The 41,323-nt window shown below is 39.3% G+C and carries 41 protein-coding genes and 1 riboswitch (1 of these 42 only partly in view); of the genes, 24 read left to right on the top strand and 17 right to left on the bottom strand.

The window, feature by feature from the left end:
• The 3 genes from PaeCFBP13512_RS14935 to PaeCFBP13512_RS14925 all read right to left on the bottom strand — a co-directional run.
• Positions 1–408, bottom strand: a 408-nt coding sequence (locus PaeCFBP13512_RS14935) for a hypothetical protein (protein ID WP_137224111.1), incomplete at its 3' end; no start/stop codon positions are given.
• 179 nt (positions 409–587) lie between these two features.
• Positions 588–2,108: a sensor domain-containing diguanylate cyclase gene (locus tag PaeCFBP13512_RS14930; protein ID WP_241669396.1), complete on the bottom strand. Its 1,521-nt coding sequence runs from the start codon at positions 2,106–2,108 to the stop codon at positions 588–590.
• Positions 2,109–2,316: 208 nt separating this feature from the next.
• The gene (locus PaeCFBP13512_RS14925; protein ID WP_137224107.1) at positions 2,317–3,171 is read right to left on the bottom strand and encodes an alpha/beta fold hydrolase; all 855 of its coding nucleotides are present in this window, start codon (positions 3,169–3,171) and stop codon (positions 2,317–2,319) included.
• 262 nt (positions 3,172–3,433) lie between these two features.
• On the opposite strand from PaeCFBP13512_RS14925, the gene ypfJ reads away from it, so the two are divergent.
• Entirely contained in the window at positions 3,434–4,276 is an 843-nt protein-coding gene (gene ypfJ, locus PaeCFBP13512_RS14920; RefSeq protein ID WP_069326512.1) for a KPN_02809 family neutral zinc metallopeptidase, read from the top strand.
• A gap of 68 nt (positions 4,277–4,344) precedes the next feature.
• Here the strand turns inward: ypfJ and PaeCFBP13512_RS14915 are convergent, their stop codons facing one another.
• Positions 4,345–4,884, bottom strand: a complete 540-nt coding sequence (locus PaeCFBP13512_RS14915; protein ID WP_137224105.1) for a hypothetical protein — start codon at positions 4,882–4,884, stop codon at positions 4,345–4,347.
• 342 nt (positions 4,885–5,226) lie between these two features.
• Positions 5,227–7,806, bottom strand: a complete 2,580-nt coding sequence (locus tag PaeCFBP13512_RS14910; protein ID WP_137224103.1) for a LuxR C-terminal-related transcriptional regulator — start codon at positions 7,804–7,806, stop codon at positions 5,227–5,229.
• A gap of 154 nt (positions 7,807–7,960) precedes the next feature.
• On the opposite strand from PaeCFBP13512_RS14910, the gene PaeCFBP13512_RS14905 reads away from it, so the two are divergent.
• Positions 7,961–8,728: a TIM barrel protein gene (locus tag PaeCFBP13512_RS14905; RefSeq protein ID WP_241669395.1), complete on the top strand. Its 768-nt coding sequence runs from the start codon at positions 7,961–7,963 to the stop codon at positions 8,726–8,728.
• Between the two features lie 115 nt (positions 8,729–8,843).
• On the opposite strand, the gene PaeCFBP13512_RS14900 is transcribed toward PaeCFBP13512_RS14905, so the two are convergent.
• On the bottom strand, positions 8,844–10,202 hold the full coding sequence (locus PaeCFBP13512_RS14900) for a hydroxysqualene dehydroxylase (protein WP_241669391.1): 1,359 nt from the start codon (positions 10,200–10,202) through the stop codon (positions 8,844–8,846).
• Positions 10,203–10,338: 136 nt separating this feature from the next.
• On the opposite strand from PaeCFBP13512_RS14900, the gene PaeCFBP13512_RS14895 reads away from it, so the two are divergent.
• The 3 genes from PaeCFBP13512_RS14895 (at position 10,339) to PaeCFBP13512_RS14885 (ending at position 12,249) form a co-directional block, all read left to right on the top strand.
• The gene (locus PaeCFBP13512_RS14895) at positions 10,339–10,740 is read left to right on the top strand and encodes a GNAT family N-acetyltransferase (RefSeq protein WP_137224097.1); all 402 of its coding nucleotides are present in this window, start codon (positions 10,339–10,341) and stop codon (positions 10,738–10,740) included.
• 160 nt (positions 10,741–10,900) lie between these two features.
• On the top strand, positions 10,901–11,257 hold the full coding sequence (locus PaeCFBP13512_RS14890) for a nucleotide excision repair endonuclease (protein ID WP_069326517.1): 357 nt from the start codon (positions 10,901–10,903) through the stop codon (positions 11,255–11,257).
• A 119-nt stretch (positions 11,258–11,376) separates the two neighbouring features.
• Positions 11,377–12,249, top strand: coding sequence for an Abi family protein (locus PaeCFBP13512_RS14885; RefSeq protein ID WP_137224095.1), 873 nt, complete (start codon positions 11,377–11,379; stop codon positions 12,247–12,249).
• 95 nt (positions 12,250–12,344) lie between these two features.
• Here PaeCFBP13512_RS14885 and rluF read toward each other — a convergent pair whose 3' ends face one another.
• Positions 12,345–13,052, bottom strand: a complete 708-nt coding sequence (gene rluF, locus PaeCFBP13512_RS14880) for a 23S rRNA pseudouridine(2604) synthase RluF (protein WP_083243365.1) — start codon at positions 13,050–13,052, stop codon at positions 12,345–12,347.
• Positions 13,053–13,168: 116 nt separating this feature from the next.
• A complete protein-coding gene (locus PaeCFBP13512_RS14875; protein WP_137224093.1) occupies positions 13,169–14,065 on the bottom strand; it encodes a TIGR01777 family oxidoreductase in 897 nt (298 codons plus the stop codon).
• Positions 14,066–14,236: 171 nt separating this feature from the next.
• Positions 14,237–14,340: riboswitch (TPP riboswitch) on the top strand.
• A gap of 144 nt (positions 14,341–14,484) precedes the next feature.
• Between PaeCFBP13512_RS14875 and tenA the strand changes: the two genes are divergently transcribed.
• Genes tenA through PaeCFBP13512_RS14855 form a run of 4 tightly spaced genes read left to right on the top strand, consistent with a single transcriptional unit; the run spans position 14,485 to position 18,098 of the window.
• A complete protein-coding gene (gene tenA, locus PaeCFBP13512_RS14870; RefSeq protein ID WP_137224091.1) occupies positions 14,485–15,171 on the top strand; it encodes a thiaminase II in 687 nt (228 codons plus the stop codon).
• Positions 15,172–15,188: 17 nt separating this feature from the next.
• A complete protein-coding gene (locus tag PaeCFBP13512_RS14865) occupies positions 15,189–15,785 on the top strand; it encodes an ECF transporter S component (RefSeq protein ID WP_069326610.1) in 597 nt (198 codons plus the stop codon).
• Positions 15,763–17,361 carry an ABC transporter ATP-binding protein gene (locus tag PaeCFBP13512_RS14860; protein ID WP_137224089.1) on the top strand — a complete coding sequence of 533 codons (1,599 nt, stop codon included), beginning with the start codon at positions 15,763–15,765 and terminating at the stop codon, positions 17,359–17,361. Before PaeCFBP13512_RS14865 ends, PaeCFBP13512_RS14860 begins: the two co-directional genes overlap by 23 nt.
• Positions 17,358–18,098, top strand: coding sequence for an energy-coupling factor transporter transmembrane component T family protein (locus PaeCFBP13512_RS14855; protein ID WP_137224087.1), 741 nt, complete (start codon positions 17,358–17,360; stop codon positions 18,096–18,098). Before PaeCFBP13512_RS14860 ends, PaeCFBP13512_RS14855 begins: the two co-directional genes overlap by 4 nt.
• A gap of 268 nt (positions 18,099–18,366) precedes the next feature.
• Here PaeCFBP13512_RS14855 and PaeCFBP13512_RS14850 read toward each other — a convergent pair whose 3' ends face one another.
• Positions 18,367–18,744, bottom strand: coding sequence for a nuclear transport factor 2 family protein (locus tag PaeCFBP13512_RS14850; RefSeq protein WP_137224085.1), 378 nt, complete (start codon positions 18,742–18,744; stop codon positions 18,367–18,369).
• A gap of 168 nt (positions 18,745–18,912) precedes the next feature.
• Between PaeCFBP13512_RS14850 and PaeCFBP13512_RS14845 the strand changes: the two genes are divergently transcribed.
• From PaeCFBP13512_RS14845 to PaeCFBP13512_RS14825, 6 genes are all read left to right on the top strand, one after another.
• Positions 18,913–19,230: an ArsR/SmtB family transcription factor gene (locus PaeCFBP13512_RS14845; RefSeq protein ID WP_069326524.1), complete on the top strand. Its 318-nt coding sequence runs from the start codon at positions 18,913–18,915 to the stop codon at positions 19,228–19,230.
• A gap of 43 nt (positions 19,231–19,273) precedes the next feature.
• Positions 19,274–20,374: a 23S rRNA (adenine(2503)-C(2))-methyltransferase RlmN gene (gene rlmN, locus PaeCFBP13512_RS14840; protein WP_137224083.1), complete on the top strand. Its 1,101-nt coding sequence runs from the start codon at positions 19,274–19,276 to the stop codon at positions 20,372–20,374.
• Positions 20,375–20,622: 248 nt separating this feature from the next.
• Positions 20,623–21,738, top strand: coding sequence for a glycosyl hydrolase family 8 (locus tag PaeCFBP13512_RS14835; RefSeq protein ID WP_137224081.1), 1,116 nt, complete (start codon positions 20,623–20,625; stop codon positions 21,736–21,738).
• On the top strand, positions 21,739–22,644 hold the full coding sequence (locus tag PaeCFBP13512_RS14830) for a GGDEF domain-containing protein (RefSeq protein WP_137224079.1): 906 nt from the start codon (positions 21,739–21,741) through the stop codon (positions 22,642–22,644).
• Between the two features lie 32 nt (positions 22,645–22,676).
• Complete coding sequence (locus tag PaeCFBP13512_RS23390; protein ID WP_175425122.1) at positions 22,677–22,820, top strand: hypothetical protein; 144 nt, start codon at positions 22,677–22,679, stop codon at positions 22,818–22,820.
• On the top strand, positions 22,813–24,108 hold the full coding sequence (locus PaeCFBP13512_RS14825; RefSeq protein ID WP_137224077.1) for a glycosyltransferase family 2 protein: 1,296 nt from the start codon (positions 22,813–22,815) through the stop codon (positions 24,106–24,108). The genes PaeCFBP13512_RS23390 and PaeCFBP13512_RS14825 overlap by 8 nt, the downstream gene beginning before the upstream one ends.
• An 87-nt stretch (positions 24,109–24,195) precedes the next feature.
• Here the strand turns inward: PaeCFBP13512_RS14825 and PaeCFBP13512_RS14820 are convergent, their stop codons facing one another.
• Complete coding sequence (locus PaeCFBP13512_RS14820; RefSeq protein WP_137224075.1) at positions 24,196–25,689, bottom strand: peptide MFS transporter; 1,494 nt, start codon at positions 25,687–25,689, stop codon at positions 24,196–24,198.
• A gap of 263 nt (positions 25,690–25,952) precedes the next feature.
• Here PaeCFBP13512_RS14820 and PaeCFBP13512_RS14815 point away from each other — a divergent pair, with 263 nt between their 5' ends.
• The 3 genes from PaeCFBP13512_RS14815 to PaeCFBP13512_RS14805 all read left to right on the top strand — a co-directional run bounded on the left by PaeCFBP13512_RS14815 (position 25,953) and on the right by PaeCFBP13512_RS14805 (position 27,929).
• A complete protein-coding gene (locus tag PaeCFBP13512_RS14815) occupies positions 25,953–26,630 on the top strand; it encodes a TIGR00266 family protein (RefSeq protein ID WP_069326530.1) in 678 nt (225 codons plus the stop codon).
• A 236-nt stretch (positions 26,631–26,866) separates the two neighbouring features.
• Positions 26,867–27,352, top strand: coding sequence for a transcription elongation factor GreA (greA, locus tag PaeCFBP13512_RS14810; RefSeq protein ID WP_069326531.1), 486 nt, complete (start codon positions 26,867–26,869; stop codon positions 27,350–27,352).
• A 73-nt stretch (positions 27,353–27,425) separates the two neighbouring features.
• Positions 27,426–27,929 carry a GNAT family N-acetyltransferase gene (locus PaeCFBP13512_RS14805; RefSeq protein ID WP_137224073.1) on the top strand — a complete coding sequence of 168 codons (504 nt, stop codon included), beginning with the start codon at positions 27,426–27,428 and terminating at the stop codon, positions 27,927–27,929.
• Between the two features lie 59 nt (positions 27,930–27,988).
• On the opposite strand, the gene PaeCFBP13512_RS14800 is transcribed toward PaeCFBP13512_RS14805, so the two are convergent.
• Positions 27,989–28,888 carry a PhzF family phenazine biosynthesis protein gene (locus PaeCFBP13512_RS14800; RefSeq protein WP_137224071.1) on the bottom strand — a complete coding sequence of 300 codons (900 nt, stop codon included), beginning with the start codon at positions 28,886–28,888 and terminating at the stop codon, positions 27,989–27,991.
• 218 nt (positions 28,889–29,106) lie between these two features.
• On the opposite strand from PaeCFBP13512_RS14800, the gene PaeCFBP13512_RS14795 reads away from it, so the two are divergent.
• Both PaeCFBP13512_RS14795 and PaeCFBP13512_RS14790 read left to right on the top strand, forming a co-directional pair.
• Positions 29,107–29,682, top strand: coding sequence for a hypothetical protein (locus PaeCFBP13512_RS14795; RefSeq protein WP_137224069.1), 576 nt, complete (start codon positions 29,107–29,109; stop codon positions 29,680–29,682).
• Between the two features lie 191 nt (positions 29,683–29,873).
• Complete coding sequence (locus PaeCFBP13512_RS14790) at positions 29,874–31,319, top strand: DEAD/DEAH box helicase (protein WP_137224067.1); 1,446 nt, start codon at positions 29,874–29,876, stop codon at positions 31,317–31,319.
• Between the two features lie 94 nt (positions 31,320–31,413).
• Here the strand turns inward: PaeCFBP13512_RS14790 and PaeCFBP13512_RS14785 are convergent, their stop codons facing one another.
• Complete coding sequence (locus PaeCFBP13512_RS14785; RefSeq protein WP_137224065.1) at positions 31,414–32,292, bottom strand: Rpn family recombination-promoting nuclease/putative transposase; 879 nt, start codon at positions 32,290–32,292, stop codon at positions 31,414–31,416.
• A 256-nt stretch (positions 32,293–32,548) separates the two neighbouring features.
• Between PaeCFBP13512_RS14785 and PaeCFBP13512_RS14780 the strand changes: the two genes are divergently transcribed.
• Entirely contained in the window at positions 32,549–33,643 is a 1,095-nt protein-coding gene (locus PaeCFBP13512_RS14780) for a metallophosphoesterase (RefSeq protein ID WP_137224063.1), read from the top strand.
• Positions 33,644–33,790: 147 nt separating this feature from the next.
• Here the strand turns inward: PaeCFBP13512_RS14780 and PaeCFBP13512_RS14775 are convergent, their stop codons facing one another.
• From PaeCFBP13512_RS14775 to PaeCFBP13512_RS14755, 5 genes are all read right to left on the bottom strand, one after another.
• Positions 33,791–35,683, bottom strand: coding sequence for an FtsX-like permease family protein (locus tag PaeCFBP13512_RS14775; protein WP_137224062.1), 1,893 nt, complete (start codon positions 35,681–35,683; stop codon positions 33,791–33,793).
• On the bottom strand, positions 35,658–36,422 hold the full coding sequence (locus PaeCFBP13512_RS14770) for an ABC transporter ATP-binding protein (RefSeq protein WP_137224060.1): 765 nt from the start codon (positions 36,420–36,422) through the stop codon (positions 35,658–35,660). The genes PaeCFBP13512_RS14775 and PaeCFBP13512_RS14770 overlap by 26 nt, the downstream gene beginning before the upstream one ends.
• A 100-nt stretch (positions 36,423–36,522) precedes the next feature.
• A complete protein-coding gene (locus PaeCFBP13512_RS14765) occupies positions 36,523–37,518 on the bottom strand; it encodes a sensor histidine kinase (RefSeq protein WP_137224058.1) in 996 nt (331 codons plus the stop codon).
• A complete protein-coding gene (locus tag PaeCFBP13512_RS14760; protein ID WP_137224056.1) occupies positions 37,515–38,222 on the bottom strand; it encodes a response regulator transcription factor in 708 nt (235 codons plus the stop codon). The genes PaeCFBP13512_RS14765 and PaeCFBP13512_RS14760 overlap by 4 nt, the downstream gene beginning before the upstream one ends.
• A gap of 144 nt (positions 38,223–38,366) precedes the next feature.
• Positions 38,367–38,735 (bottom strand): YxeA family protein, encoded by a 369-nt coding sequence (locus PaeCFBP13512_RS14755; protein WP_137224054.1) that lies wholly within the window; start codon positions 38,733–38,735, stop codon positions 38,367–38,369.
• 182 nt (positions 38,736–38,917) lie between these two features.
• Between PaeCFBP13512_RS14755 and PaeCFBP13512_RS14750 the strand changes: the two genes are divergently transcribed.
• The 3 genes from PaeCFBP13512_RS14750 to PaeCFBP13512_RS14740 form a co-directional block, all read left to right on the top strand.
• The gene (locus PaeCFBP13512_RS14750) at positions 38,918–39,949 is read left to right on the top strand and encodes a YdcF family protein (RefSeq protein WP_241669390.1); all 1,032 of its coding nucleotides are present in this window, start codon (positions 38,918–38,920) and stop codon (positions 39,947–39,949) included.
• A gap of 117 nt (positions 39,950–40,066) precedes the next feature.
• Positions 40,067–40,813 (top strand): dihydroorotate dehydrogenase electron transfer subunit, encoded by a 747-nt coding sequence (locus PaeCFBP13512_RS14745; protein WP_137224052.1) that lies wholly within the window; start codon positions 40,067–40,069, stop codon positions 40,811–40,813.
• A protein-coding gene (locus tag PaeCFBP13512_RS14740; RefSeq protein ID WP_137224050.1) for a dihydroorotate dehydrogenase crosses the window boundary here: on the top strand, positions 40,794–41,323 show its 5' portion. 403 nt of this gene lie beyond the right edge of the window; the window shows 530 of its 933 coding nt (coding positions 1–530); it begins with the start codon at positions 40,794–40,796; the stop codon falls past the right edge of the window. The genes PaeCFBP13512_RS14745 and PaeCFBP13512_RS14740 overlap by 20 nt, the downstream gene beginning before the upstream one ends.

The following is a 41,323-nucleotide window of genomic DNA, read 5'->3' as shown; positions in this document are numbered from 1 at the left end:
CATATTTAAACACCACCCACTTATTGATTTTTTTTTCAAATCTTTTATTCTATTCTTTATTATAGTTTTTTCTTTATCAGTAAGAGAGTCTTTGTCTGATTTCTTATAAATTATTAGCATTGAATATATACGGCGACCATACTTTGCATAAATAATTCGATAACCTCCACTTTTACCGGAGTTGTCATTTGAACTATCAAATCGTAATTTTATAGCGCCACCTGTACCTTGAACAATATCTCCCAAGACATTATTGGGATTTGTATTTGTTTCTTCATATAATCGGACTTGACTTTCAAGTCTTTTTTTATCTGCATCTGATAGTTCATAGAGCTCCCACAGTTTATTGAAAGCGTTTGGGTAAACAAATTGTAATTCAACATCTTCATTATACTTTCGTTTTCTCATACAGTGCTCTCCAGTTCGATAACCTTCGAATCTTGATTGTACGATTATATCGTATAACTCAACTATATACGATATAATCGTATGATTCAACTATATTAGTTTTTAGCAGGAGTTAAATTAATCCTAGAAAGTATGTAAGAAAACCCGTTTATATCACAATCAGGTGATATAGACGGGTTTTATATTTTCAATTTACGTTGATGCTTATTACGATACATCGCTTTGTCTGCATGGTTCAATAGAGTATCAACATCTGTACCATCTTGCGGATAGATACTGGCTCCAGAACTCATTGAAATTGCTAATGTATCTTCTCCATATACAAATTGAGCTTGAGCAAATAGGGTATTGATCTGATTGAGAATTTTCTGTACTTGAATCCGGTGTTCGACAGGATGAATAAATAAAACAAATTCATCGCCTCCTAGACGTGCCACCATACCTGTATTTCCAACAGCTTGTTGAATAAGCTTGGCAGTATGCTGAAGCATCTCATCACCAGCTTGATGTCCATACCGATCATTGGTTTCTTTAAAATAATCGAGATCGATTAGAATAATAGCCAGTTGTTCTTGCTGTTGTTGAGCTTTGACCATACATTTTTCTAACTCTTGATAAAAGTAACGACGATTAGGAAGTTCTGTTAAAGAATCGTGATATGCAAGAAAAGCGATTTGGCGTTGTTGCTCTTTTTTGATCGTAATATCACGCATAATAAGAATCACATGATCTTCATGATCCACAACGACATAATCCCCTTTGACCAGAATATCGATCCATTGCTCACCATTCCAGATCTTCGTCTCCATATCAATAATGCCTTGCTGTTGTTGAAGCTTCTTCCATAGTTCCTGACTTGCTATCGTATTCAAGTTGGTAATATCCAGATCGACAAATGAGAAGAGTTGCCTAGCACTTGGATTCGCTTCTTTGATCGTACCAAATCGACGTGCTAACAGAATGGCTGCTGGATTCATATCAAATAACTTTTTGTACCGATGGTGATTAAAATTTAAAAATTCGTACTTTTTCATGGCGACTTGTAATGTAAAACACCAGATCAATCCACCATACAGATACGGATAAGGCGGAAGTTTCTCACCAAATTGGAAATATCCAAAAAAGGCAATCCAGCTCAAGGATAGGATCATACCGTATCGTAACACTCGATAAATCGCCTGATGTTCAGAAGAACGATTCGATGCTTGATAACGGGAAAGAAACACAAGTGAAGCAACACTGATCAGAATACTTGCAGTAAGAGCAGCATAATAAGAAGTATTATAAACAGGCAATTTCCAGATCCCTGCTGCGACAAATTGTTGTGAAGAAATATACTGTGTATCATTGATAATCGCTAACGGAATAATAAGGAGAGGAAGATAGAAAATATACGGATACAACCATTTCGGCATTTTGCGATACGTGCCAGAAATCTTGACGATAAAATGAAAACCCAACCCGGGTAAAATAATACCTACATTGGCGAACCAAAAAGCGGACAATACTGAACTATATTCAAGCGGTAATTGATAACGAACATACTCTTCTAAAAAAAGTAGAAAGTAACATCCGATCGCAATACTCACCAAGCGATGTTCTGACTTCTTGGGATTACGTAACAAGACATCAATACCCATATAGAAAAAGAATAGCATCGGTAAAACATAGAGAACGATAGGAATCAAGGGTTCTAACACATTCAAACGTATATATCTCCTTTCCAATAGATTTAGAAGCAGAAGCCAACAGTGTATACCTGCTACACATACCTATTGTTCAATTAAAAATGAATAAGAGATACTATGTATAATATCGTCATTATGTGTCAAAAAATAAGCAGAAAAAAAGCTGACGATCATAACTGTATATCGCCAGCGTTTCTTTCTGTATCTATATTAAAATGACTTATAGATTATGGCTTGCTACGCCTGATGTATTATTGCCACCAGACATTTGATTCAGGAATAATAATAACTCTGAATTAAACTTTTCTTGCTCATCAAACATCATCGCATGACCGCTATCTTCAAAAGCTACAAGGCGTGAATTAGGAATACTTTGTTGGGTTAATTCTGCTAACTTAGGATCACAGATTTTATCTTTTTGACCCTGAAAAATGACTGTTGGTACATTGATATGTGGCAAGTCTGCACGTAGGTCTTCATCACGTAGAGATTCTGCGGCTTTGATCGTGCCATGATTAGACGCTTGGAAACACAATAATTCTAACCATACCATCAGCGCTGCTCTAGACTTATGATGGGTAAATTTCAGACCAAATTGAGATAGCATTTTTGGACGATCTTCGTACGTCGGAATAATCAGTTGTGCATTCAGGTCTTCCTTCGTCATGTTATATTCAAAATCAGGACGCTGTGTAAATACAGGCGTTGCAGAACCCATCAATGCAAGGTGAGAGATGCCTTTTCCTTGATGACGTGCCATGTAACGAGTAGCCACTGCTCCACCCATAGAGAAACCAATCAATGCAGCGTTTTCAATCTGAAGCTCATCAATAACAGCTTTGAGATCATCTGCCATCCGGTCAAAAGAATAACTTTCCCACGGTGCATCCGATTTACCAAATCCACGGAAATCCATTCCGATACAGCGATATCCTTCTTTAGGCAAGATAGAGTATTGATATTCAAACATTTGACTGTTAGCTGGCCAGCCGTGTAAAAATATAACAGGAATCCCTTCGCCAATATCTTCTACATAGATTTTCACATGATCTTCTACTTGTATATAACGTCCCATATCTGTCGCCTCCTGATGTGTAAGTGATTGTTACTGTATTAAACATATTTATTTGAAAAAAAACGCTATATTGCAAGATTAACTTTATTATGTAAAACGAATTTCTAAAAATCAGCGTGAAGATCATCTATGTAGATCCGTACCAAATAAATAATTTATAGAGCGTAAACCAGAAAATTGGGATGTCCTAATTCTTTTGGGGTATATCATGTATACATACGTTAAAGCAAACGGTTTGGATCAGTCATTAGGGGGCAAAAAGATGAAGTTGCAAGGTAGAAGAACAAGTTCCAATGTAGAAGATCGCAGAGGTAAAGGCGGTAAAACGATTATTGGTGGAGGAATCGGCGGGATTATTATTATTTTGATTGTGACGTTATTAGGAGGCAATCCTAGTGAATTATTGAACGGTACGACGTCGACAACGACCGAATCATCTGCACCCTATCAGGCAACCGCAGAAGAACAAGAGTTAGCGAATATGGTATCTGTAGTCTTAGCAAGTACAGAAGATGTCTGGACCGCCCAATTTAAAAAGCAAGGATTAACGTATAAGAATCCTACACTGGTACTGTATAACGATAGTGTTAATTCAGCTTGTGGTACAGCCAGTTCAGCAGTAGGGCCTTTTTATTGTCCGGGGGATCAGAAGCTGTATATTGATCTCAGTTTTTATGATGAACTTCAGCAAAAGTTCAAAGCACCCGGTGATTTTGCCATGGCTTATGTGATTGCACATGAAGTAGGTCATCATGTACAGACACTACTTGGAACTATGGATAAGATTCAATCTACCCGTCAAAATATGAGCGAAACGCAATACAACAAAGTGCAGGTTAAGTTAGAGTTGCAAGCCGATTATCTGGCAGGTGTCTGGGCACATGATGCGCAAGGAACGAACCTGTTAGAAGAAGGTGATCTCGAAGAAGCGCTCACCGCAGCAAGCGCTGTTGGTGATGATACCCTTCAGAAGCAAGGACAGGGATATGTTGTACCAGATAGCTTTACACATGGTACATCAGAACAGCGCAAACGTTGGTTTTATAAAGGATTTGAGTCAGGCACGATCGCAGGTGGAGATACCTTTAATGCAAGTAGCTTATAAATAATTCAAAAAAAGTCTGGCAACAGGTTCTCTTTACCGAGGTAGAGAAATCCTGTGACCAGACTTTTTTATTGTTGTCCTTGTATAGCATGTTGTTTGCTATGTAAGTTCATAGCATAATGATAAAGTTGTTGGAAAGGAACCCGATATTCTTCAATTAATCCTTGTGGAGTGGCTAATGTAGAAGTCTTTTTCGCCAGCTTGGAACATAATCGCTGTAATGAAGGTTCAGAAGCAATCCAGAAGCGAACTTCTTTGATCCCCCGTCCAGACTGATCAATATGTTCTACTAAATGTTGCAGAGCATGTGTAAACATTTTGGTTTTACGATATTTAGGGCTGAAGATAATAGACTGAATCTGTATAACGTCGTTGTTATAGTAAGCATCTTCAGCAGTTCCATACAAGTAACTCCAAGCCCCTACCACTTCCTGATAAGCATCCAGACTGATAAAACATTCCTCTTCCAAAAGCAGTGGAAACGGCGTAAAACCAAGTGTGAATAATAAAGGATGAGGCGTAGGAAGCTTCACATGATTTTCCAAAACAAAGGTCATATATTGTTCTTGATACATAGAGTTGGAACAGACTTGCATACGATAGTTCATCATAAACGACTCCTTTGTGTATAAAGTAATGCCGACATAAATAACAACCATATCCCTTGGCTTCTAAGCTGAAAATAAGAGAAAAAGACCTCGATGTAATCTGCCGAATCGAGGTCTACAAAGATATGATGGGAGGAAACCGTTCGGATAGGTGTGATCATAGAAGAGATTCGAAAGATAACAGAAGATTTTATATTTAATGTCAATTATTCTCCCATGATCCGGGTTGTTTTTATTGTAGCAAACCAAGAAGTACGCATCTATTAACTAAAGTTAACTTCAATAGATTTTTATGACAGAGGAGTCACTTTTTTATGAAGTACTATATATCATTTCATCAGATTAAGATTCTGAAAACAATTCCAATTCTTGTGATTTGAGCAGAGCTTGTACACGAGAAGTCACTTCAAGCTTGTTGTATATTCGGTTGATGTATACTTTGATCGTACCGATGGTGAGTCCTAATTGATCTGCAATTTGTTGATTGGAATGACCTTGATGGATCAGCTTAAGCACTGCTAATTCTTTGGGTGTTAATGCTTCGATAAGATGAGTAGTTGTTGGAAAAGGGACTTTGCCTTCTGCTTCTAACACACGTAGTAACTTGGTAATATAATCAAGCATCGTTGGATGGTTGGCTACGCTACGGGTATGGCTTAACTTTTGCAATAAGATATAGACAATATCGCCTTCATCTACAAATGTCCGTATATAGTCAAAAGGCAGTACTAATTCGATCGCTTGCTGAAGTAATAGCACAGCAGTATCGGTCTGTCCTTTACGATAAGTACAAATAGATTGAAGCACAATAGACGTACATTCAATATGAATTGCATGTTCATTTTCCGCTAAAAAACGAATCGAAGATAAGATTTCTAAAGCAGTATTGTATTCTTTTTTGACCATAAGTACACGTGCTAATACTGTAAATGCTAGAGATTGATCTAAAGAAACACGATGTTGTGGTGTGATCGCAATCGAATCGAGCGTATTGACCGCTTGCTCAATGTTGCCTTCGTATAGGTCTATCCATGCACTAAAAGCATAGAGATGTTTGCGCCAGTTATGATGTGCACTTTCTTCAAGCAGTTGCAAAGTGTTTTCCAGAATCGTCCGCGCTGTAATATACTGCTTTTCTTTTAGTTTCAGCTTAATAGTCGTTAAGCGAAAAGGAACGAGTATTCCGGGAACCATACGGTAACTTTCTTGTTTGGATACCACTTGCAACCAGTGCATACAGGTCGTCAGATCATTGCGTTCATAAGCTCCTTCCGCAATCGCTTGCATAATATACTGACAGAGTAGGGACTGTTCTCCATGATGTTGAGTAAGAAAATGTACCATTTCTTTGCCGACATTGGCTGTTTGTTGGTTGAGCAGACCTTTCAGACCAAAAGCTGTATTTCGAACAAAAGGTTCACTTTTGTTATAATTAAAGTTGAAAAAAACCGATTCTTGAGGTAATTCGCGACCTGCATGATGCATAAAAGAAAACCATTCATCAAAGTTACGCGAGACAAAAATCATATTGGTTTTGACCAGAAATAAAATACCTAGATGCTTAGAAGCACTGCCTGTAAGACCTAGCTCTTGTATACGTTGTTCGCAAGCTTTGAGTAACTGTGCTGATTCTTCAAAACGATCTGTAATACTCAAAATAAAAGCATGAATCAAACACAGTTTAATCGTACATTCGTAGTCATCAGGGAACAAGGTGAACCAGTGCAGTAACGTATCCAGTTCACCTTTGCCTAGCCATTCTTCAATATGTTCATCTATTAATTGGGAAGCTTGTTCATAGTTATGTGCGATCAAAGAATGATCGATCGCTTCTTCGATCCAATGACGATCTTTGTAGAGTTGACTGGCTTTTTGATGCCCTTCGATCCACAGCGACTCAGATGATTGACGTAATACATTTTGCACAAATTCAGCAAATAAATGATGGTACCGATACCATTCTCCTTCTTCATCGAGCGGAATCAGAAATAGAGTCAATCGTTGCAGACGATGTAGTTTATCCTGACTATCACTGAGCCCGGTAAGTTGATTGCAGAGTTCAGCATTGATACGCTTCAAAATCGAAGTCTGTAACAAAAAAGATTGCAGTTCTTCGTCTAACCGACTCCACACTTCTTGAAATAAGTAATCAGCAATATTACGATGCTTTCCATTAAAATCTAGAAAAAAGCGATGCTGATCATCACCTTGTTGAATTGAAATCAAAGCCAACTGAATACCAGCAATCCAGCCTTCAGTCTGTTCAACAAGCATATGAATCATTTCTGAAGGTAATGAATAGCCCATCGTTTGCTTGCAAAATAAAGACACTTCTTCTTCTGAAAAAGCCATTTCGCCAGCAGCTATAATATTTAATTGTTGTCGTACCAACCATTTGCCGATATGTACAAAAGGAAGAGCATGACGAGAAGAGATATACAGATGCACATGCCTCGGTAAATAGTCGATGAGATACGAAAGACTGTTGTGAATATCCGGACTTCGAATAAAGTGATAGTCATCCAAAATGATCGCTAACGGTTGCTCTACTTTTTCTAATTCATAAATAAACATATCGATAAAAGAAGTCATTCCGCTTATGGATGAACTGGACAATAGCGGTAACAATCGTTCTTCCAGATCAGGAATCCGATAACAAGATAACGAATAGATAACATAACGCCAGAATCTGCGCTGATCGTTATCTCGTTCATCTAATGATAACCACGCATACGGTTGTTTTTTCTCATATAGCCATTGTCCAAGCAGAGTTGATTTGCCGCTACCTGCTGGCGCATACACCATATTGACTCTAAAATTCATGCCTTGTTCTACACGATGAATCCATTCGGGACGGTCGATCGTATAGGTTCGAATCATCGGTTTAGAGACTTTTGTTTTTAACAATATAGAACTTTCCATAGATCCCGTCCTGTCTCCTTGGATTAAGATAAAAGGTTTTTACAAAGGCTCTTATCCTAATTGATCAAGGTTTATTTCGTATATTGTAATATATAGATACATCAAAAACGATAGAATAGATAGAGCGAAAAAAGGAGAGAATACAGTGAATTATATGCGACTAAAAGGAAGCTTAGATCAGCCTAGCTTAGATAATCGGCTTTCCTATAACCCTGAGATTATTGAATTTTACCTGAGTGCTACAGATATGCAACGAACAGACTTTATTCGTACTCGAATACGCGAGTTAAAAGCCAGAGGAGTTACAGTATATTTACACCATCCATCCCGATATCAACATACCTTTTTAGATATTATGAGCACAAATTTAGAATTGCGCCGATTTTATCATGAATCGACTCAACAATTGGTTCAAATTTGTAAAGAAGAAGGAGCTAAATGTGTGTTACATGCACATTATGTACGCAGTGAGAATGCAGAAGTATCACGCGAACGAACGATAGCTTTGCGAGAAGAGATTGCAGCTATTTTAGAATACGGACGAGAACAGATTGTCTGGGAAGATTCAACAGAAGGACTGTTTTGCTATTCTAATCCATACTTAATCGATGATCTGATTATCCCATTATCATTGCCTTTAAATGTAGATGTCAGTCATACCTTTATCGCCTTCCGGGGAGATAATCATAAATTACGTGAAGTGCTTGAGCGTACAGCACCTTATGCAGTGTACTATCATCTGGTGGATAGTATGGGACAAGTGCATGATTCTTTACCGTTAGGAGAGGGTCTTATCGATTGGCAGATGGTGAAGCCGTTTGTAGAGGGGAAAGATTATATTTTTGAAATTAATCTTGTAGGCGATCACAGCGATTGTACACCTATGGTGGAAAGTGCGAAGTATTTTGCAGCATTATCATAAGTTCATAAGTACCTGATCCATAAAAAATACACCAATATCAAAATACAGAAAAAGACCTTAACCCATGCTAGACGGATATAAGGTCTTTTTTCTGCTTATCTATTGTTGTTTATATTTATAGGACGCGTCCTGTCAAAATACCAGTAGCTGCTCGTCTGCCAGAGATTGCCGCACCTTCCATAGTAGCAAGTAACGGTTGGTCTGTATAATCGCCAGCTAGAAAAAGACCATCGATCGGAGTGATCTGTTTGGGACGTTTGTGTTCATTGCCTTTAGCCAGACGATAGAAATTCTCTTTCCCTCGTATAATCCGATATTGGGTCATCGTATCTACATTAGGTAGATCCACTTCGTGTAGCGATTTTTTGGTGATTTCCCAGACTTCTTCATCCGGCAGATCAATTAAGCTATCAGGATCAACCAGAATAATCGAAGCTCGTCCTGTTGGACGCTTAAATGTTGTACGAGATTGTTCGCTAAATGACCCTAATTGTGTACCCGGGCCAAACGTTGTATGATCAGCATCTGCTAATTTCTCTGTCGCTTCAAATTGTGCAGTTACATAAGGCATCGATTCTAATGACAAGAAATCCTGAAACCATTCATGATTATGGAAATGTTCAGACAATAACATTTGAGCACGGCGAATATTTGTGGCAACAACTACTTGCTCTCCATAAATCTGTGAACTGTCTTCTAACTGCACACCGACTACTTTTTCATTGTCATATAATAAATGAGACACCGTTTTACCTGTAAGCACTTGTCCACCACGTTCTTCGATCGCTTTGGCAAGAGGACCTGTCATCACATCGGTCATGCCTCCTTTGAAAGCACCAATACGTACTTTGGCTAGACGCGGTAAAGCAGGAGCGAATAGACCGAAAAACGCATACGCTGAGTATTCTTCGATAGGCAAAAAGAATATGCCTGATGATAATGGTTGAATCAATCGTTCGATTGCATCTGTCGACACGCTATATTTTTCCGCATATGCTTTGATCGAGTATTGATCCAAGTAATGTGGTTTGCTGATATAATCTTTAAATCCAGCTGTAAAAAAAGGAATTAGAGACGCTTTATCGGCGGGGGAAATAAGATCGTTATTACCCAACGCACCAGCAATTGTTTTGAGAGGGGCTTTGAACGGATCGAGTCCAAATGTACCTTGTGCTTCGGTATGACGAATATTGGTTGTTTCTTCCCAATGCACCATGTCACTCATCGAAATGCCTGCATTTTTTAGAATTTCAGGAAGCACTGTATAATAACCTAGAAATTTATGAAATCCAGATTCCACTTCCATCCCATCTTCTACCCAGTTAGCAGTTCGTCCACCAATATAAGGAGCGGCTTCAAGTACCATAACACGCTTACCTTTATCCGCTAATTCAAATCCGCAACAAAGACCAGCAAGTCCTGATCCAATAATAATGGTAGGTTCTAGCGAAGAGTCATTTTGCATATGTACCATAATTAAGTTCACCAACCTTTTCATCTTTTACTAAAGTATTAACCATTAATAGGGAGCATCAACTTTATTTGTATACATTTGTATTCAGTATATAGATTCTTTGTTATGATTTGAGATAAAAAAGGGGTGAAATGAGATGCAGATTATTCATCGTATTCCATCTGTGGAAGAGTATTTGGCTCTACGCAAGGTTTCAGGTTTAAGTGAAATGAGTGTCGAAGGAGCCACTAAAGGGTTGCCGAATACACTGTTTGCTGTTGTGCTTGAAGAAGAAGGGCAAGCGATAGGGATGGGCCGAGTCGTAGGCGATGGTGGATTGTTTTTTCATATTACCGATATCTGTGTACGTCCTGAATATCAAGGTAAAGGATACGGCAAAGCGATTATGCGTGAAATCAAAACATACTTAGAAGAGAATGCATCTCCTCAATCCCATGCGGTATTATTTGCAGATCCACCAGCAGATCAATTGTATGCTCAGTACGGATTTACTTATACAGCTCCTCATTCCTTGGGCATGTGGTGGAAAAAGGAATAGAATTTTTCAAACCGTTGGTTTTCACAAACGATACTGACTGTTAATCATTAGAAACCTATAGAGATGATGGTCTACAACATGGTAAGATGAGAGTATTCGTAGTTTTCGAGTGCAAATTATGATAGGATAAACACCTATATAGAATGAGGAAGTGACCATATTGATTAATATAACAATCCCAACAGCGGATGTTACCATTACGAAACAAATTAACCCTGAGCTTAGCCATATTTATGGATTTACCGATTTTCATCTGATTTCGCGTGAAACGGGCGGTATCTTTATGTTCTATAACGAACAAGATGAATTACTATTTGTCGGTAAAGCACGTAAGCTTAGACCACGCGTCAAAAAGCATTTCGAAGATACCGTATCACCGATCAAAGATCACCGTGATGAAGTGACGAAGATTGAAGTCTGCTTGATCGACAACGCTATGGATCGTGAGATTTATGAGACGTACATTATCAATACACTACATGCAAAATACAATGTAGAAAAAGTATTTTACAAGTAAACTGGTGTTGATAGATAGATATTAATCAATTATAATTAAGTTAACAGATCTCGCCACGCATACCTTAGGGTTGCGCACCAGGGCGAGACAATTTTTTTATATGGAGTTATTTACATACAATGAAAATTATCCCTCACTCTATTAAGCCTTCCAAAACTGTTGAAGAGCAACTCGATATTTTCAAATCAAGAGGATTAATTATTGAGAATGAAGAATGGGCAAAGAGCATACTGACTCATGTTAGTTATTATCGATTAACTGCGTATACGTTGTCTTTAAAAAATGGAAATCAATTTAATAAAAAGGTCACGTTCGAGAATATTTATCATCTTTATGAGTTTGATCTAAAATTAAGATCTTTGGTAATGGAAGTTACTGAAACTATTGAAATCTCTATGCGTACACATATTTCTCTTACACTTTCCCAAAAATATGATGGCATGGGTTATATGTATGCTGAAAATTTTATGGATTCAGATAAACATGATAATTTTATCAAAGAATTAAATAGAACCCTTGAGCTGTCTAAAGATGTTTTTGTTAAGCATTATTATTCGAAATATGCTGGTGAGTTTCCTGTATGGGTAGCTATGGAAATTACTACTTTTGGAATGATATCTAAATTGTTCAAAAACTTAAAGAAGGAAGATAAAGACTACATAGGATATATATATTATGGCGGTATAAAAGGGTTTTATATAGGTAGTTGGCTACATTCGATTAGTAATCTTAGAAATATATGTGCTCATTATGGACGAGTGTACAATAGAAATTTTCCACATCCTCCTCAATTATTTAAAAAAGATAAGCCAAAAATTATAGATGATAAGAAAGTTTTTTCGACCATTTTGATTATGAAATACTTCATCCCAAACAAAGATGTATGGAATGATTGGTTAGAAAAACTTAAAAATTTACTTGATATGTATTCAGAAATAGATCGAACATTAATAGGATTTCCGCCAGATTGGTATACTGTTTTAAAAAAATGAAATAATAATCTAAGTGAAAAAGACCTCTTTTACTTGATCCGCTACCTTACATTCGGTAACAGATCATCAAAGAGGTCTTTTTATTTTTCGTTGTGTTAGCGTTTTTTCGGCGTATATTCCAGATCACGGAATAAGCGATTCAGTTCATCAGTTGTCAGGTCACGCCACTTGCCTGTTGGTAAATTACCCAGACGAATATTCATAATACGTGTACGGCGTAGCGCACGTACTTCATAACCAAGAGCAGAGCACATCCGGCGAATCTGACGATTCAAGCCTTGAGTCAAAATGATTTTGAATACATATTTGGATTGTTGAACGACCTGACAAGGCAATGTAACCGTATCGAGAATCTCTACACCAGAAGCCATGTTTTTTAGAAAAGAAGGCGTAATCGGTTGATCGACCGTTACGATATATTCTTTTTCATGTTTATTTTCAGCACGTAAAATTTCGTTGACGATATCGCCATCATTGGTCAGCATAATCAAGCCATCCGAGTCTTTATCGAGTCGCCCGACATGGAAAATACGTAAAGGATGATTAACAAAATCAACGATATTCCCCCGAATATGACGCTCGGTTGTACTGGTGATGCCTACCGGTTTGTTAAGCACGATATAGACATTTTCCTGTTCCACTTGGATCGGCTTGCCATTCACTCGAACGTCGTCGCCTTCTTCCACCTGACTTCCAAGCTCTGCAACCACACCATTGATCGTGACAATACCTTCATTGATCCATTTATCAGCACCCCGGCGGGATGTAATTCCAGATTCACTAATATATTTATTAATTCGCACGTATAAGCACACCTTTAACTCTAATTTTTGAGTCAGCTATTCTGCTCGAACTCAAGTCTATCTCTACGATACCCTTTTTTGCTGTATTTTAAAAGAATCATTCACAGATCTATAGATTATGACTTCGTATGCAAAATATGTTGCAGTGCTTTTTCCAAGCGACCGTATTTGAACATGAATCCTTCTTTGATCAGGCGATTAGGAACCACCCAGCGACTTTTGAGTACCAATTCAGGCTCGGTACGGATGATTCGAGCACCTAGATTCAGCATCCATGTGGAAGCAGGCAGACCGCCTTTACGATGCATCACTTTGCGCATGGTCGCCATCAGTTCCCGATTGGTGACTGGATTCGGTGACGTACAGTTAAATACTCCTTCCAGAGATTCCCACTCTTGAATAAATAAAATAATTTGGAATAAATCTTCAACATGAATCCAGCTAAACATCTGCTTGCCTGATCCTTGATGACCCCCTAGTCCAAAGCGAACAAGATTTTGAAAAGGAGTCATAACCCCACCGCCCGGACCGAGTACAATCGCTATTCGTAATGCCGCTTGTCGTGTATGAGGAAGGTTAAACGCGAAAAAAGCTTCTTCCCAAGCTTTGGCAACATCGACTGAAAAGCCAGTCCCGATCTCGCCTTTCGTCTCGGTCATCGGACGATCTTCTGCATGACGATAAATAGTCGCTGTACTGGAATTTATCCATACGGCAGGCGGATGTTCACAATCCAAGATAGCGTTTCCAAGAATCTGTGTGGTTTCTACTCGGGAATTCATAATTTCACGTTTGTTCTGCTCGTTATAACGACAATTGACCGATTTCCCCGCCAGATTAATCACCATCTCTGCGCCATCTAACGCTTGCACAATCCCTTGATAATCATCCCATGCGATATGTGGAGATTGTCTGGAAATGATCTGAACATCTATATCCATAGCTGTAAACTTTTTTTCCAAATACTGGCCGATAAATCCGGTACCGCCTGCTAATACTACTTTACGTGTCATCCCCATCAACTCACTTCTATTCAGATATTTTAATCTGCGTGCAAATACCTAATAATATCTATATTTTACACCATTTTATAAGTGTATAACGGTAAAAAAAGGAAACCACAAGATTCTTATAGCAGTTGACAGTCTCTTCAATCGTGTGTACAGTAAGATGCAAATGAATCGAATGACCACTAGGGGAGCCTTTGTGTAGGCTGAGACGGGAAGATCCCGGACCCTTGGAACCTGATCTAGTTCATACTAGCGTAGGAAAGTGGAGACTGTGCAAGAGTACCTGTACAATACGTACACCTATTCTGCCGCTCCATCACGGGGCGGCTTTTTTGCATGTATTTTTCCATATATTCCAGCAGTGGTCCTTCTTTATTAACCAAGCATCGATCCTGATGCTTCAATCTAAGGAGGATACAATTATGACATTTTCACAGGAAATTAGACAGGCAGCAGACCCTATTTTTGAAGCGATTTTCAATCATCCCTTTGTTCAAGGCATTGCCAAAGGTGATCTGCGTAGTGAGCAGTTAATCCATTATGTAAAACAAGATTTTGAGTATTTGAATTCATTTATGCGTATCTATGGAACAGCGATTGCCAAGTGCCCAACACGCGAAGATATGGCGATGTTTAATGAACAGATTTCATTTGTGCTTCATAGTGAAATTCATCCTCATAATAATTTCTGTGATGTAGCAGGCGTAAGATATGAAGATTTACAAGGATACGCGCTTTCGCCTTCGTCTCATCATTATATTCGTCATATGTTAACGGTAGCTCATGAAGGTGATCTGGGTGATATTTTGGCTGTATTATTGCCTTGTCCGTGGACATACTGGGAAATTGGTGTGAAGTTACTGGAAGAGGTGAAGCCTGATGCATCTCATCCTTTTTATGATTGGATCAGCTTCTATGGCAATCGAACAGATACAATAACGCATCAATTTTGCGCTCGCTTAGATCAATGGGCAGAGCAGACAACACCTGCACATCGTGCACGTATGAAAGAACATTTTCTACTGAGCTGTCAATTTGAATATATGTTCTGGGATATGGCTTACACGCTACAAGATTGGCCTGTACCGATGGAGGTTGCACGCGTATGAATGCTCAGCCGATCCATATGACATGGAAAATGAAAGAGGTTGTATTAACAGTTATTTTAGCCGTAGCTTGCGGTGTGATTTATCTAGGTTGGTCTACGTTATGGATACCGATCTCAGCACTGGTTGGACCGGTAGGTGCAGGATTTATGTTTGGCATCTGGATTATAGCAAGCCCGATTGTGGCTTATATTATTCGTAAGCCAGGGGCGGCATTGATCGCTGAAGTAGCGGCTGCGGCGGTAGAGCTATTAACCGGTAGTCATTTTGGCTTATCTGCCTTATTGATCGGTGTGTTTCAAGGGATTGGAGCAGAGATTGCTTTCGCTCTATTTGGCTACAAACGGTATAACTTGATGACTCTCATGTTGTCTGGTGCATTGGCAGCGGTAGGTGGAGTCCTTTATAACGTTATTGCTAACGGATTCGGTTACTATACAACTCAGGTATTGCTGTTAACGCTGATTATTCAAATGATCAGCGGAATGATCTTAGGTGGAGGGTTAGCCAAGATTGTCGTAGAAGCTTTGTGCAAAACAGGAGTGCTGGATCAATACGAAATTATGAAAGCACGGCGGAAGAAGGGAAAACCTAATGGAATCGCTTCTGGAGTGTAAAGACCTGTCGGTACGCTTTTATAATCGAGAAGCTAACGTTTTGAACGGTATTGATCTGTCGATCTCACGAGGTGAAAAAGTACTTATTTTGGGACCAAGTGGAAGTGGGAAGTCGACACTATTATCTGTGTTATCAGGCATTATTCCTGAACATGTAGAAGCCGAGGTGGAAGGTGAGATTCGATTAGCCCCTCAATGTGGAGTCATGTTCCAAGATCCAGATTCCCAGTTCTGCATGCTTCATGTGGATGAAGAGATCGCTTTTAGCTTAGAAAATCGCTTGATTCCCCGTACTCAAATGGATGCCATGATAGAGGCTGTCATGAAGCAAGTAGGTCTGGATATAGATGGGCATACGCCGATCGAGACATTGTCTGGTGGCATGAAGCAACGGTTAGCATTAGCCTGTCTGTTGGCGCTTGAACCAGAAGTTCTTTTTTTCGATGAACCGACTGCACAATTAGATCCAGTCAGTCGTAAAGAAATCTTTCAATTGCTACATGAGCTAGCAGATCAGCATGGACAGACAATGGTATTTGTCGAGCACACTTTAGATGGCTGTATACAGTGGATGGATCGAGTCATCCTTATGAATGCGCAAGGTATTATGATTGCGCAAGGAGAGCCAGCAGAGATGATCCAGCGATATCGAGCAGAGATGCAAGAAGCAGGCATCTGGCAACCCAAATTATTTCCGTATACATGGGACGATGTGCAAGACCATCCTTCGCATCCGTTAGCCCAGCGATTGCAACAGACTTTACAACAACGACGTGCTTCTGCATTAGATGCAGACCAAGAAGGTAAGGGTGGGTCTGCTATCATTTTAACCGAGCAACTGGATATCGGTTATCGTCAAAAGTCTGTGATGCGTGATATGAATATCCGTATTCCGTCAGGGGAATGGGTAGCGATTGTCGGTGCGAATGGAAGTGGCAAAAGCACATTTCTCAAAAGCCTGATCCGTCTAGAACGTATCCGTAGCGGGCAACTTTACTTTCAAGATATCCCTTTGAAAAAGTGGAGTGATCGCGATCTATATGAGCAAGCAGGATTTGTTTTTCAAAATCCTGAACTGCAATTTGTGACAGATACTGTATTTGATGAGATTGCTTTTGGAGGACGACAACGCAATTGGAGCGAAGAAGAAGTGTATGCCAGAACGGTACAGTTGCTACAGGAATTTGGCTTAGAAGACTATCAGGATCAACATCCATTTACACTCAGTCTGGGGCAAAAGCGGCGCTTGAGTGTAGCGACTATGTTGTTATTTGACCAATCTTTACTTCTATTAGATGAACCGACCTTCGGACAAGATGCCCGTACATCGGCTGAATTGATCAAGCGATTGCAACAACGGCAAGCACAAGGTACTACAATTGTGATGGTTACACACGATATGGATCTGGTCGATGAATACGCCAATCGAGTGATTGTGTTTGATCAGGGCAAAGTAATCTACAATGGTGCACCGTATCATCTATTTACACATCCCGAATCTATCGGTCATCATGCGATTATTGCTCCGCTTCATTATCAACTGATGAAGCCAGAGAAGGAGCGGAGTATTATATGAAAAGTAATGACTCTTGGTTATCAACATTGAATCCGACGATCAAGTTGGTAACTCATTTGTTAGTGATGTGTGTATTGATGGCAGTCACTGATCCTCGGATCACCTTAGCGATCTGGATAGTAGCACTGGTGATTGGATTGACGCTAGGTGGATGGCGTATTCCTTATTTGCTCAAACGGTTATTGCCGTATACGATCTTTTTTGTGATGATTTTTTGGATGATGGCGGCTTTTGGTAAAGGGGAGCATACTCTGTGGCAATGGGGATGGTTCCATATCACCGAAGAAAGTCTAAACAATGGACTAATGATCGCACTTCGTATGCTTGGCTTTGTCACGTATGGCTTGCTGTTTACGTCTACAACCGATCTGACTGCTATGATTATGAGTCTGGTCCACCAATGCCGATTGTCGCCTAAATGGGCTTATGGACTGTTAGCTGGATTTCGCTTTATCCCGCTTTTTCAGATGGAACTAGCTCAAATGAAATCAGCACATAAGATTAGAGGATATAAGCAGAAGAATAGTTGGAAATCCTTCATCCGCTACGCCCTACCGCTATTCACTCAGGGTATTCGGAAGTCTGAACGAATAGCGATAGCTATGGAAGCACGCGGATTCACAGGCACACGCCAGCGCACGTATTATCTGACTCCGCAATTAACGGGGAAAGATGGATGGTACTGTGGATTATTGTTAGTAGTTGTTCTGTGTATAGCTGTAGTATTAAAAATATAGATTAAAAGAAGGAGCATCTTGTTGTAGTCAAGATGCTCCTTCTTTTAACTTCTATAGTATTTGCATGCCGATCATAGCTTATGTAAACTTACTATAATTACCAATAGTCTTTAATAAAAAAAGAGGTGAGCCTTTTGCATATCGTATGGAGCAGTTTGTTTATTACGATGGGAATACTGATTGCTATCGTTGCACTATTTACATGGATCACAATCACAGCTGTCAGATCCTATCGCAATAAACATAGACATTAATCTACATAGAAGTATCAATATTTACTAAAAGCATCTTGGTTTTCTTGTACATTTTCTAAATAGACAATCTGACCTTCTTCATTTACACGAGCAATATCAATGCCTGTTTTGGCATATACGGTTCCTTCGCTCGACATTCCACATACTGCCCAGCGGGATTCGTAGGTTCCGTTGTTTTGCAGTTCCCACGGTTCATGCATATGTTTGATATCGATATTATATTGATAGAACATGTCGATAAAGTTTTTGAATCCTTTACGTGATGCTCCATTTAATACGATCTCTACATCAGGAATAAATAAATTCAGTAATTGTTCCATCGCTTGTTCATCAGTACGTGAAGCATCGAATAAGCGAAAATAGTCATTTAGTGTGTGTACTGCGGTTGTCATTTTACAAATCTCCCTTTGATTAAAAACACAATCATACCGTTATTTTGATTAATAGTTTGATGAAAATCGAACTAATAAAGTGTAGCACATTTTCAAAGTAATAAATAGTTCGACCAAAATCGTACTTTTCAATTGATACTTGCTCCAATAAATGATAAGTTGAAGAGTATGAAAATATTAGAAGCTGTAGCACCGACACCAATCAAGCTTGTAGACGTATTCAGTGCACTAAGTGATCCTGTGCGACTGAAAATACTACTGTGTCTTGCCCATCATGGAGAAAAAAGCTGTGCAGGTTTTCAGATGAGTCATATTTCCAAATCAACATTGTCTCATCATGTTAAAATATTGCGCGAAATAGGGCTTATCCAATTACGCATCGAAGGCAGACAGCATTTTTATAGCATTTGCCGCAGTGAACTAGACACTCAATTTCCTGGATTACTAACATCGATTCTTCAAACCGAAGAAGAAGATCTAGTGTAATCTATATATTCTCAAATTTATTCGCTTTGAAAGAAGGTATACCATGAATAAACCGTCCATTTATGGATTAACATTAGATCAATTATCAGCATGGCTAGGTGAACGTGGACATAAGAAATTCCGCGCAAGTCAAGTATGGGACTATTTGTATCGTCAGCGTGTAACTGAATTTAATAAAATGACTGAAGTGAATCCTGCTTGTATCGCTTTGCTTACCGAGCACTTTGCGATTCAAACATTAACCGAACATGTGAAGCAAGAATCTGCCGATGGTACAGTAAAATTTCTGTTCCGTTTGGAAGATGGCAACTTAATCGAAACCGTATTGATGCGTCAGAAGTATGGTCAATCGGTCTGTGTCACCACGCAAGTAGGCTGTAATATTGGCTGTAGCTTTTGCGCTAGTGGTCTGATTAAGAAAAGTCGTGATCTAACCGCGGGTGAGATTGTCGAGCAGATTATGAAAGTACAATTCCATCTGGATGCAGCCGCGCAAGACCAATTGGTGACTCATATCGTAGTAATGGGTATCGGCGAACCATTTGATAACTTTGAAAATATGGTCGATTTCTTAAATATCGTGAAAGACCGCAAAGGTCTAGTTATCGCTCCTAAGCGAATCACTGTATCTACAAGTGGTCTGCCTGATAAAATTAGAGAATTTGCAGATAGCGATCTTCAGGTCAATCTTGCACTTTCATTACATGCACCGAATAACGAATTACGTACACGTATTATGAAAATTAACCGTGCGTATCCGCTAGAGCAATTGATGTCTGCTGTAGAATATTATCTGACCAAAACGAATCGCCGTATTATGTTAGAGTACATTTTGCTACGTGATGTGAATGATCATCAAGAACATGCACAGCAATTAGCAGATCTGATCGCTCATATGAACAAATCAGCGAGTGTCAATCTAATCCCTTATAATCCGGTCGATGAGCATAGTCAGTATCAACGCAGCTCCCAAGAATCGATTATCACCTTCTATGATACGTTGAAAAAGAATGGTGTGAACTGTACGGTTCGCTTAGAGCACGGTACAGATATTGATGCCGCTTGCGGACAATTGCGCAGTAAACAGATCAAAAAAGCAGCACAAGCAGAAAAAGAAGAAAATCCAGTCGTTGTCGGTTCTTAAAAAACAGATGGATAAAGCCTTTCTTATCGTTAACTAGATAAATACGTGAAAATGCGAGCTGTCGGTCAACTTCGGCAGCTTTTTTTTTAATTTATTTTATAATGCATCGATCGTAGCTCAATCATAGTCAGATCGCACATCTTGTCGAATTTTGAAATAAAAAGTAATTATCTATCAAAAGTTAGCCGATAAATAGAGTATCATCACGAGCTAACGGAAAATAAGAACATACACCATAGGAGAACGATATGAGAAGAAATCAACATCATTTTGTAAAGAAATGGATGTTCTTTATGCTAGCATTTATTATCGTCATCGGAATTATATGGGGAGTCTATACATACCGATCTCAACCCAGCATCCCCCCTACAGCAACCTTTATTACATCACACATGGTCAATGAAAATGGAACGTTAGCCAGTCGCCTTTTACCTGCTCCTTCAACCAATCCTGATATTGTCGCAGGGAAAGAAGCCTTGTCTGAATCGTTAGGATTATGGATGCAATATGCATTAATGACCGATGATCAGAAGAGTTTTGAACACAGTTATACGTTGTTGAATCAGTATTTTTTGAATCCAGAGAAGCATTATATTTATTGGAAATTAGAGCCGAATGGCCAGTCCAAAGTGAATACGAATGCACTAGGTGATGATCTGCGAATCGTAGGTGCATTATTACAAGCATCTACACAATGGCAACAGCAGAGTTATACCACAACAGCCAAGCAAATTGTCGATACATTACTTGCTTCAGATCAACAACATGGTTATCTGGTAGACTATCATGATTTTGAACACGGATATTCTGCAGATGTCCTGAGCTTAACGTATATTGATGTCCCTGCTCTGGAACAGATGAAGCAGACAAATATGATTTCTGCTGAAGAGTATAACAAGTACACCGATCTATTGCGGAATACTCCGAATGATGGAGTGTTTTACCCTAGAACGTATAGTGTAGCTACAGGCAAATACAATTATGACGATACGATTAATCTGATTGATCAATTGATTTTGGCTCTGCATCGTAGTGAATTGGGGCAACCTTCATTCGAATTGACCGCTTTTATGAAAAAAGAATTTGAGCAACACCATCAATTAGCCGGTCGCTATAAGCGTGCAGACCAGACAGCAGATGTGGCTTACGAATCACCAGCAGTCTATGGACTCGCAATTTTATTAGCCCTTCAGGAGAAAGATCAGGCTTGGGCAGAACAGTTATATGCTCAAATGTTGACGATGCGAGGCTGGGATCAAGCTTATCCGGGGGGCTATGTATTTGATGGCGACACCCATATTTTTGACAATTTATTTCCTCTTTTAGCGGAGACACTTTTGCAGAAGGGCAGTGAAACGAAGTAAATGAGAACGAGTCGGAAACGTAAAGAATTAAGTACGAATACGAGCCTTATTAGCCAGATGACATGGGGTTATATTATTTTGATTGTACTTGCGATGGTGCAAGAAATTCTTGTTTTTTTCAATATCTATACCAGTCACTCGTATAGTCTGCTAGAAATATCTTTAAATATCGTTGCGATGTGTGCTTTATTATTCGGATTTGTAGTTTCTATGGGCATTGCAGTAGTTGTTATTTTTATATTTTTAGTGACTTATTTTGTATGGATGGTGACGTATGCGCCTGTAAATACGTTGATCTTTTTTGAGTTGTTTTTGATTCCTGCCAATATTCTAATAGCCGCGTTTATCAAATCGACATTGATCCGTAACAAAAGGGTCAGTGAGCGCCTAGAAGCTTTACGTAAACGTGATCCAGAAGTGGATTTGTATACATCGTTAGGTAATAAAAAAGCATTAGGCGATACGGTAGTGAAGCAATCGAATTTAGCCAGACGTTATTCAGATAGATACACATTCTCGGTAGCGATGTTCAAGATCGAATTTTTGGCATTGGTACAAGAATCGTTAGGCAGTCAGCTATACTCGCAACTATTGCTAGAGTTGTCGGAGACGATTCAGAAGCAGATTCGTTATGAAGATTATAAATTTTCGATTGAAGATGGACGTTTTATTATTTTGTGTCCTATGACGGATCAGCAGTATTTACAATTACTAACCGATCGGATCAAGAATGCCATGATGGATATGAAATTTTTGGACAAAAAAGGCAATGACTTGAAGCTGGTTATTCGCGCAGGAGCTTTCGTATTTCAAAAAGAGCAGTTTAGCACATACGAGAATATTGATGAGATTATTGCTGCTTTGGAGCGCAACACCGAGACAGATTTGATTGCAGAATATATTTAACACAACGTCTATTGAAAAGGAGGTAATAATACATGGAATATACGAGTTGGTTTATCCCGCTTTGTATTGTAATTAGCAGTTTATTTGGGATCGCTATTATTGTATTGACCATCATGACACTGGTTTTTCGTGCCAATGTAAATAGAAAGTATGACCGGGGGAAAAATCATGTCTGATGCTATTTTACTCATCTCGATTATGAGTATTTGGATCGCTGTATTTGAATCCATTGTGATTATGTGGGGCGCGATTCGTTTTATGTTTAAGCAGAACAAAATCCCGACGGTGATTCCTGAAAATATGGATCATTTCCCTAAGGTGACTGTTATTGTTCCGGCTCATAACGAAGAGATCGTTATTATGTCTACAGTCGAACATATTCTCAAGCTGAATTATCCGCAAGACAAAGTACAGATTATTATCGTTGCTGATAATTGTAGCGATAATACAGCCAGTCGCCTCAATACATTAAAAGAACAAAAGGCGTATCGAGATCGTGATTTTACGATTATGGAACGGACAGGTAGCGGGGGGAAATCAGGAGCATTAAACGATGCGATGGTCATTTCTAAAGGGGAATGGTTATGTGTATATGATGCAGATGCTGCACCTGAGAAAAATGCACTTCTTTTTCTTACTCAAAAAGCGATGGAACAACCGGAGAAATATGGCGCTGTATTTGGTCGGAACAAAGCACGGAATCGCAGTCAAAACTTTCTATCCGGTTGTATCAATCTAGAGCTGATTACGATTCAGCGTGTTCATCACACAGGCATGTGGGAGTTATTTGGACTTGGAACGATTCCGGGTACGAACTTTATCGTACGCAAAGACTTGATGGAAGAGATCGGTGGTTGGGACCCTCAGGCGATTACCGAAGATACCGCAATTTCATTTGAAATTTTGACCCGTGGCAAGTTAATTGCACTGGCTCCACAAGCTGAAGCGTACCAACAAGAACCGGAACTACTTAGTGTTTATATGAAGCAACGAGAACGCTGGTCGAAAGGCAATTACAGCGTAGTTATGGACAATATTCATCATTTGTTCGATAAAACAAGCTGGCGTATTAAGCTTCATGTGATGTATTATGCGGCTAGCTACTTCTGGTTTATGATTGCGATTATCGTCTCGGATATCATTTTCCTCGCCAATATTGTGTATCAGATCATTGAGCTATTTAATCCAGCAGTGATTTCGCCATTCCAATTTGTAGGCGATGTGTATGTGTATCTCGTGATTGGTTGGGCACTGATGTATTATATCTATGTATTGCAGATTAATATGGCACTGGCGACAGATATCGGGCAAAGTAATACACGTAACTTTATTTTATCGTGCGTCTCATACTTCACGTATTCGCAACTGTTTCTGATTATTTCGGTCAAAGCATTCTTCTCGATTACGTATGATCGAATTACAGGTAGAGAAAGCAAATGGTACAAAACCAAACGCTTTGGCTAAATAATAAGCTCTAATTATAAAAACAAAATAAAAGCCAGTCTCTATTGTAGAGGCTGGCTTTTATTTATTGAAGTGTACTTATTTATTTTACAGTACGCCCTTCATAAAGCTTTGAATTTTAGGTCCCATAATAAACAGAATAACACCTAACGCAATCGACACGCCGCCGATCACTCCGAAATAGATCATTTCTGTATCCGGGCTATAAAATTGCACAAGAATCGCATTAATCGCTTGCGCTGCTGCATTGGATAAAAACCATAGACTCATCGTTTGCGCAGAGAAAGCCGCAGGAGCAAGCTTAGTGGTTGCAGACAGCCCGACAGGAGAAAGGAATAATTCCCCAACGACAATAATAAAATAGCTCAGTACAAGCCACAGCGGGCTTACAAGTGCATTTTCACCACCGAAGTAAGAAGGAATAAGAATAACCAAGAAAGACAACCCGGCGAACAACAATCCTAATGAGAATTTACGTGGAATAATCGGTTGACGATTTCCAAGCTTCAGCCAGATTGCTGCAAACACAGGTGATAACGCAATAATAAATAACGGGTTGAGCGATTGGAACCAAGCAGGAGCAATATGAATACCCATAAAGTCCAATTGCGTACGTTTATCTGCATAGGTTGCGAGTACAGTTGATGTCTGTTCTTGAATTGACCAGAACATCACAGCCGCAATAAATAATGGAATATAAGCAAGTAGACGCGAACGCTCTACATCGGTTGTTTTTTTACTGCGATACATGGTGACAAAGTAACAGATTGGAATAAGTACTCCGAGTACAGCCACTACAGTTACAAAAGATTTTAACGTTAACCAGCCCATCATAATCGCTATAGCGACGATAATCGCAATAATCACAGCACTGATTGCAAAAATTTTGATCGTTGTTTTCTTCTCGTCAGCAGATAATGGATTACCCACGACTGTACCTGCTAGACCTAAATTTTTCTTTTTCGTCAACACAAAAACGACTAGCCCGATAAACATTCCGATAGCTGCTGTAGCAAAGCCCCAATGGAAGCCATAACTGGTCTGCAATCCACCGACGATCAATGGTGAGATAAATCCACCCAAGTTAATACTCATATAGAAAACACTAAAACCGGAATCACGACGATTGTCGCTCTCCGCATACATTTCGCCGACCACATTCGAAACGTTTGGTTTGAGTAATCCTGTACCGAGTACGATTAAGCCCATTGATACGAATAATAGCGGTACACTATTTGGAATAGCGAGCACGATATGACCGATCATAATCAAGACTCCGCCATAGAAGATCGCTTTGGATGAGCCGAATACCCGATCAGCTAACCAACCTCCAATAATACCGGACATGTAGACGAGTGATCCATAAATGGACATAATCGCAAGTGCGGTTGCTTCATCGAAGCCGAGTCCGCCTTTAGATACTTCATAGTACATATAGAATACAAGAATCGCTCTCATTCCATAATAAGAGAACCGCTCCCAGAATTCAGTGAAGAATAAAGTGAATAATCCTTTCGGATGACCGAAGAATCCTTTCTGCGGTACACTGTCTACAACTTGTTGCTTATTCACATCTGACACAAATGAACCTCCTGCTCTGAACATCTTTTATTTTCATGATAGAATACAGAATAGAACGTTAAATATTTACATATCATCATATAGGGCTATCGAAAATATTTACACGTCACTTCAGCAATCGAACCATCAGAATACAACATATTCTTCATATCATCAATGAGAAATTGCCGAGACGATTGAACCGAGAGCATATATACAACGCCAAAGGTGAAATGTCATAATATAAAATAAGCTTGATACATTGAGAGGATAGGTGAACAAAGATGAAATATGATATTTTGTATGAAGGCGCGTTTGCCATGTTGAAGGTACATATAGAGCAAGGAGAAGCAATCAAAGCCGAGTCAGGCGCTATGGTCTCTATGTCTCCAAATGTAGATATTAAAGGAACGATGGATGGCGGACTGATGGGCGGTCTAGGTCGTATGTTAACTGGAGAAAAATTCTTTTTTCAAGAATTGCGTTCCACTCGTGGCCCAGCAGAAGTATTACTTGCCCCTTCCAGTATAGGAGATGTTACTGCTGTTGAATTAGATGGATCCTATAGTCTGTATGTACAAAAAGACGGTTTTCTTGCTGGGACCGAAGGCATCGAAGTCGGCACACAGATGCAAAATCTGAAAAAAGGGTTATTTTCAGGCGAAGGATTCTTTATTATTGAAATTCGTGGAAAAGGCACAGTCTTCTTATCTTCCTACGGGTCGATTCATGCGATTAATCTAGCTCATGGGGAAGAAGTGATTGTCGATAATGCTCACCTTGTCGCATGGCCGGGTTATATGAATTATCAGATCGAAAAAGCATCGAAAGGCTGGTTATCCAGTGTCACCAGTGGAGAAGGAATCGTTTGTCGTTTCCGCGGTGAAGGTGTGATTTTGATCCAATCTCGTAATCCTGCTGGTTTTGGTAGTTGGATTAAGCAATTTATTCCGAATAAATAAGCATTTTACCGAAAAAGCTAAGCTAACTCAGATTCTCTGAGATGTGCTTGGCTTTTATTATTGAGATACAGATCTAGAAGGCAACAACAATAAGGATGAAAGTTGATGATTAACCAATGTATGCGTTTTATTGCGATCAGAACAGCATACCTCTTAAATTTAATCACTTTATTTTACAATTAAAGTAACGAAAGTGTGCCAATATAGCGTATACTGTTAAAGAGGGAGTTGAGCACATGGCTAAGGAAAAAGAAGAAATTATATTGACCCGAGAAGGTATCAATAAGCTGGAAGATGAGCTTGCAGAACTGAAGGGACCACGCCGTAAAGAGTTGTCACAACGTCTGAAACTGGCAATCAGTTATGGAGACTTGAAGGAAAACAGCGAATACCATTCGGCAAAAGACGATCAAGCATTTATGGAGACACGAGTTCTGATTTTAGAAAAAATGTTACGTAATGCACAGGTCGTAAATGCAGATAACTTGGATCTTTCCAAAGTCAGTATCGGTTCTACGATACTCCTACATGATTTGGAGTTCGGTGAAGATATCGAATACCAAATTGTCGGACCTGCTGAAGCAGACGTTATTAACAACAAGTTATCTTATGAAAGCCCACTAGGTAAAGCGTTGATCGGACAAAAAGTCGGTAACACGATTACTTTTGAAGCGCCTATGGGAACATTCAAGTATAAACTGTTGGAAATCAAAATCGTATAATTGCAGTTCAAAAGGCAAAGCCAAAGATTTTCTGAGGGCTTTGTTTTTTTATATCAGGGTAGGAGGGGATAAGATGGACATCAGACGTTTAACAAGTGAAGATGCAGTGTCCTATCGTGCACTTCGATTAAGGTCATTACAAGAAAATCCTGAAGCTTTTTTAGTTACATATGATAGCGAAGTCTCCAAACCGATCGAAGAGATACAACATAAGCTTCAACCCTCAAGTAAACGATTTACATTAGGTTGTTTTGATAAGCAAGAGCTTGTAGGAATGGTGACTTTTGTTAGAGAACAACATCTTAAAACGATACATAAAGGCAACATCTATGCGATGTACGTGTCACCGTCTTGTAGAGGTCAAAAGATAGGCAAAGCGTTGATGAAAGAATTGGTACAAAGAGCCAGTGTACTGGAAGGATTAGAGCAGATCGGATTGACTGTCATTTCTGAAAATAGGGCGGCTAAGCAATTATATATCAGTCTAGGATTTAAAGTGTGTGGCTTAGAAAAGAACGCGTTGAAGTATGAGGGGCAGTATTGGGATGAAGAACGAATGGTATTAGAACTCGATTAACGATAAAAAAGGCAAAGCTGTATATACTAAGAGCTTTGCCTTTTTCTATTCTATCTAATTTAAATACTTAACTCCCCTCGGATCGTGATCGTTGCCGCACCAGCGACTTTGATGATCGGCGTATCTACACCGTTAGAAATAGCTTGCACATACAGTAGACCGGGTCTGCCAATCGCATGCCCTTGCGCGATCTGAAGTGCTGTAGTCCGATCTTGTGGAATAATTCCATTTAAATATAAAAAGCCTGCTAAAGCTCCATTTGCCGCACCTGTTACTGGATCTTCAGCAATGCCTATCGCAGGCGCAAAATCACGAGTATACAGATCATATTCTTGATGTGGCGTAAATGTGTAGAGATGGGTGGTCGCAATCTGGTGCTGTCGATTGTGTTGACTGAGAGCGATAAGGTCAGGGTTAGCTTGATCGATCGCTTGCTGTGTATGTACAGGAATAAGTAGATGCCAGTTCCCTGTATGGGCGAGTTGAATCGGATAAGCAGGATCGATTGCATCAACAGGAACACCAATCATAGCACTAAGTGTAGTAAGGTCTATAGTAAAAGGCTGAATCTGTGGGGTAACTTGTGTCATTTCGACCCGTTGTATTTTGCCGTCTTGTTGATGCCATACGACTGGAATTGCACCTGCTTGTGTACCTAGAACGACGCCATCTTGTTGCTGAGATAGTCCAAGTTCTGTAGCTAATAACCATGTTAAGCCGATCGTCGCATGTCCGCAAAAAGGAATCTCTTCAGTAGGTGTAAAATATCTTACTTTATAATCTATATCTGCTTGATCGGAAGGAAGTAAAAAGACCGATTCGGATAAGTTCAATTCTCGCGCAATCTGTTGCATTTCTAGACTGCTTAAATGTTCTGCATCTAATACTACACCTGCGGTATTACCCGTGAAAGGTTGATCCGTAAAAGCATCGACATGATACACTCTAATGGTTCTCAAAGAAAATCACTCCTTTTGTATATAATAGATATATCGAGATAATTCGATATAAACATCATATACGTTGTTGAAGTATTTGTAAAATCATCTTTATAGATGATGAAAATTAATCTCATAAATCCAAGTATATAGATAACTGCCTTTTTCCTTTTTACACGAAATGGGTAAGGAGTTGTATATTACTTCTATTTTGCTCGATCGAAGGAGACCTTGCTATTATGGATCAATTACCGACTCGTATACATTTGGGAAAAGCGACACGGCAGATTGCTAGATTGTTAATTCGTTTTCCTCAAGTTAAACAATTACATCGCACAACCGAAGCTTCTTTATTATTGTCAAAACATGAATCTGATTCGATCGATGCAGAGTTATATTGGTTTCGGCTGACTGCTTTGCAATTAGCATTTCTACTACATATGCAATACCACCAATACGATCTCAATCGATACGAAGCCAGATATATGATGACGACGGCTATCGAATTAGCTTTTCAAGATGCAGATTTATCCCGCAAAGACACGACTAAGATTCGCAGTAAATTATCCGAGGAACTGGATTACTATTTTAACCAATTGGAATTAGATCACTTGTCTGGAAAAGGTGCAGATACTTCAGCTATTATGCATGTGTTTGCAAGAAGAACATTAGCTATTTGCCATCCCCTGCAAGCGGGAAGTGATACAGATCGTCAACATGTGTTAGCGCAAGAAGCGACTATCATCTGGGATAAAGTCACAACAGAAGTCGAAGAATTATTAAAAAGGATCACTATTATTGAATTTGAGAAGTAAGATACTGCTTTTTTTACTATTTTCTCAAATGTTACTTACCAATATAGCGTATACTGGATAGAGTGAGTCAAAGTAGATATGATCTGTTAAATGGTCGCTAGGTATCGTTATCCAAGTAAGTGTATGTTCATTATTCAGCATGTTGGGTCGAGTGATCGAACATGTTAATTTATAAAAAGAAGAGGTATTTCATGAGTCAGTCTAATTTTGAAGAGTATGGATTAAGTGAAGATATTTTAAAAGCATTACAACAACTGGGCTATACACAGCCTACTGAAGTACAGCAAAAAGTCATTCCAGTTGCACTAGAGCGCCAAGATCTTGTCGTGAAATCGCAAACCGGTAGTGGTAAAACGGCTGCCTTCGGGATTCCATTGTGTGAGCTAGTGGATTGGAACGAAAATAAACCACAAGCGTTAGTCTTAACCCCTACACGCGAGCTTGCTGCACAGGTGAAAGAAGATATTACAAATATCGGGCGCTTTAAGCGAATCAAAGCGACAGCCGTTTACGGAAAACAACCTTATGCGAAGCAAACACTTGAATTAAAACAGAAAAGTCATGTCGTTGTCGGTACACCTGGACGTGTATTGGATCATATTCAGCGGGGCACACTGGCTTTGGATAAAATAGAATTCCTCATTATCGATGAAGCCGATGAAATGTTAAATATGGGCTTTATTGAACAGGTTGAAAATATTATCAAAGCATTGCCTAAAGATCGGACGACATTGCTGTTCTCTGCAACGTTGCCGCAAGATATCGAACGTCTATGTCACCGTCATATGCGTCAGCCTGAGCATATTGAGATTCAAGCGACAGGGCTTACGACAGCAACGATTGAACATGCGTTATGTGAAGTAAAAGATGCAGACAAATTCACATTATTGCAAGATATTACAGTCGTCGAAAATCCAGATAGCTGTATTATTTTCTGTCGTACACAGGATAACGTGAATATGGTAAGTGAGCGGTTAACCGCTAATGATTACACATGTGCTAAGATTCATGGCGGAATGCTGCAAGAAGATCGCTTTGCTGTGATGGAAGATTTCAAACGTGGACAATTCCGTTATCTGGTAGCAACCGATGTGGCTGCTCGTGGAATTGATATCGACAATATTACACATGTGATCAACTATGATCTACCGCTGGAAAAAGAAAGCTATGTGCATCGTACAGGACGAACAGGACGTGCAGGCAAAAGCGGTCTAGCGATCACTTTTGTGACTCCGTTTGAAGATAAATTTTTGCGTGAAATTCAAGATTATATCGGATTTGCCATTCCGCATAAAGAAGCTCCTGATGCGGTAGAAGTGGATCGTGCGCGTGAAGCTTTTGAAGGTAAAATGGGGATTCGTGCAGAACGTAAACCTGCCAAAAGTGAGCAGTTGAACAAAGAAATTATGAAATTGTACTTTAATGGTGGCAAAAAGAAAAAACTGCGTGCTGTCGATTTCGTAGGGACGATTGCTCGTATCGAAGGCGTAACCGCTGAAGATATTGGAATTATTACGATTCAAGATAATGTGACGTATGTTGAGATTCTGAACGGTAAAGGTCCTCATGTTTTGAAAGTGATGAAGGATACCACTGTCAAAGGTAAACTACTCAAAGTGCATAAAGCGTTGAAATAAAGTTGAAAAAAAGAGCCTATCACTATTGATAGGCTCTTACTTATTTTATGAATTTAAAAAACATGTAGTAACTACGTTTATTTGAGATTTAGACTCAGGATAGAGAACGAATATCTTCTTGAGATAAACCGGTTGCTTTGGCAATCACTTCAATATCTAATCCAAGAGAAAGCATGTTGCGAGCCATGTCTAATTGAGCTTGATATTTCCCTTGTTCGATTCCTTTTTGAAAACCAGCTTCGACGCCACGGCGTTCGCCTTCTGCCATTGCAGAATCGACAAGTGAAGCTTCATCATGCAAAAATTTCTGGCGAGCTTCATAGCGCATACGAGCTTCACGATCCTGACTTAAAAATTCCAGAGTAGTCATCGCTTTTTTTAATTCAGGTTCATTCATAGATAGCACCTCCCAGTGTGATGGATCAGTACCTTTAAGAAACAATAACCAATTGATCAGTGGACTTCCTTCTAATGGAGTAGTCATCTGCTCTAACTTGGGTAGTTCAAGAAAGTGAATCTCAATATCATCTAGTAATGAAATATGTGTTCGATCTTCACGTAAATGAAATACATTATGATACTGATCATTGGGCAACAGAGAATAATTTAATACATTAATCGTAACACATTTTTGTAATGTTCTGTAGGCGTTTCCTTCGAGCAACTGATTCGAATACTGCTTGCTCCAGTAGAACAGAGTACGCTTTTCAGTATCATATTTGTTAAATAGTTGCATCTCCACATTGATTAATTCGCCTTCCTCTGTACGTGCATGAATATCAAAAATCGATTGCTTATCCAAAGGCGAATCTTTATCTGTATAAGGATTGAGCAACAAAATTTCAGAAAGAGAAGGTTTATTCGCTTCTTTAAAAATGTGGTTGAGAAACGTAAGTAATACGTCTTTGTTCTTTTCACTACCAAAAATACGTTTGAATAAAAAATCATTTTTGGGATCAAGTAGTTCAGACACAGGATAGTAACCTCCGATAGCTAAGTAAGTAGTAGAATGAAGTCTATATTAGTATGTAATTACGTATATTATAGCGTAATTAAGTTCTAAAATAAATCTTTTTTACTGCAATAAATTCGTATTTACGTATTTTTATAATCGAGAATTAAATTATACTTTTATCATTTGGTACATGATTGTATATCGTATATACTTATATAGAGATAGTAACAAGCAAAAAGTAATCATTATAAAATAGAGACAGGAGTCAACCTATTTGTTAATCGGAATCATTATTTTTGTTGTGTATAATCTGATCTTGCTGTATATGGGATGGAATGGTTGGGTATGGTTTGGACAGGTGTTACCAGATCATCATTTTGTAAGATATATCTTTGTTGTGGTGCTGCTTATTTTAGCTTATTCATTCTTCTTGAACTTCTGGGTACGTGAAAGTATCACCATTAAGTTAATAAGTGCAGTCTGGTTTATGATGTTATACATTTTGATATTGTGGCTACCCGTAATGAACTTAGGAGTATTGATAACTCGTTTTACATCCTTATCTCAACATCTAGTCATTGTATGGGCGGGATGGAGTACATTGCTTGTGTTTGTGATTGTAGCGACTATCGGAATGTTTAATGCTTATAGTCCTGTCGTACGTAACTATGATATTCAGATCGATAAGCCGGTGACAGGCAAGTCAGACATGAAAGTCATTGTGGTATCCGATACCCATTTCGGTGTACTATCCAATGAATCTCATGCGAGACGAATGGTAAAAATGATCAACGAATTAAAGCCGGATCTGGTATTATTTCCGGGCGATGTGATCGACGATAATTTACCGTACTTTGTCAAAACCGATATTCCGAATATTCTTAAAGGGATCGAAGCCCCTGTATACACGTCTCTTGGGAATCATGATCGTTTTGAAAAAGGGATCAATCTGATTCAAGTATTAGATGATAGTGATCTGAATATCCTCTATGATGAATCGATTGTGCTCGATAATGGAATCACACTGGTCGGTCGTCAAGATTACAGCGATCGTCCGCGTGCAGAATTAGCGAAGTTGCTAGAATCGGTTGATCATTCGAAGCCGATTATTGTGATGGATCATCAACCATATGAACTGGATGCTGAGCAGAAATTAGGAACCGATCTAGTCGTCTCCGGTCATACCCATCGTGGACAGGTCGCTCCAGCACAGTTGATTACGAATCGTATCTATGAGAATGATTGGGGCTATTTGCAAAAAGGACAGCTTCATTCGATTGTATCGTCAGGATATGGATTCTGGGGAACACCGATGCGAATAGGCACACGTTCAGAGATCGTCGAAATTGATATTCATTTCCAAAAATAAAATCAGATCCGATACAGCACTTGATTAACATCATGCTGTACGTATCCTATGTAGTGACAATATACGTAAAAAGCTTCCTGATGACACGCCAGCGAATGGTGGTGAACAGGAAGCTTTTTTGTTATGTTATTGCATGTATTTTAACATCTAGCGCAAAGCCGATTTTACTTGTCCGATATAAAAGTGACGTACAATAAAGAAGTAAACCATTTGTATAAGTAAGAAAATACCTAGTACAATACTGGATTCTTTGAGCAAGGAATAGTGGAACATATTCGATAATGTAGTCAAAGCAACCGCTCCATGAATCAAAGCAACCGCAATCGGAGCGAAAAACAGTAAGGCAATCTGCCAGTTTAACACGTTAGTTAGTTCTTTGGTGGTTAGCCCTAATTTAGAGATTGCTTTGAACTTCTGCTTATCTTCTTCTAGATCACTGTATAGACGGAAGTATAAGAAGCTACCTGCGGAGACAAAAAATACAATACCGATAAATAAACTCATAAAGAGTGGTAAGCCAAATTGTTGCTTCTGGCTATATACTTCATACTCTTTAGCAAAGAAGACATAATGGGCTTGATAAGGCTTGACTGACTGTTGAATGTCTTGCGCTAATTGAATAGCCGTAGACGAATCCATTTTTCCATTCCACACATCAATTTGGTCAGTTGTCGTCGGGTGTTGTAGTTTTTGATAAAATATATCAGGGACGACGAGATACTCACTTAGCGCGGGTATAACTTGAGATAAAGTCGCTTGAGAAGCGGTCTGAATCGAAAGTCCTTTTTCTAAAGTGATGTTTTTGTTGATCAGTTCATCGTTAAAACGATTGCCAATCGTTGATGTTGTTCGAATAGCCGTTTGTTGATCAGTCAATGTTATTGTAGGCTCTCCTAACAAAGTAGCAAAGGCATTATAATCGGACATACGAACAATACTGACTTGATCCGCAGACTCAGAAATTTTATAACGTAATACGTGTAATGTAGCAGGGGTTAAGTCTATCGCATGTGTATTCAATGTATCGTTAATATACTGAAGATGTTGTGCTCGCGCAGTATCTTTGGCTGTCGAGAAATACGTTATTGGATAAGTGCTATACGATGTGGTATTAGCGATCAACACCGATTGAATACCATATAACGAACCAATCGCGCAGAATGAGACGGTCGATACAATAGCGACAAGGAAAAATGTACGAGCATTATCTTTCATCCGATAAGCAAGATCGGAAAGGAGTAACATATTGGTTTTGTACCAGAAAAAAGATTTGCGTTCTTTAAGGCGATGAATTATATATACGCTCAATTGTGTGAATAACAGATACGTTCCGATACTCACCATAATGATAATAGGCACTAGTAAATAAATCGCCTGATCACCTGAAGCACGTAGCGAGATCAAGTAACTACTTCCAATCAGCAGTATGACAATAAGTGATAACCAGATCGATGCTTTAGGTTCTCCTTTAGAGGTCTTATTGCTTTTGATCAGCGTGATTAATGTACGATTACGTAGGATAGCTGTAATAAATAAGCAGATCAACATAAACAGAATCATAAATGAAATAAACGTGATGGTGATCGCCTGTATAGGAAAATAAAAAGATAGTGTTTCTTCCAGTACAAGCATCCGTTCACCGATTAACAAAATCACTTTGGCGAACACAAGCCCCAGTCCAATTCCACCTAACGTAGCGGCAAATCCAATAATCATATTTTCCAAAAAAACCATCTGGCGTAATTGCCCTGTAGACATCCCTTGCATCATCAATAATCCAAATTCTTTTTGCCGTGATCGTAAAAAAGAACTCATTGAATAAAGTACAAAAAAGAATGAGAATACATAAATCACCCATTTGGCGGCAGATAATCCAGCAGCGGCATTTTGACTCAGTCCATTACCTTTTAACGCAGGATGATACGCAAAGATCGAAAAGGTGAAAAAGACCATAACGGTAAACATACTGCTTAGAAAATAAGCGGCATACAAGCGCTTATTACGGGCGACATTGTTATACGCGAATTGACGAAATGTCATTGGCGTGACCCCCTAGCAGTGACAAGGTATCAATAATCTTTTGGAAAAACGTCTGACGATGTTCGCCACGATGAATCTCGCTATAGAACTTACCATCTCGTATAAAAATAACACGCTGACAATAACTAGCTGCTAATGCATCATGAGTAACCAGCATCATCGTTGTCTGTTGTTCTTGATTGATCTTTTCCAGTAGTTCCATAACATCACGAGCAGACTTGGAATCCAAATTCCCTGTAGGTTCATCAGCTAGTAAAAGATGGGGAGCATGAATCATGGCGCGCGCAATAGCCGCACGTTGAGCTTGTCCGCCCGAGATTTCATAGGTGCGTTTATTCATAATCGCAGAGATGCCTAATTGTTCGGCGATGATGGCTGCTTTGGATTTCATTTCGCTAACTTTAGCACCATCGAGTGTAAGAGGTAGAACAATATTTTCTTCGACCGTTAACGTATGCAGTAGATTGAAGTCTTGAAATACAAACCCTAATTCCCGTCTTCTAAACTTCGCAAGTTCATTTTTATTCAGTTGATTAATATTACGATCATGGATCAAAATCTCGCCGGTTGTTGGTTCGTCGATGGTAGCAATCATATTCAGTAGGGTCGTTTTACCACTTCCTGATGGACCCATGATTCCGACAAATTCACCATCTTCTATCGTAAATTGAATATTAGAGAGCGCCTGATACGCTATTTTACCTTCATAGATCTTGCTAACCTGATTGACTTGTAGCATGTCATTTCCTCCTTGGTGATTGATTACATAAGTTCAGTATAGATAGAACTTGGAAGAGGAACTATCGATTTCTCTTTCAATCACCTTACAGCGGTGTAAGCTAGTGTTTACGTTGATACGATGGGAAAATAATACGTACAGTCGTACCTGCATCTACCGTCGATTCTAGCTCTAACTGATGATCCAGACGCTGAGCGGCTTCACGAGTCAGATATAACCCCATCCCTGTAGATTCACGAAAACGCCGTCCATTTTCGCCGGTGAAAAAAGGTTCGAAAACGCGCTTGATATCAGAAGCAGGAATGCCTACACCCTGATCTTTCACTTCTATAACTGCTTGCTGATGACGAATATATGAAGAAATCATCACTTTATGATGAGTATGTGCAGAATATTTGACAGCGTTAATCACCAGTTGAGACAACATAAAAAATAGCCATTTCTGATCAGACTCTGTCCATAAATCACCATCTTTGATCTGTACATCAGGATACACTTGACTGCGAATAAATAGACGCTTGTGTTCTTGCACCACTTCGCGAATCACTTCAGATAAAGAGATCATGCGAATATGAAAATCCTGTTCAAATGTCCGCAATCTCGCCATATACAAAATCGTATTCAACCCTGAACTCATACGTTCTAATTCTTCACGAATACTAGCAAATTCAGGTTCATCAATATCCTGTACAGTCAGTTCGATCACTGACAAAGGCGTTTTCATCTGATGTACCCATTGGTTCATAAAGGTGAGATGTTGTTGCTGTTGCTGTTGAATCGTAGCAAGCTGTTGTTGATAATACCGATATTGCTGGCGTAACAACTGCTCTAACGCTTCTGCCACAGGAGCTTGATCCAATCGCTGTATCGAGTCATCTAACGATAGCAAAGGTTCTTGTAAGCGGCGGTAATACTGACGACGACTATAATACTGATATCCTAAATACCCACTTAACAAAAATAAGCCCAACATAATCGAATATAGTGCAGGCCCTGTATGTCGATAGCCATCCAACCAATAAATGCCCATCACCGCACTAAATTGAATGATTTGAATAATGATCAGTAGCAGATGTTCTTTGAGAAACAGCTTCATAATGAACTATCCTTATTCCAGGTGACATGCAGACGATATCCGATTCCTCGCACCGTTTCTAAAGCATCGATGAGCCCGAGGTCTAGAAACTTTTTGCGTACACGGGTGATATTGACATTAAGTGTATTTTCATCGACATACGTCTGATCATCCCATAGCTTTTCAAGTAGCGCTTCCCGGCTGGCTACCCGTGGATGCCGTTCGATCAGACTTTCGATAATATCAGCTTCCTTTTTCGTTAATAAGACGCTTTGATTGTTGTAATGAAGTTCAAGCCGTTCAGGATACAAGGCTAGACCTTCTTTGTGCCAAATCAATTCTTCATGTTTGGATGCATATTCACCATATGCACGCCGTAAATGACTGCGAATTTTCGCGATAACGATACCATAATCAAATGGTTTGGTAATATAGTCATCGGCTCCATTTTCAAGCGCCATAATCTGATCCATTTCACCTGCACGTGCAGAGATAAAGATCACCGGACAGATTGAATGTGCACGAATCTGTCTGCACCAGTAATATCCATCATAACTGGGAAGATTCACATCCAGCAGAACCAGATCAGGTTGCTCTTGTTGAAATTGTTGTAGCACATGTTCGAAGTCTGTGGTTACAATAACATGGTAGCCATATTTCACAATATACGATTGTAATAACTCAGCAATCTTACGATCATCTTCCACGATCAAAATGGTCTGCATATTTATTCGCTCCTTACATCAATGTTCTTATTCATCTTTGACATGAGAAAGAACTCTATTCTGTTCCATGTTATCGTAAATAGAAGCAGAAAGAGAGACCTTTTTTGGTGATACCTTGCATTTCAATAGAAGCTATTTGGAAGGTTAACGATGCAAATGTTGCTGTGCTAAATCGGGAATCTGCGGATAAGCTATTTCCTGATAAGAGAGCACTTCGTTATTTTTGAGGATCAATTGTAGATAAGCACCTTCCCGTAATGGATGTATACCGGAAAATGTAATCGTTTGAGCGTTTCCTTTGTCATCCCATGCGGGTAATGTGTATTCGACAGTACTGTCTGATGAAGAAGATTGGGTAGATGATGAATGATGAACCTGTACATAATAATGCTGCTTGGGTATCCACGGATTAAGCTTAGCAAGATCCCGTTCAGATAATTGACTAACCAGTGTAATCACAAGCAATATAAAGATCGTAAGTACAAATAGTAAAAGCTTGGTTCCGTTACGCATAGTGATTTTTCCTTTCGTATAGCAATACTACCGTTCACTTTACGCTTAACAGATAAGTGACACTATCGATTTGCCTTACGTCTATCTTACGGCGTTGTAAGTTAATGTATAACTTGAACTCGATATGCTAAAAAAGAAAAAGGACGACCAGAAACGGAACATAGACAACAGGAGGAAGATACGTGATTTATATATACAGTTTGACTGTTTTTTTTCTTATCTTGTTCGTTATCAATTACGCAATCGATCAGCGGCGGGTACGAAATGGAGTCTTTCTGACGATAGGAATATTGCTACTTTTATTCAGTTCAATTGTGTATGCAATTAGTAATCTGGATGGCGTTATTCCCTATATCGGTCTGCTATTAGTGCTTATTTTGCTACTACTTTCGCCTGTGATGTTGTTAGTGATTGGAATAGCACTGATCTACAATGGACGAACGCTATTATCCAAAGAAGGCTGGAAATTACCTAACTTGCTATCTTTGCTTGCGGGGATTGGTATTGCCACTTTGCCAGTGATTACTTTTCTTATGCCTTCAGTTGGTATTTTGCAACCATTTATTATTTTTATCCAATTGTGTTTTGTTTATTATGGGTTTTTATTTATCTGTTATCTTGCCTCTTCGATATTGTACAACCTCAATCGAGTGAAGCTTCGTCAAGAATTTATGATCATTTTAGGAAGTGGATTAATCAAAGATCGTGTTCCTCCTTTATTAGCGAGTCGTATTGATCGTGCGATTGCTTTTTATGATCGTCAACGCAAAATACATACACCGCCTCTATTTGTTGCTTCTGGTGGACAAGGTAGTGATGAGACGGTTGCTGAAGCTGAAGCGATACGTGACTATCTATTGTCCAAAGGTATCCCCAATGACCATATTATTGTCGAAAATCAATCGGTTAATACGCTACAAAATATGCAATTTTCCAAACAAAAAATGGATGAACGCATGGCAGGAAAATCATATTCCTGTGTTTTTGTGACGAACAATTTCCATTTATTCCGTGCTGGTATCTATGCACGAGAAGCAGGAATCAACGGTGATGGTGTCGGCTCACGTACTGCTTTTTATTATTTGCCGAATGCATTTATCCGTGAATATATAGCTATTCTAGTGATGTACAAAAAAGTCCATGTGATGATGACCGCATTGATTTTACTAACGGTTGTGGGGCTGAGTCTGTTCAATATCAATCTGGTACGTTAAAAAGATCTAGATTCAAAAAAGATCTAAATGCAAAAAATCAAAAGACTGTGAAAATAGTTACAACCAAATACTACACTTCCCTGTAAGATAGTGAACGGTGAAAAGGGGGAAGTGTGTATGGCGAATATTATATCGAATATACAAGTAGCTCCAAGCGTGTATGTGATCAAGGTAGCAGGGCAATGGGCAGGAGGCATGGGGCAATTTTATATGGTGCGACCTTGTGCTATGCAAGGGATAGCGATGACCGATCCTTTGTTATCTCGCCCACTAAGTATTCACGATCAAGGCGATGATTATATCGCTTTTTTGTATAGAGTGAAAGGTAGAGGGACCACGTTACTTGCGAATGTACAAGCAGGGCAAGAGATTCAACTGTCCGGCCCTTTTGGAAATGGATTCCCGATCGTAGATGAGCATGAATCGGTTGCTCTCGTTGGTGGCGGAATGGGTGTAGCGCCACTACTATTAGCCGCCAAGCATTACCATCAAGCAGAGATTTATTTAGGATTTAATCATCAGTCTTTTGCAGTTGAATCGTTCGAGCAGATGGTAGATAGAGCCGATCAGATTCATATCACTCAAGGACAATATCATCAGATAACTGATATCATTGATCCTACATTGTATTCAGTAATTATGGCATGTGGACCTGCGGGAATGTTACAAGCATTGGCGGAGAAAATAAAAGCAATGCGTGCTTCCACATTACTCTATATCTCAACTGAGAAAAGAATGGCATGTGGCATCGGCGCTTGTCTGACATGCTCCATCCAGACGGTTCATGGGAATCGGCGTGTCTGTAAAGAAGGCCCTGTATTTACAGCCGAGGAGGTGAATTGGAATGACCTCTCTCATATGTAATCTAGCAGGTGTTGCTTTACGTAATCCGATTATCATGGCTTCGGGAACTTTTGGATTTGGACGAGAATACGGTGAACTTTACGATCTCAGTATACTTGGCGGTATAGCCAGCAAAGGTCTGACGTTGCATCCACGTTCAGGCAATACCGGTTGTCGGGTACAAGAGACACCTTCAGGCATGATGAACAGTGTCGGTCTGGAGAATCCAGGAGTCGCTTCTTTTTTGGAAAATGAATTAGATCAACTGGTAGCCAGCAATACAGCTGTGATTGCCAATTTGGGTGGAGCGAATCTGGAAGAATACGTAAATGGTGCGGCGCAGATCAGCGAAGCTTGTGACTTACGTCAACGTCAGGGACAACAAGCGGTCGATCTTTTAGAACTAAATATTTCGTGCCCTAATGTCAAAGAAGGCGGTATTCAATTCGGAGTAGATACCGAAGTGGCTCGCCAGATTGTGCGAGAAGTCAGACAGGTTACTTCTATTCCATTAATGGTCAAATTATCGCC

Source organism: Paenibacillus sp. CFBP13512, assembly GCF_005233705.1.
Taxonomy (GTDB): domain Bacteria; phylum Bacillota; class Bacilli; order Paenibacillales; family Paenibacillaceae; genus Saccharibacillus; species Saccharibacillus nuruki.
The sequence above is the reverse complement of the archived record's forward strand: the minus strand, read 5'-3'. Positions and strand labels throughout refer to the sequence as shown.

What these genes read in the sequence shown, in the direction of transcription:
- PaeCFBP13512_RS14830 (WP_137224079.1), top strand. Translation starts at nt 21,739, where the DNA reads ATGAGAACGAGTCGGAAACGTAAAGAATTAAGTACGAATACGAGCCTT.
- PaeCFBP13512_RS14835 (WP_137224081.1), top strand. Translation starts at nt 20,623, where the DNA reads ATGAGAAGAAATCAACATCATTTTGTAAAGAAATGGATGTTCTTTATG.
- PaeCFBP13512_RS14900 (WP_241669391.1), bottom strand. Translation starts at nt 10,202, where the DNA reads ATGGTACATATGCAAAATGACTCTTCGCTAGAACCTACCATTATTATT.
- PaeCFBP13512_RS23390 (WP_175425122.1), top strand. Translation starts at nt 22,677, where the DNA reads ATGGAATATACGAGTTGGTTTATCCCGCTTTGTATTGTAATTAGCAGT.
- PaeCFBP13512_RS14790 (WP_137224067.1), top strand. Translation starts at nt 29,874, where the DNA reads ATGAGTCAGTCTAATTTTGAAGAGTATGGATTAAGTGAAGATATTTTA.
- PaeCFBP13512_RS14885 (WP_137224095.1), top strand. Translation starts at nt 11,377, where the DNA reads ATGAAAATTATCCCTCACTCTATTAAGCCTTCCAAAACTGTTGAAGAG.
- PaeCFBP13512_RS14860 (WP_137224089.1), top strand. Translation starts at nt 15,763, where the DNA reads ATGGAATCGCTTCTGGAGTGTAAAGACCTGTCGGTACGCTTTTATAAT.
- PaeCFBP13512_RS14875 (WP_137224093.1), bottom strand. Translation starts at nt 14,065, where the DNA reads ATGACACGTAAAGTAGTATTAGCAGGCGGTACCGGATTTATCGGCCAG.
- PaeCFBP13512_RS14850 (WP_137224085.1), bottom strand. Translation starts at nt 18,744, where the DNA reads ATGACAACCGCAGTACACACACTAAATGACTATTTTCGCTTATTCGAT.
- PaeCFBP13512_RS14775 (WP_137224062.1), bottom strand. Translation starts at nt 35,683, where the DNA reads ATGACATTTCGTCAATTCGCGTATAACAATGTCGCCCGTAATAAGCGC.
- PaeCFBP13512_RS14895 (WP_137224097.1), top strand. Translation starts at nt 10,339, where the DNA reads ATGCAGATTATTCATCGTATTCCATCTGTGGAAGAGTATTTGGCTCTA.
- tenA (WP_137224091.1), top strand. Translation starts at nt 14,485, where the DNA reads ATGACATTTTCACAGGAAATTAGACAGGCAGCAGACCCTATTTTTGAA.
- PaeCFBP13512_RS14745 (WP_137224052.1), top strand. Translation starts at nt 40,067, where the DNA reads ATGGCGAATATTATATCGAATATACAAGTAGCTCCAAGCGTGTATGTG.
- PaeCFBP13512_RS14770 (WP_137224060.1), bottom strand. Translation starts at nt 36,422, where the DNA reads ATGCTACAAGTCAATCAGGTTAGCAAGATCTATGAAGGTAAAATAGCG.
- PaeCFBP13512_RS14925 (WP_137224107.1), bottom strand. Translation starts at nt 3,171, where the DNA reads ATGGGACGTTATATACAAGTAGAAGATCATGTGAAAATCTATGTAGAA.
- ypfJ (WP_069326512.1), top strand. Translation starts at nt 3,434, where the DNA reads ATGAAGTTGCAAGGTAGAAGAACAAGTTCCAATGTAGAAGATCGCAGA.
- PaeCFBP13512_RS14910 (WP_137224103.1), bottom strand. Translation starts at nt 7,806, where the DNA reads ATGGAAAGTTCTATATTGTTAAAAACAAAAGTCTCTAAACCGATGATT.
- PaeCFBP13512_RS14905 (WP_241669395.1), top strand. Translation starts at nt 7,961, where the DNA reads ATGCGACTAAAAGGAAGCTTAGATCAGCCTAGCTTAGATAATCGGCTT.
- PaeCFBP13512_RS14855 (WP_137224087.1), top strand. Translation starts at nt 17,358, where the DNA reads ATGAAAAGTAATGACTCTTGGTTATCAACATTGAATCCGACGATCAAG.
- rlmN (WP_137224083.1), top strand. Translation starts at nt 19,274, where the DNA reads ATGAATAAACCGTCCATTTATGGATTAACATTAGATCAATTATCAGCA.
- PaeCFBP13512_RS14815 (WP_069326530.1), top strand. Translation starts at nt 25,953, where the DNA reads ATGAAATATGATATTTTGTATGAAGGCGCGTTTGCCATGTTGAAGGTA.
- PaeCFBP13512_RS14765 (WP_137224058.1), bottom strand. Translation starts at nt 37,518, where the DNA reads ATGAAGCTGTTTCTCAAAGAACATCTGCTACTGATCATTATTCAAATC.
- PaeCFBP13512_RS14755 (WP_137224054.1), bottom strand. Translation starts at nt 38,735, where the DNA reads ATGCGTAACGGAACCAAGCTTTTACTATTTGTACTTACGATCTTTATA.
- PaeCFBP13512_RS14805 (WP_137224073.1), top strand. Translation starts at nt 27,426, where the DNA reads ATGGACATCAGACGTTTAACAAGTGAAGATGCAGTGTCCTATCGTGCA.
- PaeCFBP13512_RS14865 (WP_069326610.1), top strand. Translation starts at nt 15,189, where the DNA reads ATGACATGGAAAATGAAAGAGGTTGTATTAACAGTTATTTTAGCCGTA.
- greA (WP_069326531.1), top strand. Translation starts at nt 26,867, where the DNA reads ATGGCTAAGGAAAAAGAAGAAATTATATTGACCCGAGAAGGTATCAAT.
- PaeCFBP13512_RS14825 (WP_137224077.1), top strand. Translation starts at nt 22,813, where the DNA reads ATGTCTGATGCTATTTTACTCATCTCGATTATGAGTATTTGGATCGCT.
- PaeCFBP13512_RS14845 (WP_069326524.1), top strand. Translation starts at nt 18,913, where the DNA reads ATGAAAATATTAGAAGCTGTAGCACCGACACCAATCAAGCTTGTAGAC.
- PaeCFBP13512_RS14760 (WP_137224056.1), bottom strand. Translation starts at nt 38,222, where the DNA reads ATGCAGACCATTTTGATCGTGGAAGATGATCGTAAGATTGCTGAGTTA.
- PaeCFBP13512_RS14915 (WP_137224105.1), bottom strand. Translation starts at nt 4,884, where the DNA reads ATGAACTATCGTATGCAAGTCTGTTCCAACTCTATGTATCAAGAACAA.
- PaeCFBP13512_RS14795 (WP_137224069.1), top strand. Translation starts at nt 29,107, where the DNA reads ATGGATCAATTACCGACTCGTATACATTTGGGAAAAGCGACACGGCAG.